Source organism: Alphaproteobacteria bacterium, assembly GCA_040218575.1.
Lineage (GTDB): Bacteria > Pseudomonadota > Alphaproteobacteria > JAVJRE01 > JAVJRE01 > JAVJRE01.
In genome coordinates, this window is sequence record JAVJRE010000003.1 from 287471 (window position 1) to 343993 (window position 56523).

The following is a 56523-nucleotide window of genomic DNA, read 5'->3' on the forward strand; positions in this document are numbered from 1 at the left end:
CGGGGTCGGTCTCAGCGACGGCCTCGGCACCGTTATCTGCGCCTGTGGTGGCGTCAGGGTCTTGGCTGTCTTCGTTTACTGCTTCTTCGGTCGGGGCCTGGTCTGCGTCGGCCTGACCGACCAGCTCCAGCGACCATTCCGACACCAGGTCCGCCAGATCATCGGCGCCCGCCCGCAACACCAGAACATCGCCCGGTGTGATTCGCTCCCATGAGCCGGTATTGAGCACGGTGTGCTTGCCACGGACGATGGAGAGAATCTCCACGTCCTTCTCGCCCAGCAGGGTTTCCACATCAGGCAGCCATTGTCCTGCCACCTTGCTGGCTTCGCTGATGCGGACTTCCGTCAGATAGGGGGCCGTGTCGAACAAGTCCTCCGGGGCTCGTTTGCCGCGCCGTTCGCGCGGCAGCAGCCGCCAGCCGATGAGGGCGACGAAGAGCAGCCCGACCAGCGTAACGGCGGCGCCGACCGGCGAAAAATCGAACATGGCAAACGGCGCGGCCGGCGGCCCGCCGGCGACTGGCGTGAGAGCGGCGCGATAACTGGCGATGATGATGTTGGGCGGCGTTCCGATCAGTGTCGTCATGCCGCCGAGGATGGAGGCAAAGGAGAGCGGCATCAGAACCACCGCCGGCGATACATCGGACCGGGCCGCCGCCTGAATGGCGACCGGCATCAGTATGGCCAGGGCACCGACATTGTTCATGAAGGCGGACAGGACGGCCGCCACAGCGCACAGCACAATGATCAGGACAAGCTGGCCGCCGCGTGTCGGGACCAGGTAGCGTGAGATCAGCCCCACGGCGCCGGAAGCGGACAGACCGCGGCTGGCAATGAAGACCAGGGCAACCGTAATGACGGCGGCGTTGCTGAAACCGGCGAAGGCCAGATCCGGGGCAACGACCCCCGTGGCGACCGCCGCCGCAAGGACCATCATCGCCACGACGTCATGGCGCCAGCGGCCCCAGACGAACAGGGCCAGCGCCGCCAGCAGGATGGCGACAATGGAAATCTGCGGCAGTGTCAGAATCATGGCCGCCGGACACAAGGGAGCAGAGCAGGAACGGCGCGGCGCCGTTCACGATTTGTCAACGGGTTAACCGGCATAGTGATGCGAGAACTGGTTCGTCTTGCCATACAGGTCTCATCATGACCCATTTTCTGGTATCGGATGAAAAGCCCGACGGGCACCGTCTGGAGGACATCCTGACGACGATCCGCCGGGATGTCATTCTGCGAACCAACAAGATCGCCAGCGACGACCGGCCGGAAGCCCGCCACGTTCTGGAAAACAATGTTGAGATACTGCGGCACCTGACCGACGCCATCAAGCTGGCTGAGGATAGCACCCGCCTGCTGAACCGCAATCTTGGTCCGCAGGTCAGCGGCACCCCCCGGATCGGGGTTCTTTAGTCTCGGTCCGGAGTCGCGCCCGGCCGGCGGTTTCCGCCGCTTGACTGCTTAAGGGTGGTCAGAGCCCGAGATCGGACATCAGGCCCTGCATTGCGGCAAACAGGCCGATCATCAGAACCATAAAGACTACCGACGTGGTGGCCAGCGTCAGAAAGCCGCCCATCCCGCCGTCGTGTCGCCGCCAGGTGCCGCCATGGCGCGGTGCATGGCTGTCTGACGCGGCGCTCAGCCCTGCGGTCCCGGGCGTGTGGGGTCCGTTGTCGTCGCCGGCTTGTCTTGCGCGGGAGGTGGCTCCCGCCGGGGCCTTCGGATAGCGGAAGAGGGTGTGGCTGAAAAAACGGCCGGTCTCTTCATTCATGCGCTCGACCACCACCCGTACGCCGGCGTTTCGGCCACGCTCAACCAGGGTGTGCGCCGTGGCCATGGCTTCTGTCTCCGCGGTGCAGGTATCGACGATGCGCCAGCCGTGCGGGCTGCGGATCTGAACTTCATAGACTTGTCGGGGCATGGCGCTGACCCTGGTTTAACGAACGTGATGCGATGTCACCAATGCAAGGTCAATTTGCCTTGAAGCTCAACAAGTATCGTTTCGAAATTGCAGCGTATTCGCGCCGCATTTAGCGAAAATTGAATCAATCCCTCCGCTCGTGATGCGGCGGGCTTGTGTGGCGGACACCCCAGACCGGGTCGCCTGACGCGCGGGAAAGACCGCCAGACGCGCCTCGCCCAGCGGGTGAGGCGCGGGGTCCGGCGCTTCGGCCGGGCAGCCCTCCCCGAACCTTATGTCCGGAACCACTCATTCGGAGGGACACATGTCCGTCGAAATTGATACCGCGTTCGTGCAGCACTACGCACAGAACGTGACTCTTCTGGCGCAGCAGAAAGGCTCCCGCCTGCGCGATGCCGTGCGGGTCGAATCGATCACCGGTCGCAACGGATTTTTCGACCAGATCGGCCAGGTGGCGGCGCGCCGACGCACCACCCGCCACGCGGATACACCGCGCATGGATACGCCGCATGCCCGTCGCCGGGTCAGCCTGGTGGATTATGACTGGGCTGACCTGATCGATCAGGAAGACAAGGTCCGTATGTTGACCGATCCGACCAGCGCCTATGCCCGGGCCGCGGCATGGGCCATGGGTCGGGCGATGGATGATGCTCTGATTGAGGCAGCGGACGGTATCGCTTACTCCGGTCAGGACGGGTCCACCGCCACCAATTTTGACAGCGCCATGGTCATTGACGTTCAGGTCGGCGGCAGCGCCAGCGATGTCGGGCTCAATATCGAAAAGCTGCTGGCGGCCAAGGAAACGCTCGACTCCAACGACGTGGACCCGGACGTGCCACGGTTCATGGCGGTCAACGCCAAGCAGTTGAAGAACCTGTTGGGCGAAACCCAGGTACAGAGCGCCGATTACAATTCGGTCAAGGCTCTGGTGCAGGGCGATATCGATACCTTCCTCGGCTTTCGCTTTATCCGCACGGAGCGCATCGGCATCGATTCCGCCAGTGACCACAAGGTTCTGTACTGGGCGCGCGACGGTCTGCTTCTGGCCCTTGGCCAGGAGCCGCAGGCGCGCATCAGCGAGCGCGACGACAAGAACTACGCCATGCAGGTCTTCTACTCCATGGCGATCGGTGCAAGCCGCATGGAAGAAAGCCAGATTGGCTACATTGCCTGCGATCCGAGCTAGGCAAACCCTGAACCCGCGGCCGGAGTCGCCTCCACGGTGAGGCGGCGCCGGCCGTGGACGCCGTCAATTCCACAACAGGACATACACTCATGACCACCACCAAGAGCGATCAGATGACCCAGGTGGATGCTTCGCCGCCGACGGTCCTCTCCACGACGGATTGGCACGGCCGTCTGCGCCTGGGCTACTTCTCCTATACCCAGGGGGCCAACGGCAGCATCGGCGACGATGTGGAGCTGTTGCGTCTGCCGCCCGGGCGTTGCCGTGTGCTGGGGCACTTGTGCCGTGTGACCGCCAGCGACAAGGCGGCTGGCGCCACTCTGGCGCTGGGTTGGGCGACGCATACGACGGCGGGCACGTCGGTTGCCGCCGACCCTGACGGTCTGGCGGCGGCCAGCGATATCGCCAGTGGCCCGACCACTATTACGCCCCTGGCAGCGCCGTACCGGCAGTTCGACAGCGATGGCGGGGTGACCCTGACAGCGACTTTCGGCGTCGTGGCGCCCCTGGCAGGCGATACCGTCGAAGGCCATGTGGTCTACGTCCAGGACTGATCGCAGGACGGAACCGGTCGGCGTATATGCGCCGGCCGGTCGCCGCCTGTCCCGTGACTCCGGAGGCCGTCCATGACGTCAACCGTCGCTATATGCAACCGCGCACTCGCCTATCTGGGCGAAGAGCCAATCACAGACATGCAAGAGAACAGCGAAGCGGCGCGCCGTTGCAATCTGCTCTTTGCCGAGACCCGTGACGCCGTGTTGCGGGCCCACCCGTGGAACGCCGCCTTGTCCCGCGCCGAGTTGGCCAGAGTCATGCCAGGGCCGACCTGGGGGTGGGCAAGCGCCTTTCAGTTGCCGGCCGACCCCTATTGCCTACGGGTGGTGGCGTTGACCCCCGGGTCGGAGCCTTATGCCATCGAAGGCCAGTGGCTGATGGCCAATATCGATAGCGCCCGCATCCTGTATATCTGCCGCATAACCGATCCAACCCTGTATGACGCGCTGTTGCTGGACTCCATCGCCACCCGCCTGGCGGCGGACCTGGCGGAGAGTCTGACAGGCGATCCGCGCCGTGCCGCCGGGCTGTGGCAGTTGTATGGAGAGAAACTGCGCGAGGCACGGCGGGTGGACGGTCAGGAGGGTCTGCTGGCGGCCGATGGGGTGGGTCCGTGGGAGGCCGCGCACATGTGATCTTGTCGGTGCTCCGGCATGGTCCTGTGTATCGCTCCGTGCCAAGCTTGGGCCAGCCGGCATCGACGCTGCAGGCGGTCTGGAGAGTAGGGGGGCACGGGTGGACGAACGGGCACGTCGCATCGCCATGACGGCATTGCTCATGGCGATGCTCATGTCCAGCTTCTCACAGGCCATGCTGGGAACGGTGCTGGCGGTGCGGCTGAAGCTGGCGGGCTTTCCGGACACCATGCCGGCTCTGCTGTCCACCGTCGGATTTGCCGGGCTGCTGCTGGGATCGTTGACCGCCCATTTCGCCATCAAGCGTTTTGGCCATGTGACGGCCATGCTGGTGGCCAGCCTGTGCGTTGCCGCGGCTACGGTTGGCTATCTCTACCTGCCGCCGCCCTGGACCTGGATGGCGTTGCGCTTTCTTGTCGGATCCGTCGGCATCTGGATGTGGGTTGGCGGCGAGAGCTGGATGCAGTCCATCACGCCGAACGCCATCCGCGGCAAGACCATGAGTCTGTTCATGATCTGTCATGCCGGCGGTATGGGGGTCGGCCAGTTTCTGGTGGACGTGTTTGATCCGTTACAGAGTGCTCTGTTCTGGATCGCCGTTGCCGCCACCTTGTCGGCGGCGCTGCCGATCCTGTTCATCCGCCACGGTCGGCCACAGATCAGCCGGCCCCAGTTCCTGTCGCCACTGGCGCTTTTCCGGCTGTCGCCGCTGGCCGTGGTGGGGAGCATTCTGGCCGGGGCCATCACCGGTACCGCCATTGGTCTGGGTCCGGTCTTCGGCCTGGCGCGAGAGGCGGTAGTCGGCGGTGTGGGCGTGTTCATGTTTGTCCTGCTGACCAGCGGTATCCTGTTTCAGTGGCCGGTCGGCCGTCTGTCCGACCGTATGGACCGGCGGCTGCTTCTGGTTCTGGTCTATGGCGCCATCCTGTCCTTTGCCTTGCTGGCGCTTTATGCCCAAAGCGGCAATACACTGCTGATGTATGTGGCAGCGGTTGGCATTGGCGGCTCCATGCGTGTGATCTACCCCATCTGTTCGGCTTTCGTGCATGACGGCCTGACCCAGGAACAGCGGGTGTCCGTATCGGGCGGCGTGATTCTTGCCTGGTCGGCCGGCGCGGTGGTCGGACCCTACCCGGCCGGCTGGGTGATGGAGGCTTTCGGTCCCGGCGGCCTGTTCGGATTCATCGCGGCGATCGCTGCCTTGGCGGCGCTTTTCGGCTTGTGGCGCCTGGCCTTCCGCAACCGCCCCGTCTCTGCCGCGCTCGACCGTCCCTAGACCACGGTCACGAGGCGGTCAGGCACGACGGCGGCGCAGCGCCGCACCGGCGAGCTGCAGAACCGACCACACGACGATGATTGCGGTTGCGCCATAGACCAGGCTGGTGGTGTCCAGGGGCAGGGCCGGCGTGAAATCGCTGGCGGTGCCTGCGGCAATGCTCCAGTCCAGGTTCTGTATGAAGACGAAGGGCCGCTGCCATGGCCCGGCCTGATCCAGCCCGTCCATTGCGGCCGTCAGCCCCTCCACCCGTAGCATCATTGCTTCGGCAACCGTCTGTCGCACGTCGACCGCCACACCGGCAAAGACGCCGCTTCCGTCCTGCGCCTGAACCAGTTGTCGCCGCGCCTCATCCAGGTGGCCGGCCAGGCGCTGGGCGTATTGCTGCATGAAGGCCAGCAACTGAGACCCGGCGAGGCCGGCCACAGCCAGCAGAACGGCGCCAGCCAGGCTGGCCATGCGACGCAGCACCCATATCACCGGTCTTCGTTCCTCCGACCCGTTGCCCACGCGGCGTGGCCACGGCCGACGCCCATAGGAAGAGAGTGTGACCTCATCATGACACGGGCCTACGCGATCCAGACAAACTTCACTGCCGGCGAGCTTTCGCCCCGGCTTGCCGGGCGTGTGGACTTCGCCAAGTACTTCAACGGTGTGCGCCGCCTGGAGAATATGGTGGTCATGCCCCATGGCGGAGTCACCCGCCGCCCGGGTTTTCGTTTCGTGGCATCGGTCAAGGACGGATCGCGCCGAACACGGCTGATCCGCTTCGAGTTCTCCACCGATCAGGCCTATATGCTGGAGTTCGGGCATTTGTATGTCCGCGTCTTCAAGGATGAAGGGCAGGTCGAATCCAGTCCCGGTGTGCCGGTGGAAATCGCCACGCCCTATAGTGAAGATGATCTGCCGGGTCTCAAATATGCGCAGTCCGCGGATACGCTCTACCTGGTTCATCCGTCCCATGCACCGACGAAGATCACACGTACCAGCCACATAGCGTGGACCCGCCAGGACATCGCGTTCGTTGATGGTCCCTACCGCGCAGTCAATGGCGACAGCACAAAGACAATGCAGCCTGCCGCGGTGAGCGGCGCCAGTGTGACGATCACCGCTGCGGGCCATGCGCCCTTCGCGGCGGCCGATGTGGGGCGGTGCCTGCGTCTTGGCCATAGTGGCACCTGGGGTTGGGCTGTGGTCACCGGCTATATCAGCGAGACTCAGGTGACCGTGGAGGTGAAGAGCGCCTTTGCTGCAACGACGGCGACGGCCGACTGGCGGCTGGGCTTGTGGGGTTCAAGCCAGGGTTGGCCCGCGGCCATCGCCTTCTATGAGCAGCGTCTGTTCTTTGCCGGTGCGGCCGGCGCGCCGGACCGCATAGACGGGTCGCGCTCAGCGGACTTTGAGACTTTCGCTCCTGGCATCAGCGATGATGACCCCCTCAGCGTCACTATCGCGACGGACGATGTGCAGTCGGTGCGCTGGTTGTCACCCGGCAGCGTTCTGTTGGTGGGCACGGTCAGCGGCGAGTTTGAGATGCGCGCCTCGACCGCCGATGAACCGCTGACGCCGGTCAATGTTCAGGTCAAGCGTCAGACCACCTACGGCAGCGCCGATCATCAGCCGCGACGCGTCGGCAATGTGGTTCTGTTCATTCAGCGCGCCGGGCGCAAACTGCGTGAGCTGGTGTTCACGTTTGAGACTGACGGGTATGTGGCGCCCGACCTGACTCTTCTGGCGGAGCATGTGACGCGCGGCGGCCTGCGCGAGATTGCCTATGCCCAGGAGCCGGACTCCGTGGTGTGGTGCGCGCGGGCCGATGGCACGTTGCTCGGCCTGACCTACGAACGACCGCATGACGTTGTCGGTTGGCACCGCCATGTTCCAGGGGGTTCTTATGCGGGCGGTCCGGCGCAGGTTGAAAGCGTTGCAACGATCCCCGCGCCCACCGGCGACCACGACCAGCTTTGGGTCATTGTCCGGCGGACCATTGGCGGGCAGGTCGTGCGCCACGTGGAGTTCATGGAGGAACCGTTCGGCGACAGTCACCAGCAGGCCGACTCCTTTTTTGTGGATTCCGGACTTAGCCATGATGGCGCCGCCGTCAGCGAGGTCACCGGACTGGATCATCTTAACGGTGAAACTGTATCGATCCTGGCCGACGGCGCGGTGCTGCCGGACCAGGTGGTGGCAGACGGTCGGGTGTATCTGTCGCGGGCAGCTTCATGCATCCATGTGGGCTTGCCCTACACCAGTACCATTGAGAGCCTGGGGTTCGAAGGTCCTGGCGGGGCGGCAACGATGCAAGGCCGCACCAAGCGTGTGGTCAGCGCCACAATCCGCCTCTACCGCTCGCTGGGGCTGCGCATCTCCGCCGGTAGCGCCGTTGAAGAGCCGCCGTTCCGCCACAGTCTCGACGTCATGGGCTCTCCGCCGGCGTTGTTTACCGGCGACCGCGTGATCACACTGTCGTCGCGCCACGGTCGCGATAGCCGGGTGGTGGTGGAACAGTCACAGCCGTTGCCGCTGACCATCATTGCGCTGATGCAGCACGTTTCGGTGTCCGGTGACTGAGCCCCCTTTCATAGAGACTGAGGCAAGGCTAGCCGGCGCCGCCAGCCTCCATATCGTCGCCTTTCGCCCGCATCACCTGACCTGGATGCAACTGCGCGAGCCCGGGCGAAGCGAGCTGCTGTCGGCGGGCGCCTCGCCTGAATCCCTGGCGCTGCGCGGCCCGTCCGTCACTTTGGCCGATGGCGACGGGACGCCGGTAGCGGCGCTGGGTCTGGTGCCCCTGTGGCCGGGCGTGGCCGAAGCCTGGGTGCTGACCGGCAGCCGGGTGACCGGCCATGTCCACGCTTTCCATCGCCTGGTCCGGCGACACCTCGCCGATGCACCGCGCCGCTTCACCCTGCATCGCATCCAGGCGAGCGTGCGGGCCGACAGTGTCGTCGCCCGACGATGGGCCCTGGCCCTGGGTTTTCGCGAGGAAGGGCTGATGCCGGCCTACGGCCCGGACCAGGCGGACTATCACCGAGTCGCCTATCTGCCAAAGGAGACCCACACATGAGCATTCTTGCGCCCTTGTCGTTTCTCGCGTCCACCGCGACCGGTCCCATGTCGTTGGCCGGGATCGGCCTGAGTGGCCTGCTGCAGGCCCAGCGAAGCCTGTCGGCTGCCGCCATAGACCGGGTTAATGCCAAGTCCGCGGCAGAAGATGCCAGGCTTGCCCGCGAACGTGGCGCGCGGCGCGAACAGACAATCCGCCAGCAGACCGAACGCGACATCGCTCGTCAGCGGGCCCGATTCGCCCGCTCCGGAGTGCAGATTGCCGGCAGCCCCTTACTGGCGCTCGAAGACCTGGCGGCAACCGGTGAACTCGATGCGCTGGACGCCCGTGCCGGTGGCGAGGCGGAAGCCCTGCGGCGCGAACGTCAGGCAACACAACGCCAGCTTTCGTCAGTCAGTCATGCAATCGGCGGTGTTGTCGGCGCCGGCTCCAGCCTGCTGTCAGGCGGTGGCGCCCTGTTCCGGCCACGTTGATTTCTTTGTCCGATCTCCGGCCTGAAACCCTGATCTGATTCTGCGAAAGGCGAGTCCATGACTGTCAGCATCGAAACCACACGCTGGGAGTATGCCGGCGACGGAACGACAACTGTGTTCCCCTATACCAACCGCATTTTCGCCGAGGGCGATTTGCGTGTCTACGCCGACGGGACTCTGCAATCACTGAACGCCAGCTACAGCATAACCGGTGCAGGTTCGGCCAGTGGTGGCAATGTGGTCTTCATGGTGGCACCGGCAGATGGCGTCACCATCGTCATGGTCCGCAACGTGCCGCAGACCCAAGAGACAGATTATGTGGAGAACGACACCTTCCCGGCCGAGTCGCACGAAACCGCGTTGGACAAGTTAACGGTCCTGGTCCAGCAGTTGCAGGACGAGCTGGACCGGGCCATGAAGGTGCCCGAATCGGAAGTCCTTCTTGATATGACGTTGCCGGCATTGACCGTCCGCGCTTCGCAATATCTTGGTTTTGACTCCAACAGCCAGCCTGTATCGTATGCCGCGCCGGCCGGCACAACCTCGCTATCCACGTTCGGCGCGTTGCTGGCTGTAACGGCAGATGCTGACGCCGCGCGCTCAATCCTGAAGTCTCCGGAACCGCTCAACGCCGTTGTGGACGGGGATTTCGACTGGTGGCTGGATGGGACCAGCTTCACGGGGGTCGGTGACCACCAAAAGTGCGGCCTGTGGACCGCCCGAAAAAACGGGACGTGGGTTGCGGACTTCAAGCAGTCGAGCGATGTGCCGACAGCGACGGAGGCCGGCTTTCTGCTCAATCACTCCCTGCATGTGGACGTGACCACCGGACAGCCCAGCTTTGGCGCGACCAACTTAGCGGCGGCCGTTTACGCCATTGAGGGATATCGTTGGGCGGCTCTGCTTGGTGCGAGCATCACGGTCGAGTTCTGGGTCAAGGCCACAAAAACAGGGACATACTCTGTCTCAATCTTCAATGCATCACCCAATCAGGCAGTGTCCGGCAGCTATACGATCAATGCTGCGGGAACCTGGGAAAGGAAAATTGTCACATTCCCGCAGCCGCCGGTCGTCGCCTGGGCGACAGACCACAACAAAGGCGCTGAACTCTGGTTTGCGCTGGCAATGGGGACCGCCTACCAGGCAGCCCCCGGCGTGTGGGCCGGCGGCACCGTGCTTGCCGCGGCCGGCCAGGCGAACGGCGTTGATGATGCGGCCAACGACTTTCGAATCGCCGGCCTCCGGATGCATCCCGGCACGGCGGTCATGAGTATGCGCCGGCAGAACCCGTCGCAGGCCCTGCGCGATTGGCAAAGATACTTCGCAAAGAGTTTCAGTCCCGGAACGGTGCCGGCACAGGGAACAACATCAAGCGGGGCTCATCTTTGGCACATCACCCGCGGCGGCGGCGGTGGTGTCGTAGGCGACACCATTCGCCTTCCGGTTTCGATGCGGACCACGCCGACCGTCACTTTTTTTAACACGACAAACGCCAACGCCAATCCGCACAACTACGACACGGCCGTAGATATGACTTCACCAAGCGCGCAGAACAGTAGCGAGAGCCTGTTCCGCCTGCAGGCAATACCGGATGCCGGCGCGGTGGTTGGCCACCTGGTTGGTATTCACTGGACAGCAGATGCGAGGATGTGATGGCAGAGTACCAGGAAGTTGATGGCGGCGGAGTCAGGCGAGCCTGTGACGGGGCGAACATCCCGCCAGACGCCGGCAATTCCGACTGGCAGGAGTATCAACGGTGGCTGGCGGCCGGCAACGCGCCGGACCCCAGACCGGCACCACCCGCCGAAGTGCCGGCTGTGGACCCGAGCAAGCTGGCGGACGAACTTGTCGCCGCCGGTACCTTGACTCAGGAGGCGGTTGACCGGGCGCGTGCCGGGGGCGGGCGCTAGCGCCTGCGGCTTGAACTTCCACCCACCGGTCAGGCAACCGTCCCGCGCGGTGCGGGCTTGCCATCCGCATGTCTGCGCTTCCACACGCTCCGGAACCAGTATGCCGGCGGTTCGTGTCCTTCGCGCATACACCCGTCCGAGGATAGAGGTAGATCACATGGCGGAAGATACCTGGCCCAGCAGCGCCGCAATGGAGGCGCATGAGGCCCTGACGTTGATTCGCTCCCATGTGACTGACTGCGACCGGCGCGAGCGGGCAATGAACCAGCGTTTCGACAGAACAGACACTGAAATACACGAGGTCAAAAGAGACGTTCATGGCCTGCGTGACGAAATGCGCGCAGGCTTCCGCGATCTGCATACCCGGATCAGCGAGAATCAGAAAGCCAACCATGCCGCCCGACTTCGTGAGGCGGAACGCGACGGCGCCAGCAAGGTTCGCACCGGCATCTATCGCGGCATGTTCATTGTCGGGGCCGGGAGCATTGGTGCGGGTCTGACCGCGTTCGGAAAAAAGCTGCTCATCCTGATCGGCACGATTATCCCGTGACCCTGTACTCTCACTACTCCGAAGTGCCGCCGGAAGACTGGCCGTGGCCGGATTTTACGCCGCAGGAGATGGCTTGCCGGGGCACCGGCATGATCGGCTTTCACCCGGGATTTATGACCGGTCTGCAAACGCTCCGGTCGTTGCTGGATTCGCCAATGACCGTGACCTCCGCTTGCCGGTCGGCGGCGCATAACCGGCGTGTCGGCGGTCATTCCAAAAGCCTGCACGTCTGCGACGAACCGCTGCACGCTGGCCAGCAGGGAACGCTGGCCGTGGATATTGCCACCGTTGACGGCGCATATCGTGGCCGGCTGTTCGCGCTGGCCTGGCAACAGGGTTGGTCAATCGGCTGGAACGCACCCGGGCGGTTCCTGCATCTTGACCTGCGCGGCGAGATCAGCTTGCCACAAGCCACCTTCGACTATTGAGGGTGGGTCCTGCTGATGCCCGCCCTGAAATCACTGGCGGTGCGATCCCGACTGGCACTGCGGTCCGGGACGTCCCGAGTCCGCGCCGCTGGCTGAAGCTACACTGAGGCAAATACTATGGTGGTCTCGACCATTGTCGGCCAACTGGCCGGCCCGCTGTTCGGGTTGATTGACAAGCTGTTCACGTCTGAAGACGAGCGAGCGGCGGCCAAGCAGAAGCTGCTTGAACTGGAGCAGGCCGGCGAACTGGAGGCCACCCGCCAGCAGCTTTCGGTGATCCTGGCCGAAGCGCAATCAGCCGACCCATGGACCAGTCGCGCTCGCCCCACATTCCTCTACCTGATGTATGTGATCATCATGATGTGCGTCGGCGGCGCCATCGCCGGCATCTGGTGGCCGGACTCGGTGACCACGGCGGCGCAGAACATGACCAATCTTCTTGGTGCCATTCCCGAAAGTCTCTACTGGCTCTTCGGCGCCGGCTATCTTGGCTATACGGGTGCGCGCAGCTTCGACAAGTGGCGCGGTGGCGGTCCGTGACCGTTATCGCGGCCATTCATGACGGCCGGCAAAGCTGGATTGGCTGCGATACGCAGGCCACATGGGGCGATACCTTCAAGGCCTGCTGTGGCCCGAAATGGGTGCGGGCCCATGGCTGGGCGCTGGGTCATGCCGGCGATGGCCGGGTTGCCGATTTGCTGAAGGACTCGGCCCGCGACCTGCTGCACCATCTGGCGCGGCCGATTGATCTGACGGAGCGGCTGCGCCTGCTGTTTGACGCGCACGGTATTGCCGGGGCCGCGGACGGCGATGGTGAGCCGCGCGGCGCCAGACGCTATGGCCAGGCCATGATCCTGGCCAGGCCCGGTGCGGTGTCGAGTCTGGCCGGCGATCTGGCGCTGCATCGGGTGCGGCGCGGTATGCTGTGGGCCGAGGGCTCGGGCGAGAGCTATGCGGCCGGGGCCGGCCATGCCCTGGCCCGCACCGGGCAGCCGGCGCCGGAGGTGCTGCGCGCCGCCGTGCGCGCCGCCATGACGTTTGATCCGGCCTGTGGCGGCCGGGTGTGGACCGCCTGTTTGGGCGGGGCGGCCTCGGCAGGCGTGGGCCGTGGCCGGCAGGCGCGGCGGCTCATTAGCTGAATCTAAGGGAAATCATGGGAAAGCAGGGGCCATACCGACGAACCGCGTCCGGCTCCTGATGCTTGTGTCCACTGCCCTCTCACGCCACACCCGCGGCCTGCGGTCGCGCTTTGCCGAATGGTGGCATGGCGGGCCGGCCGGTGACGGCGCGTCAGCCTGGCCGCCGCCCGAAAATCTTGCGCCAGCCATGGCCCCACTGACGGGCGCCGCCGCCGCCGCAGACGGGCCGCACGCGGCCGATGACCGCCCGGCCGAACCCACGGGCGGTGTCGCTGATCCCTATGACGACGCCCGCGTCGCCGCCCTGGAGCATTTGTGGGGCGAGGGCCAGGCCGCGCCTGGCGACGGCGAGCTGACCATGGACCTGGCCCGCCCTGTCGGGCTGACCAGCGAGATGACGGTGCTGGATGCCAATGCCGCCATGGGGGCCGCCGGGCGTCTGCTGGCCCAACGCTTTGGCTGCTGGGTGACCTGCGCCAGCACGTCGCCGCTGCTGGCGGCGCGTGGTCAGTACTATGCCCAGAAGGCCGGGCTCGGGCGCAAGGCATCGGTCAGCTATCGCTTGCCCGGTGCGACGCTGCCGAAGAAGACCTCCTATGATTGCCTGATCATGCGCGACCTGCTGTGTGCCGCGCCAACGCCCATGGACTTTCTGCCACGTCTGCTGCAGGTCATCCGCCCGTCAGGTCATCTGGTGCTGATCGATCTGGTCAGCGGCGATCATCCGTTGGACGATGACGACCGGCACCGACTGAGCCGGCTGGAGGGCTATGCCATACAGCCTGTGAGCGTGCCGTGGCTGGAGGAGATATACGCCGCCGCCGGGCTTGATGTGTGGGTATCGGAGGACATGACGGACCGTCTGCGCCAGGTGGCTGAACAGGGTATGCGGCGCTTCCTCCACAACCCGCCGGCGGAAGGTGTTTCACCGGTCGTTATGGCCGCAATCGATCGTGAGATAGCCCGTTGGGAAACCCGTTTCCGCCTGTTCGATGGGGGTCGGATACGGGTCCACCGGACCTATGCCACACGGGCCGGAACGCGAGCCGGCGCCGGGGCGCTCACCTGGGATTCGGAGAACCCGGCAGACCAGCCCCGCGGCCGTTGACAGGCCCGGGGCGGCTCCGTATGGTCCGCCGCTTCCCTGCCCACCCATATTTTCGGTTACGCCATGAAAGTCATCAATTCGCTGAAGACGGCAAAAACCCGCCACAAGGCGTGCCGCGTCATCCGCCGCAAGGGCCGGGTTTATGTGATCAACAAGACCAATCCGCGCTTCAAGGCCCGCCAGGGCTAGGGCAGCGGTCAGCAACCATTTCGGGGCGCCCTTCGGGGCGCCCTTTTTTTGTGCCTGCGGCTGGCCGGGCGGCGCGGCTTGCCGGACGGCTTTCACCGCCCGGCCGGGACCGCTAGGTTGAGCGCAGACGCTGGCCGGCTCACCCATAGCGCGGTCTGCATGCACTGCGGGTTCACAGGATCGCCGGATAGGCAGGGTCCGGAAAACCAGCCAGAGAGACAGAGGGACAGCCGCCCATGCTCATGCCGGAGCCCGACCCGTCGGTTATCGCCCGCCGCCGTGAGATCGCCCGTGACCTGGCGAATCTTCTGCCCGACGGCGCCGTAGTTGCCGATCTGGCAGCATTGAAGGCGTGGGAATCCGATGCGCTCACCGCCTATCGTCAGCCGCCGCTGATCGTTGTGCTGCCGGAAACAACGGAACAGGTCAGCCAGGTGCTGCGCTATTGTCATGGCAATGGCGTCAAGGTGGTGCCGCGCGGCGCCGGCACATCGCTGTCAGGCGGCGCCCTGCCACTGGCCGACGGCATCGTCGTGGCGCTGACCAAGTTCACGCGCATCCTCGACATCGATACTGACAATCGCACGGTCACCGCACAGTCCGGCGTCACCAACCTGGCCATCACCCATGCGGTGCAGGACCGGGGCTTCTTCTATGCGCCCGATCCGTCGAGTCAGGTTGTTTGCACCATCGGTGGTAATATCGCGGAGAACTCCGGCGGCATTCACTGTCTGAAATATGGCCTTACCACCAACAATGTGCTGGGTGCACAGGTGGTGATGATGGATGGCGAGGTGCTGCAGATCGGCGGCAAGGCACTGGACGCATCCGGCTATGACTTGATGGGCGTGCTGACCGGATCTGAAGGCCTGCTTGCGGTGGTGACGGAAGTGACCGTGCGCATCCTGCCAAAACCACCCTCGGTCAGCGGCCTGCTGGTTGCCTTTCCCACCATAGAAAGCGCCGGCGCCACCGTGGCGGCCGTGATTGGCGCCGGCATCATTCCGGCCGCCATGGAAATGATGGACCGCATCTCCATCGGCGCGACGGAAGCCTTCGTCAAGAGCGGCTATCCGAGCGATGCGGAGGCGGTGCTCATCGTCGAGCTGGACGGGCCGCCGGAGGAAGTGGCGGAGCTGACCGAGCGGGTCATGGACATCGCCCGCGCCGAGGGCGCCACGTCGGTCCGGGCCAGTCGCGACGAAGCGGAACGTCAGCTATTCTGGGCTGGCCGCAAGGCGGCCTTCCCGGCAATGGCGCGTCTTATGCCCGACTACTACGTCATGGACGGAACCATTCCGCGCGGCCGCATGCCGGAGGTTCTGAGCCGCATCGGCGAGATCGGCCGGCGCTATCAGCTTGCGGTGGCCAATGTGTTTCATGCGGGCGATGGCAATCTGCACCCGCTGATCATGTATGACGCCAGCGAAGCGGGCATGACCGAACAGGCGGAAGCCTGCGGCGCCGAGATCCTCAGGCTATGCGTGGAGGTGGGTGGCGTCCTGACCGGCGAGCACGGAGTCGGTGTGGAGAAACGCGATCTTATGCCGACCATGTTCAGCGATGACGATCTGAAGCAGCAGCAACGCCTCAAGTGCGCCTTTGATCCGCGGCAACTGCTCAATCCCGGCAAGGTCTTTCCGACACTCCATCGCTGCGCCGAACTGGGCCGCATGCATGTTCATCGCGGCCAGGTGCCGTTTCCGGACCTGCCGCGGTTCTGATTACGCCATGGCCACCATACTTAGTCCGACCAGCACGGCCGAAGTGCGCGAAATCCTCGCCTGGGCCGTCTCCGGCACCGTGCCACTGGCGGTGCAGGGTCATGGCTCCAGGGACTCCTATGGCCGACCGGTGGCCGCCCAGCACAAGCTGGTGCTGGAGCGTCTTGCCGGGATCATCAGCTATGAGCCGCAGGAGCTGGTCCTGACCGCCCATGCGGGCACCACCATGACGGAGATAGAGGCGGCGCTCGCGGCGGCCGGTCAAATGCTGGCATTCGAGCCGCCCGATCCGCGTTTCCTGTTCGGTGCGGCGACGGCCGGCACCCTCGGCGGTTGTCTGTCCACCAATCTGTCGGGGCCACGTCGGGTGAAGGCCGGGGCCGCGCGTGACCACTTCGTCGGGTTCCAGGCGGTCAGTGGCCGGGCTGAGATATTCCATGCCGGTGGCAAGGTGGTGAAGAACGTTACGGGCTATGACCTGCCGAAGCTGATGGCCGGTGCTTTTGGCACGTTGGGGGTGCTGACCGAAGTGACTATCCGGGTGGTGCCGGCGCCGGCCGACCGTTGTACGCTGGCGACAAGCGGCCTGACGGAAGAGGAAGCAGGGCGCGCATTGTCGGCGGCCCTCAACAGCCCCTATGAAGTGTCTGGTGCGGCACATCTGCCGGCCGCCGTTGCCAGTAGACTTGCCAGTGGACTTGCCGGTGGTGACAGCGGATCGCTGACCCTCGTGCGCCTGGAAGGCTTTCCGCGCTCCGTTGCGTCGCGGGCGGATTCCCTGGGTGACCTTCTGGCGGCGGCGGAAGGTTCGCCGCCGTGGCATGCGGTGCCGCCGGCGGTGGCTGACAAGGCATGGCTGGCGGTGCGCGATGTCTGGCCGCTGATTGGGGGAGAGGCCGGCGATGATTGTTTGTGGCGGATTGTTGTCCCGGCCGCCGCCGGTCCCGGCCTGGCTGCGGCCTTTGGCCGGGCCGTGGGCGGACGCAGCTTCTTCGACTGGGGCGGCGGTCTCGTCTGGCTTGCCACCGCGGCGGCTGTGACACGCGATACGGCCGGTGACCTGCGGCGGGCGGCGCAAACTCTGGGCGGTCATGCGGCGCTGGTTCGCGCGCCGGCCGATCTGCGACGCACCATACCGGTGTTCCAGCCGGAACCGGACGGCCGCGCCGCGCTGTCCCGTCGCGTCAAGTCCGGTTTTGACCCGGCCGGCGTGCTCAATCCTGGTCGCATGGTCGAGGGCGCATAGGATGCAGGTCAGCTTCAGCGCCGAACAGAAGAGTGATCCGGCCATCCGCATGGCGGAGTCGATTTTGCGCGCCTGTGTCCATTGCGGCTTTTGCCTGCCGGCCTGCCCCACCTATCAGGTGGCGGGCGACGAGCGGGACAGCCCGCGAGGCCGTATCTGGCTGATCAAGGACATGCTGGAAAGCGGCCGGATGGCGCCCGGTGAAAGCCGCCACATCGACCGATGCCTGTCTTGTCTCGCCTGCCAGACCGCCTGTCCCTCGGGCGTTGACTATCAGCACTTGGTGGATCTGGCGCGGGTTCGCATCGAGCGTGATGTGCCGCGGCCGCTGGCCGATCGCGTGCTGCGCGGTGGGCTTGATGCGGTCCTGACGCGGCCTGGCCTGTTCCGCCTGGCGGCGCTTGCCGGCATAGCCCTGCGCCGCGCCGCCGGCCTGTTCAGGCTGCGCTGGCCTGGCGCCGTCGGTCGGACGCTCGGTCTGTTGCCCGGGGTCTTGCCGCCGCCATCGCCCGTAGATCGGCCGGCCAGTTATTTCGCCACCAAGCCTGCCGGGGGTTTCGCCGGGAACGGGCCACGTCGGCGGGTCATGCTGCTGCCGGGCTGCGTACAGACTGTGCTGGCACCATCCATCAATGAGGCAACGGTGCGGCTGTTGCGGCGGGCCGGCTGTGAGGTGGTGGTGCCCACGGGCAGCGGCTGTTGCGGCGCCCTGTCCCATCACATGGGGCGAGAGGCGCGGGCCCTGCATCTGGCCGCTGCCAATTTGCGCGCTTTTGCTGCGGCGCTCGAAAACGGACCGGTGGACGCCATTGTCACCAATGCGGGTGGTTGCGGTGTGGTCCTCAAGGACTATGGCCACATGCTGGCCGGCGATCCTGAGCGGGCGGCGCTGGCGCAAAGTTTTGCCGAACGGGTCCGTGACATCGGTGAAGTTCTGGTCCAGGTGGGCCTGCCACAGGGCGCGGTGGGGGCATCCGGGACAAAGCCGGTGCTGGCCTATCAGGCGGCCTGCTCGCTCAGCAACGGCCAGAAAGGCGCCGACCATCATGCGGCACTTCTGACGGCCGCCGGATTTGCCCTGCGACCGGTCGCCGGGCCCGACTTCTGCTGCGGTTCCGCTGGCACCTACAACCTGACCCAGCCGCATATGGCGGCAGACCTGCGCGCGCGCAAATGGGTGGTTCTCCGCCGCAGCGGGGCGGTGGCGGTCGCTTCGGGCAATATCGGCTGCATGACCCATCTGGCCGCCGCGTCGGATGCCCTGCCACTGGTTCATACGGTGGAGCTGCTGGACTGGGCGACAGGGGGGCCAAGGCCCGCCACCCTCTGATACAAGCAATGATTGAATAACAGTAATAGTTTACACTTTATTAGATAGGATGACGTTAGGCTGTCCCGGCTTGCTGGTCAGGGAACGTGCCGCTCATGAAGGACTATGACCTTAGTCGTCTGAACCTGCTGCTTGTGGACGACAACAAGCACATTCTGTCGGTTCTGCGGACGGCGCTGAACGGCCTTGGTGTGCAAAGTATTCAGGAAGCCAATGACGGTGCCGAGGCGTTCGATGTGCTTAAACGCTTTGCCGCCGATATCGTGATTGTCGACTATCTTATGTCGCCCATAGACGGGCTGACCTTTACGCAGATGACGCGAACCGCCCGCGATAGCCCGGATCCATCCGTGCCAATCATCATGCTGACCGCCAACACCGCTATTCGCCAGGTTCGCGAGGCGCGTGACGCCGGTGTGACGGAGTTCCTCGCCAAACCGATCACTGTGCGCGCCCTCTATGAGCGGCTGCTGGCGATCATAGAGGAGCCGCGCCCCTTCATTCGCTGCTCCACCTATATCGGGCCTGACCGGCGTCGCCGTCATGATCCGGCCTATACGGGCCCCGACCGGCGGTTTGGTCAGGAAGGCGATGTCGGTAATGTCAAACGCACAGAGCATCTCAAGGAACGCCTGACGCGTCGTGAAACGGCCCGTAGCTGGCGACGGGTCAGCTGAGGTGGTGCGCCGACTGTCGCCCCTGGAAGAAGCCAGGTTGCACAAAGCGGATGCAGCGGTATCCCGGCTGAGTGTTCATACCAGCGGCTGGGCCGGCGAGCAGGCGACCACCTTGCGGAGGGCGCTCGGTGCCTACCGCGCCCGACCGTCGCCATTTTCCGGCCCGCTGCCGGGCCAGGGGGATACACCGCTGGACAGTCTGATGCGCACCGCCAACGACATTGCCGGCGTCACCGCGGTTGCCGGATATGATCTGGCGGCGGCCATCGGTCGCCTGATCTGCGACTATCTGCGCGATCTGCCGGCGGGCGCACAGCCTGATCCGGCCCTGCTGGAGCTGCAGGTGGCGGCCCTGCTGCGTGCCCTGGACGATGGCGGCAAACCTGGCGGCGGAGCAGAGGCAGTGGCCGGCCGTCAGGTTCTGCAGGCGCTGCGTCTGGCGCAACGGCGGCAAAAGCCGGACCGCAAAGGCCTCAGGCCAGACGGTTGATGCCGTCGAAGGCGGCCGTCTTGTAGCACTCGGCGAGCGTCGGATAGTTGAAGACGCTGTTGACGAAATAGTCGAGCGTCCCACCCAGGGCCATCACCGCCTGGCCGATGTGGATCAGCTCCGTGGCGCCCTCACCGACGATGCTGACGCCAAGCACATGACGTGTCTCGGCGTGGAACAGGATCTTGAGAACACCGAACGCGCCGCCGGAAATCTGCCCGCGGGCAATTTCGTCATAGCTGGCGCGTCCCACATCATAGGGCACACTGTCGGCGGTCAGTTCCTGCTCCGTGCGGCCAACCACGGAAATCTCCGGAATGGTGTAGATGCCATAGGGAAAGAGGTCGGGGGTGGACTGTGTTTCCAGACCGAAGGCGGCGCAGGCGGCAAGCCGGCCCTGTTCCATGGAGGTAGAGGCGAGGCTGGGAAAGCCGACCACATCACCGACGGCGAAGACGCTGGCGGTCGATGTCCGGTAGTGACCGTCAACCTGAAGATAGCCGCGATCATCCGCCTGCAGGCCGGCCGCCGGCAGGTTCAGCTCGTCGGTCGCTCCGTCGCGGCCGATGCAGCACAGCACCACGTCTACTGCAACCTGCTTGCCGCTCTTGAGGTGAACCGAGACGGCCTTGCTGTCTCGCCCGGCGTGTCTTTCCAGTCGCTCCACATCCTCGCCCAGGCGCAGGGTCATGCGGTTCTTGCGCAGAACATAGACCAGGGTGTCGATGATCTCATGATCGATGAAGGGCAAGAGCCGGTCACGGCGATCAATCAGCGTGACCCGTGCGCCGAGGGCGGAAAAGATCGTGGCGTACTCGCAGCCGATGACCCCGCCGCCGACAACCGCTATGGAGCGGGGAAGCGTGGGCAGACGCAGGATCTGATCGCTGTCGCACACCTGTACGCCGTCGCACTCATAGATCGCATGGCTGGAGGGCCTGGTACCCACGGCGATGATGATGAACGCCGCCGTAATGGTGCGCTGGCCGCGTCCTTCATGATAGTCAAGCCGCAGGGTATGCGGATCGGCGAAAGAGGCGGTGGCTGACAGCAGCTCGACGCCGTTGCGTTTCATCTGGTGGCGCACCACTTCGATCTCCCGTTCGATCACCTGATCGGTGCGGAACAGCAGATCGTCCATGGTGATGCGGTCCTTTACCGCATAAGAGGCGCCATAGACGCTGCGCTCGCGATAGCCGGACAGATGGAGGGCCGCTTCGCGCAGAGTCTTGGACGGAATGGTGCCGGTGTTGATGCACACACCGCCGACGACCGCTTTGCGCTCGACCACGGCGACCCGCTTGCCAAGCTTGGCCGCCTGCACCGCGGCGCGCTGGCCGCCGGGCCCGGAGCCGATCACCACCAGATCGAAGTCATAGGGGGCTGTGGCGGCAGACGGGGCCGCGGCCGTATCGGCTGGCGGTTCGGCCTGGTGCCGCTCGCGCGGGTTGCCGGCAACCGGCAAAACAGCAGTGTCCGGCGCGGTCATGAGCGGACTCCGGCCGCGGGGGTGAAGGGGCGATCCATCGGCGGAGTGTGGCCGAATGAGGTAAACACAGTGTTGCCAGATGCGGCCCGCCGGCATGGTGCTATCGCCACTCGCCCTTGCGCCCCGGTCGCGGCGATTTGCGGTTAATGACCAATTAACACCCGCCACGCACAATGGCCGGCCCTGAGCCCCCGTGATGTGAGGCCGTCGCTAATGGACCCATCGCCCGTGGACCCATCGCCTGTGGGTGGCCCCATGGAATCACCGGCCCTCGGCGTCCTGGTCGAAGCCAGCGCCAGCGGTGCCATTGCTATGGACCCCGCCGGCCGCATCATCATGGCCAATCCGGCGGCTCGGGCGATCCTCTCTGCAACGGCACCTGACGGTCTGATCGGGCGGGTGATGCCCGACCTGATCGAACCGCAGGACCGCCCGCAACTGACGGAGTGGCTGGCCGCGTCGCCGGCAGCCGATCAATCGGGCCTGTTCACAGTGCGTTATGACGCCGCCGGCGAAACCCGCTGGCTCGGTATGCTGGTGTCGTGGGTGGCAGCCGGCCACCAGTGGACGGCCGTGGCTACCTTTGCCGATGCCACCGACCGTATGCGACAGCGGGAAGAGCTGCAGGACCGCAGCCGCTTGTACCAGTCGGTCTTTGACTATGGCCTTGACGGTATTGGTATTGTGGATACCGATGGCCGAATGGTCCAGGCCAATGAGTCCCTGGCCCGCATGCACGGTTATCCGCGCGACGAGCTGGTCGGCATGACGGTCTTCGACCTGATGTTCGCGGAGGATGTCGATGACATTCGCCAACGGTTCGACCGGCGCGCCAGCGGCGAAGCGCCAGGTGTTTACTCGGTGGAGAATCGCTACCGCCAGAAGGACGGTACCGCCGTCTGGCTGCGCATTGCGGTGACACCGCTGGAGCTATCCGGCCAGCGCATGTTCCTGGCCATGGTTCACGACGTGACTCAACGCCGATCCTACGAAACCCGTCTCGAACAACAGCAACACAGCCTGGAAGAAAAGGTCACGGAACTGGAGGTCAACCAGGACGCGCTGGAGCGTCAGAGCCGGGAGCTGCGCGCTCTTGCCACGGCTCTCGAAAGCGAAAAACACCGGGCCGAGGAAGCCAATGAGGCGAAGAGCCGGTTTCTCGCCAATATGAGCCATGAACTCCGCACGCCGCTCAACGCCATTCTGGGCTTTTCAGAAATCATGAAGGGGGAGCTGATCGGCGACCTCGGCAGCAGCGCCTACCGCGACTATGCCGGCAATATCCATGAGAGCGGGGCGCATCTGCTGGCCCTGATCAATGATGTTCTGGACATGTCGAAGGTAGAAGCCAACCGCTATGTCCTGAACGAAACGGAGTTTGACCTGGCGGAAGTCACGGACGCGGCGCTCCGCCAGTTGCGGCCGCAGGCAGAGCGCGACCAGATCATGCTGGAGATGGCCGTGCCGGTGGGTGTGCGTTTGTGGGCCGACGAGCGGGTGGTTCGCCAGATGGTGCTCAACCTGCTGACCAACGCCGTCAAGTTTACGCCGCCTGGCGGCAATGTGGTGCTGAGCGTGGAGGGCGTTGATGACCGTCTGTCCTTATGTGTGCGGGACAATGGCATCGGCATTCCGCCCGGTGAGATTGACCGGGTGACCCGGCCCTTCGAGCAGGTGGTCCATGACGGAAGGGCGCCGCGTGCCGGCACCGGTCTTGGCCTTGCCCTGACCAAGTCACTGATTGAGTTGCATGGGGGCGCCCTGCGCCTTGACAGCCGGGTCGGCGAGGGAACCACGGCCCGCCTGGATTTCCCACCGGCGCGTCTGCGGGCACAGGCGCCGCTGGCACAGGGCCGCGCGATCTAGGGTCCGGTATCTGCCGGCCCGGCAGGCCCGCTGACCACCGGCGGCGAGCCGTTTTCTCCGGCCCGGGCGGCCTCGGTTTCCTGTTCCTGCGGCGAGACGGAGGCACTGCGGGCTTCGCGCAGGACCGCGAACGGGAAATAACTGGCTACCCGTAGGCCGGCGACGCTGGACAGATTGCGAAACGAGCGGCGGGTCAGGGACAGAAGCTCACGGATCACCACGCGCTCCTGCACTTCTCCCACCTCGCGCACCAGCGACAGGCGGTGGATGGAATAGAGTCCCAGTAGAAATGCCAGGAAGAAGAAGAAATCCCAGAAGCGGAAGCTGAGTGTGCGGATGACCACCTCGGCATCGCCGCTGCGCCACTGCAAAATCCAGGATAGTTCCTGGCTGGCAAAGAAATCGGCGAACAGGCCGCCGAGGATGGGGGCGGTCCCGGCCGCCAGAGAGTTGCCGATGCTGTTGGCCGCCAGATAGCTGGTGGCCGCCCCGCGCGGTGACAGTTTAAGAGCAATGTTGCTGGTCGCCAGCGTCACCCCGGCGGTGGAGATGCCCATCAGCACATGCAATGTGACGACCAGAACGAAGGTAAAACGGTGCGGGTCGGGAAAGGTCGTGAAGGTCCAGCCCAGGATGGCGAAGATGAACAGCGGCGCGCACACGCCCAATACGGCCTTGTTGCTGAAGCGGTCCGTCATCTGGCCCCAGACCCTGACGGAGGCCACGTTCGCCCCCTGGCTTACAAGAGTCATGATGATGACCAGGGACATGGGCATGTTCAGCAGGGTCAGCATATAGACCGTGAAGAACGGTGCCGCCAGGTTGATGGCGAAGTTCCACGATACCAGGAACATCAGCAGGCGTCGGAAGTTAATATCGCGAAACGGCTGCCACAGCAGCTTCAGCAGGGGTGACGGCTTGGCCGGTCTCGCCATAGAGGCTTCAGGCATGCGGGCAATCAGCCAGGTATCAACAAAACCCATGACGCCGCCGGCCAGGAATACCACCGTATAGACATGGCGGCCAAAGTCCGGCAGCCAGGCCTGCCAAAGATCAATGAAGCCGGAGGCCAGCAACCCGATGCCCAGCGCCAGGCCGATGCCATAGAACATGCGTCGGGCGTAGTACCAACCCATACGATCCTCGGGCACCAGATCGCGCATCCATGATGACCAGGCGCACGAGCACACCGACCCGGTTGTGCCATAGAGGATCAGCGAGACCACCAGAACCTGTCGCGCCAGAACGTCGTCGGGTATCAGGGGCGTGGCGGCAATGGCGAACAGGAAGCTGCGGCTGACGATCATCGAAATGACGGAGATGCCGCGTCGGTTCCGCACCCGTTCGATAATGAAGATGCTGGGCAGTTGCATCAGTTGCGACAGAAACGGGATGGCGGCCAGCAGGCCAATAGTGGCGTTATTGGCGCCCAGTTGCAGCGCCAGGCCGACCACAAAGACTCCGGTGGTCAGCGCCGACTGAGCATGGGTTGCAACCGATTCGCGGATACCGGTCTTCAGGCCCGCATCCAGTGTTGCCGGCTCAAGCTTGTCGAAAACCGGAAACCGCCGGTTCAGCGCGGTTCTCAGGCCCATGGGCGGATGGTCTGCGGTATCTGTGCCGCGCTCGGGCGGTGTTGAGGGTCCATGCTGTCGCTTCGTTGACCGCCGGTCTAGGTGGCGGTACGCGCTGCCTGCCGGGCATCCGGTGTTTCGGTCGACAGCCGCTGACTGGCAGACTCCAGAATACGCTGCAACAGCCCGGAATAGGACATACCGCCGAAACCGGCCATCAGGTTGAACTTGCCGTCCCAGCACCAGCCCGGATTGGGATTGACTTCCAGCAGTTTCACATTGCCGTCGCTGTCTGCCCGGAAGTCAAACCGCGCATAGTCGTGGCAGGCCAGGCGCTCAAACAACAGCGTGCTGTATTCGATCATGCTGCGGGCGACCGCCGGGTCGATGTCCGCCTCTTTGTAGCGGATATCGTTCCAGTAGGGCGACTTGGGATCCCACTTGGATTCGTATCCAAGAATCCGCGGCAGGGCCGGATCAAGCCCGCTGAAATCTACCTCCAGCAGGGGCAGGGGTATGAGCTCCTGGCCGGGATTGCCCAGCAGCCCGACGCTGTATTCGGCGCCGGTCAGATATTCCTGCACCAGCACCGGTCGGGCGCCCAGGGTATTGCGCATGGAGGTGAGATAGTTGACCAGCTCCTGCGGTGTGGAGACCACGGCGTTGGCGGTGATGCCAATGCTTGAATCGCCCTGGTTCGGCTTCAGGATGGCAGGGAAGGAGCCGGGAATAGTTGCCGACTGGTCATCGGCCCGGACGAAGGTTTCCAGTGGCACCGGGATATCCAGCGCCGCTGCCACCGCGCGCACCAGGGCCTTGTCATAACAGGCGGCCAGGCTGGCCGGTCCGGCGCCCGTATAGGGAATGCCGATCATTTCCAGCAGGGCCGGGACGTGCAGCTCTTTCAGCGCGTCATTGTCAAACCCTTCATCGCACAGGTTGAACACCAGATCAGCCCGTGAAGCGCGGAGGTCCGTATCCAGCGTGGCGTGATTGTCCAGGTAGGAAAAGCTGTAGCCAGGCAGTTCGGCAAGGGCGTCTTTCAGCCGCCGCACCGTGGCGAAATCCTCCGCGTTGAACTGGCCGCCCAGTTTCACCGTATCCGGCATCCTGGGATCACCCATGACCACCGTTACGGCCAGTGGCGGGCGGCCGGCGGCGGCCGGTCGCACCGGCCGACGCGGCGCTGTGGCCGTGATGAACAGCCGGTTTGCCATCATCCCAAGGTCCTGGCCACGATCAGACTGCGCCTCGATGCTCTGGTGCACGCGGACGGTCTGGAACCCCAGTGATTCAAGCAACTCGACGATCCGCTGGCGGGAGTAAAGCCGCTCCGCATAGAACTGGTCGGCAATGACACCGCGCTCGCTGTGCACCACCACCTCGCGCGAAATCAGCCGGTCCCCGTCACCGCTGAGGGATCGCTCGCGGCAGACGAAATGCTGCTGGTCCACCCACTCCCACGTCCGGCGTTCGTAGTGCGTCCGCATCCAGTCACCGTCGGTGATGTCGAGCGCAAAGGTGCCGCCGGAACGCAGAGCCCGCTTGACCCGCTCCAATACCTTCACATCGTCCTTGGGCGAGGAAAAATAGCCGAACGAATTGCCCATCATGATGACCGCGTCAAAACCGCCTTCCTCGACGCGGAAACGGCGGGCGTCGCCGTCGTGGAAGGTGACCGGCAAACCCTGAGAGCGGCCGCGGCGGCGGGCCAGGCGGATCAGATAGCGGGAACGGTCAACGCCCACCACATGTCCGAATCCGCGGCTGGCCAGCTCCATGACGTGGCGGCCCTGGCCGCAGCACAGGTCGAGAATCCGGTCAGTCGGCGCCAGGCTGGCGGCCTGCAACAGGGTATCCACCTCGTGCCGGGTGTTGACCGCGTTCTCCACCACGTCGCCGTCCGTTTGCAGATAGACCGAATCGAATAGCTCGCGCCACCACTCGGCGGGCAGGTGGCTCTCCAGGTCGGCAACCGGCCCCAGGGTGCCGATGGGGCGATTGCGTGTGGCGGGCGTTCTGGTCATTGGGGGAATCCGTTCCGAGGGTCTGAAGTGCAGCCGGGCCTGCTTGCCGCGTGCGGTAGCGCGCAGGATAGCGTGATCACTGCCGGCTCATGCAGTCAACTGCTGCGTCTGTCAATGGCGGAATTGACGCCGCCCGCCACGGCGCGGCGCACCGGCAGCGGGATGGTCAAAAACACGGCTCAAAGTCTGCTATCCTGTGGGCTATGGACGACGCCCTGCAACAGACGCACACCACCTGTCGAACGGCTGGCCGGCTGGTCCGCCCGGCGGCCTCGTCCGCGCCGGCCCCTCTGGCTCTCCGCGGCCGGGCCCCGAGACCTGAGCCTGTGCATGTCTGACAAGCCCGCCATGGACCTGTCGGACGACAGCCGTCCGGCCTTGTCCCCCGATGACCGTCTGACCCCGGCCGTCATTGATGGCATCAACGATGCCTTGAAAGACGGGGACGAGGACGTATTGCTCCGCATTACGGCGGGACTGGCGCCGTCCGACATGGCGGATCTGGTGGAATCCCTGGAGCCGGAGGACCGTAGCCGTCTGCTGAGTATCCTCGGGCCGCGCCTCGATTTCGATGTCTTTCCGGAGCTCGATGAAACCCTGCGGCAGGAGCTCCTGGGCGACATGCCGGCGCAGGATGTGGCGCTGGCCGTCTCCGCTCTCGATACCGACGAAGCGGTGGAAGTGCTGGAGGACATGCACCCGGCGGCGCAGCGTGAGGTGCTGGACGCCGTGGCCCCCGCCGAACGCCGCACCCTGGAGGCATCGCTGGCCTGGCCGGAGGATAGCGCCGGTCGACTCATGGTGCCCGAAACCCTCAGCGCGCCGCACACATGGACCGTCGGCGACGTCATCGATCACATTCGGGCGGCCGACCGCCTGCCGGAGCGGTTCTATGATGTGATTCTGCTGGATGATGACCGGCGGCCGGTGGCGACGATCCCGCTGCACCGCGTTCTGGCGACGCGGCGACCCACGCCGCTTGCCGACATCGGTCAGGACGATATGAAACGCATTCCCGTGACCATGGACCAGGAGGACGTGGCCCATCTGTTTCGTCGCTATGGCCTGGTGTCCGGCCCGGTGGTGGACGAGGACGGTCGGCTGCTTGGCATGATTACGGTGGATGATATCGTTGACGTGATCGACGAAGAGGCCAATGAAGACCTTATGCGCCTGGGCGGCGTCTCTGGTTCCGACCTCTATCGCGCGACCATGAAAACCACCGTCGCGCGTGGATCGTGGCTGGCGGTCAACCTGGCGACTGCGATCGCGGCGTCTGTTGTGATTGGCTTCTTTCAGGTTGCCATAGAGCAAATCGTCGCCCTGGCGGTTCTCATGCCGATTGTCGCGTCCATGGGCGGCAACGCCGGCATCCAGACCATGACCGTAGTGGTCCGCGCTATCGCCATGAAGCAATTGACACGGGCTAATCTGCTGCGGGCGCTGGCCAAGGAGGTGACGGTCGGCCTGCTCAATGGTCTTGTCTTCGCGGGGCTGGTCGGCGTCGTTGCGATTGTCTGGTTTGGCCGCGTCGATATCGGCGCGGTTATAGCGGTGTCCATGCTCCTCAACCTGATCGTCGCCAATCTGGCTGGAATCCTGATTCCCGTGGGGCTGGAGCGTGTCGGTGCCGATCCGGCGGCGGCGTCCGGTGTACTGCTGACCACGGTGACCGATGTTCTGGGCTTTCTGACTTTTCTTGGCCTCGCCGCCCTGCTCCTGCTTTAGGCCTTGCCCGCCGGCGCCGGTTCACTTTCCAGAATCGCTGCCAACCGGCGTCGCCGGGCCATGGCATAGAGCCATACGGACAGGCTGAGCAGGGCGGCGATGGCAATGGGCCAGCGCAGGCCCACGCCATCGGCGATGCGGCCGACGACAAACGCACCCAGCGCCGGCGCCGCGCGCATGGTCATGCCCCAGAAGCTCATGACGCGGCCGCGCATGGCGTCATCAACCGCCGATTGCACCAGGGTGATGGAGCCGATGATATAGGTGGCGGTGGCCACGCCGGAGGCGAAGAGCAGGGCGAGGGCGACCCACAGCACCGGCGCGATCGACAGGCCGAACACCGCAACCGTGGAAACCAGGATGGCCAGGAGCACACGCTGGGTCAGGCCGGCGGTACGACCGCGCTGGGCCAGCAGCAGGCCGCCGACCATGGCGCCGCCGCCCTGGGCGGTAGCCAGCCAGAACAGATAGCTCTCATTGCCGAAAATGTCGCCGGCGACACCGGCCAGCAACTCGCCGACCGGGCGCATCAGGACGCCGGCCATCACCATCAGCAGAAAGACCGGCCCGATGCCGGGATGATGAATGATATAGCGCAGCCCGGCCATGGCTTCGCGCCGTACGCTGGTGGTGGCATCCGGCATACGGGGTGGTTGCGGTGTCACGCGCAGGGCCATCAGGGCAATCAGGAACACACCATAGGTCACGGCGTTGAACAGGAAGGCTGCGCCGGCGCCACCACCAAACTCGATAAGAAGGCCGGCCACCATGGGTCCGAGAAAGATGGACGTGGTCACCATGGAGCCATTGAGGCCAAGGGCGCTGGCCAGGTTTCTGCGTGAGACCAGACGCGGGATCGCGCTCATCTGCGCCGGCATATTAAACGTCATGACGGTGCCCCCGGCGAGCACCAGGGCCAGCAGGATCCAGCGGTCTATGGCGCCGGCATAGGTCAGCACGGCCAGCACCGTTGCCAGGATCGCCGCAAGGGTCTGGGTGATGCGCAGCAAACGGAAGCGATCCATGCGGTCGGTAACGACGCCGGCCACCGGTCCCAGAACGAGGACCGCGGCGACATCGGCCAGGGCCATGATGCCCAACCAGAAATGAGAGTGGGTGAGGTTCCAGGTGACGGCCTGAATGGCCAGACGCTGCACCCAGAATCCAAGCACCGACAGGGATGACCCGGCGAAGTAGACCCGGAAATCACGCTCCGCCAGGACGCGGCGTATGCCGCCCTCGGGTCGGGGTGTGGCGGTTTCACTCATGGGCGGAGGCGTCCGGTTGGCCGGCCGGCGTGATCGCGGCGGACGGCGGGTCAGGTCTTCATACTTTCTTTGAGTCTCTGAAGTCTAATCCCTGGCTTGGGCCCTTGTCATATACCGCCACCGGTGTGTTGATCTGAGCTTGGGCCATAGCGCTCTGCCAACGCCAATCACGCAGCTTTGACTCGCGAAGCCGTGGTCCGCGATCATTCGTCCTTGGAGCGGAGGCCGCGGGCGGCGACAATTGCTGGTAGTGAATCAGATCATTGAGCACAGGTGCTGAACCACGTGGAGCCGCCCATGCTGACCAGAGTCAAACGCGGATGGGAGTTGCCGGAATCGGCGGCAACGCCGGAATCGGTCTATCTGACGCGTCGCACCCTGGCAAAGGCGCTTGCCGCCGGACCATTGATCGCGGCGGGCGCGTCACTGCCGGCGTGGGCCGAAACAAGCGCCGATCCGACGGCTGATCTGTATCCGGCGACGCGCAATGACCGCTACACGGTCATGCGCCCGCTGACTGATGAAGAGACAGCCACCAGTTATAACAACTTCTATGAATTCGGCTCCCACAAGCGCATCGCCAAGGCCGCCCGGGAGATGGTGACCCGGCCCTGGACGGTGACCATCGACGGCATGGTTGAAAAGGAACAGGTGCTCGATATCGACACCCTGATCCGCATGATGCCGTTGGAGGAACGGGTCTATCGCCATCGCTGTGTCGAGGCCTGGGCCATGACCGTGCCGTGGAGCGGTTTCCCCATGAGCACGCTGGTCGCCCTGGCCGCGCCTTCATCGGGTGTGCGCTATGTGCGCATGGAGACTTTCGCTGAGGTGGACTGGGCGCCAGGCCTGCGTCAGTTCTGGTATCCGTGGCCCTATACCGAGGGCCTGACTATCGAAGAGGCCACCAACGATCTGGCTTTTCTGGTGACCGGCCTCTACGGCAAGCCGGTGCCCAATCAGAATGGCGCGCCGTTGCGCCTCGCCCTGCCATGGAAGTATGGCTTCAAGTCCATCAAGTCCATCACGCGCTTTACCTTTACCGACCGGCGTCCGCTCTCCTACTGGGAGCAGTTGCAGGATCGCGAATATGGCTTCTGGGCCAATGTTAATCCGGAGGTGCCCCATCCGCGCTGGAGCCAGGCGACGGAAGAGCTGATCGGCACCGGTGGAGAACGCGTACCGACGCGCCTGTTCAACGGGTATGGAGAGTTTGTCGCCCATCTCTACGATGGGCTGGACGGCGAGCGGTTGTGGATGTGACCCGGCCATAGCGGGCGGCGCAGCAAAAAAAAGGCCGGGCCCGAGGGCCCGGCCAGTGCGCCATGCGGCGCTCTTGCGTCGAGGACCGGGGCGGTGGGGGGAACACCGTTTGTCCGGCTGCCACCCAGGGTGACCTGGAGGGGATGGCCACGTCCGGGAGGTCTCGATCGGATGCTCCATAGTTAGGATCGTGCCTGCCCGGAAGGAAGTGTCGTTTGGCCAGACAAGCCATGCGTCTGACGCATGGCTGGCACTAAACCTGTCACACAATGCGCGGGTTTCCGGGGTTTTCTGCTCGCGCCCTAGCGCGGTATCAGACTCTGGCCTCGGTCAGTTTCGATACCAGAAAATCGCGGAACACGGCGACCCGCTTGGACCGTCGCAATTCGCTCGAATAAACGAAATAGGCGTCGATCGGCCGGCTGGCGTGGTCCGGCAGCAGGCGCACGAGATTGCGCGTTTCCGCCATATATTCCGGCAGGGTGACGATGCCGATACCGGCCAGGGCGGCGCGGTACATGCCGAAGACATTGTTGATCTGCAACAGCGGCTGGCGCGGCGACTTCCCCGTCACCCCCAGCTTCAGCAGCCAGTTGATATCCGGCACCGGTGGCTTGGAGGCGGTGCCGAACGCGATCAGCTTGTGATTGTCCAGGTCCTCCGGCGTCTCCGGCTTGCCATGACGCTCCACATAGGACGGCGCGGCATAGATGTGATTGCTGAACGTGATGATGCGGCTCTGGATCAGGTCAGGCTGCTGTGGCCATTCCAGGCGTATGGCGCAGTCGGCGTCGCGCATTCCAAGATCGAGGAGCTGGTCGGACAAAATCAGGTTCAGGCTGATTTCCGGATAGAGCTCCGTGAACTCATGAATGCGCGGCACCAGCCACAGGGAGCCAAAGGCGACGGTGGTGGTCACCCGCAACTCTCCGCTGGGCCGGGTGCGGCTTTCGGTGATGAGCGATTCGGTCATCGCCAGCTTGGCGAAGACCTCATGCACTGTCTGGTACAGCAGTTCACCCTGCTCGGTGAGCACCAGGCCGCGCGCATGGCGATGGAACAGCGGCGTACCGAGGCTGTCTTCCAGGGTTGAAATCTGACGGCTGACGGCGGACTGGCTCAGGCCCAGATGCTCGCCCGCATGGGTCAGGCTGCCGGCGTTGGCCACCTCGTGAAAGACCCGCAGCCGGTCCCAATCCATCATGGTGTGGCGGACCTGCGGTCAGGTCGGGGCGCGCGTTCGCCGGTTGTCATGGCTGTGTCGTCATGGCTGGGCCGTGATGCTCATGCGGCAGGGTTATTCCGCCGCCAGGGTGTCGGCGGCCATGCCCGGGGCCGCAAGGAAACGTTCCGCCTCCAGTGCCGCCATGCAGCCCATGCCGGCGGCGGTCACCGCCTGGCGGTAGACATGGTCCTTAACGTCGCCGGCGGCAAATACGCCGGCGATGCTGGTCGCCGTGCTGTCCGGCCGGGTGCGGATATAGCCATTGGCGTCCATATCCAGTTTGCCGCGGAACAGGCCGGTCGCCGGGTCGTGGCCGATGGCGATGAATACGCCATCCGCCGCCAGCTCCTTGGTGGCGCCGGTGCCGGTATGGGCCAGGCGTAGGCCGGTGACCCCTTTCGGCTGGTCGGTGCCGAGAATTTCGTCAACCTGGTGGTCCCACACCACCTCGATCTTCGGGTGGGCCAGCAGCCGGTCCTGCAGGATCTTCTCCGCCCGCAGGGTGTCGCGGCGGTGGACCAGGCTGACCTTGCTGGCGAAATTGGTCAGGAACAGGGCTTCTTCCACCGCCGTGTTGCCACCGCCGACCACGACGACCGCCTTGTCGCGGAAGAAGAACCCGTCACAGGTGGCGCAGGCGGATACGCCAAAGCCCTGAAAGGCCTCCTCGCTGGGCAGGCCCAGCCAGCGCGCCTGGGCGCCGGTGCAGATCAGCAGGGTATCGCCGGTATAGACCACGCCGCCGTCGCCAATGGCGCGAAAGGGGCGGCTGTCCAGATCCACCTGGACGATGATGTCGCTGACGATCTCGGTGCCCACCTGGACCGCCTGGGCGGTCATCTGCTCCATCAGCCACGGTCCCTGGATGACTTCGGCAAAGCCCGGATAGTTTTCCACATCGGTGGTGATGGTCAGCTGGCCGCCCGGCTCCAGGCCGGCCACCACCATGGGCTTGAGATTGGCCCTGGCGGCATAGATGGCGGCGGTCAGCCCGGCCGGACCGGAACCGAGAATCAGGGCCTTGCTGTGGCGGGTTTCGGCCATGGCGTGGGGTTCCGGTCTGCTGGAGTGATCGTCCGAAGGGTCGGGTGAACCGGCGCTCACCCTATCGTCAGGCCCGCATGCTCGCAAGGGAACCGGCGGCCGGCGGCAGGACGCTATGCCTAGAATCCGAACATGTGATCCAGCGAGAAGGCGTCCTCGCCGCCCAGCAGACCATGATAGCCGAACAGGCGGCAGGTGCGGTCGCGTACCAGAACATAGCCGCCCGCCGCCCGCACCAGCTCATCGCCGCTGAACATCTGGCTGGCGCGCCACAACAGCGAGCCCGAGCAGGGGATTTCAACCGGCCGTTCGGCCAGCGCGCGGCCGGCCGCGTCATGCAGCACCAGGGTGGTGTCGGACAGCCCATGCCAGGGCGTTGATGCGGCGTAGATCAGCATGCAGAACGTATCCAGCGGCGGTGGCCCGAGGCGCAGGAACAGGCGTGTGGACAGACCCGGCGGCCGGCCCAGATAGGACTGCGGTTCATTACGCCAGGTGACGGCGGTGTTGAATATGTGGGCGCCGAAGCTGGTCTCCGCACCGTGGCCGCTGCGCCGGTCCTCATAGCGGAAGAGCGCATGCAGCCAGCCATCTGCCTGCGGCGCGCCGGCCGCCTCCTGATCCAGATCGTAGGTCACTTCAACATGGCCCCAGCCCTGGGCCAGGCTGCTGCCGGCCTCCTTGAGCAGCGGGTCCAGATCGAAGCCGGGAACCGCATCCCGCGGCAGGCGGCCGGGACGATGCTGCAGCACGGTGCGGCCCTGCGGGTCGTAGACGGCCAGACGCACCGGCAGCGCCTCCTGACTGCGGGCCATGGGCGTCGGCAGAATCCAGGTGCGGTAGAGCTCCGGCGGCAGCACCGGCGCCGGCAGGATGAAGCCCTTGCCGACATGCTGCGCCGCGGCGGCCAGGCCGGGGTCGGGCTGGAGGTCGCTGCGCTCCACATTGACGTGGGCGATGCGGCGGCGGCCACGCGCTTCCACCTCATAGCGCGGGCGCACCACATGGCGGCCGGCATGAATCTCGATCTGGTCGGGCCAGCGTAGGTCTGGCAGCAGTTCCGCCACATCCAGCGCCAGGGTGGCAAAGGGGGCGATCGACCGGCCGATGGTCCGCACCGGGTCGCGTCCCATGGCGGCCAGGCCGATCCCGTCCGCCGGGATGGCGCAGGGATGGCTGTTCTGCAGCCACAGGATCACCCGCTCGCCATCATCCGGCGCCGGCAGGCCGGCATAATAATCGGCCGGCCAGGCATTGGCGTCGTGGGTGCAGGACAGGCGTTCGCGCCGGTCGCCATAGGTGTCGAGGGCGTACTTCACCACTTCGTGGCCCTTCGGCCGCAACACATGGATGAATAACTGGCCGACAAAGGGCGGCAGGCCGAAGCGCTTGCGCACATCGCGGCTGTCTATTGTGACGGCGGCGCCGGCGGGCGGCAGAGGCTCGGTCCACTCCGCCAGGGTGGCTCCGTCCTCGCCCATCAGTCGCAGCCACAAGGATGCGTCGTCGGCGCCGTAAGTGCCCCAGTAATTGGCCGTCACCACCCGCGTGTGATTTCCGTCGGCGCCGAACAGGCCGTCGCCGTCGTCTCGGAAGAAGGCGAAGTTGGTGGCGAAGTTCAACCCGTCCAGATAGCGCCGCGGGTTGGCCAGCATGGCGTCGGGCAGACGCAGGGCGTCGAGACTGAAGCGTGGCCATTCGCGAGGGATCAGATGATCGATGTGTGCCGCCAGCGGCGGCGCATCGAAGGCGGCGATCAGAATGGCGCGGGCCGGACAGTCGGCCAACGCCGTCACCGGCGCCGCCGCATGGCCGGCGAAGTCGCGGCCCAGCTCTTCGATGCGCTGAACGAAATAGCCGGCGATGGTGAGACCGCTCAGGTCATGCAGCGCGGCGAAGCTGCGCAACTCCCCCAGCGGGTCATAGATAGCCAGCGGCCCCGCCGCCGCCAGCCGGGCCAGCAGGTCCGCTGCCTGATCTGCCGCCAGCGGATGACCCAGCGCCTTGAACAGGGCGCTGGGGCCGGACTGGTTGGAGAAGGTGGCAATGTCGAGCGCCATGGGCTCCCTCAGGCAGCCCGGCGCATACCGCGGCGTCGCGCACCCGGGTCATGGACCTGTTTAGCCATCGCCCGTCGCCTGTGCAATTGCCGCCGGTTGGCTGCGCTGGCGCAGCCGGTCGGCCACCGCGTCGGCCACCCGTCCGGTTTCGTCCGGCGGCGCATAGGTCCACGTCTCCAGCCGGCCCTGCCAGCGATGCACCATGCCGCTGGCGATGATCGCCTGGTGAAAGGCCCGGAAGCGATGATCGCTGCGGCGGCGCGGCAGGTCCAGCAGCCAGACCGGTCGGCCGCTGGCCGTCGCCTCGGAAATCATCGATACGGAATCGCAGGTCACCATAACCGCGTCGGCCTGGCCCAGAATGGCGGCATAGGGATTGGGCGGCGTGCCATCCCAAAGATGGACACCATGCGCCGGCAACTGACGACGCAGCCGCCGGACGGCATCGGCCGGGGTGCGGCGCGATGGCGTAATGACCAGGCCTGCGCCGCTCTCGGCCAGAGCCGCCAGTTGCGCCGCCAGGCCATCGGCCGCCTTATGGTCGAAGCGGTAGTAGCGATTGGGCCCGCCCAGAAGCACCGCCACCAGCGGTCGGGGAAGCGCCAGTACGGCGGCCGGCGCCTGCCCTGCCGCCTGGTCCAGCCGGTCACGGGTCAGGTGATGTACCGCCGTTTGTGTGGTCAGCACATTGGCGCCGCGCAGCCTGTCATGGGCTGGCGCCACCACCAGATCGAAGCGGTCAAGCGGCAGTTTGGGATCCTGGATATGCACGGCCACGCTGGGTACGCCGCCCCGTTGCCGGCTCGCCAAGCGGATCGCTGCCGCCGCCACCGCGCCCTGCCGGCCGCACGACACCACCAGATCGGGCCAGGGGGCGGTCAGTCCGGGCCCGGCTACCACCCGCTCCAGCGACCGCGGCGCCAGTCGCGCCGGCAGGTGGCGCCACGGCCAGGCGAGGCGGATGTGGTGGGCCTCCAGGCGTCCTGGCAGGCGTTGCAGCACGGCCTCGGCGACACCGCGGGCCTGACTTTCCATGCCGGCCGCCCCTTCGGTGACGGTCCAGCAGATGATTGGCGTCATGGCGACGGGCCCTGCCTTGTGCGAAATATTATTGTGCGAAACATTATTGCGCGCATAATGACCCACAGGAAAGAAAGGGTATCGCCGCTTGTCCGATCTCGATGCCACAGACCTCGCCATTCTGCGCCATTTGCAGGGTGATGGCCGCCTGACCAACGTTGACCTGGCCCGCCGCGTCGGCTTGTCGCCGCCGGCGTGTCTGCGTCGGGTACGGGCGCTGGAGCGGTCCGGCCGGCTGCGCGGCTACCATGCTGACGTGGACGCGGCGGCGCTGGGCTGGGGCGTCAATGTCTTCGCCCAGGTGGGCCTGTCGCGCCAGGCCGAACATGACCTGCGGGCGTTCGAGGCCCTGGTCACCGGCTGGCCGCAGGTGCGCGAATGCCACATGCTGGCCGGTCAGACCGACTTTCTGCTGCGCATCGTGGCGGAGGACTGGGATACCTATCAGCGCTTCCTCACCACCAACCTGACGGCGGCGCCCAATGTGGAGCACGTCAAATCGGCTCTCGTCATCCGCTCGGCCAAGGTGCTGCCAGGGGCACCGGTGCCTGACCGCCTGGTGGCGGCCGACGGCGCGGCGGGTCGCTCGCGTCGTCGCCTCCGGCCGGACTGAATGATTAACGCCAGCGGCCCCGCTTTCACTTAGCCAGCCTTTTCTCAGCCAGGCTTTCCTCAGTAAGTGATTTTCTTGATTTCATAGCCACGGTGGCCGCGCGGCGTGGTCACTTCCACCGTATCGCCCACGGTCTTGCCAATCAGGGCGCGACCCAGCGGCGAGGTAACCGACAACAGGCCGGCCCTGATGTCCGCCTCGTCTTCGCCAACCAGGCGGTAGCGGCTTTCCTGATCGGTGTCCTCGTCGATCAACACCACCGATGCGCCGAACTTGATGCTGTCGCCGCCCATCTTGTCGACGGCGATGACCTCGGCCCGCGACACCTTGTCTTCCAGCTCCGCAACCCGGCCCTCGATGAAGCCCTGCCGTTCGCGGGCCGCGTGATACTCCGCATTCTCCGACAGGTCGCCGTGGCCCCGCGCCTCGGCGATGGCCTTGATGATGGACGGCCGCTCGATGGTCTTGAGCTGCTTCAGCTCTTCAACCATGCGGTCATAGCCTTCCTGGGTCATGGGGACTTTCTGCATTGGCGACCAGGTCCTTCGGCAATAGAAACCCGGCCGGGCTTCCGCTGGAAACCGGCTGGGGGCTCTTGGTTCTGCGGCTCCGGCCGGGCATGCCCGTGGCGGAGCGGGCGCCATTGTGCGGGAGGCCGTGCAAGCCCGTCAATTATGTCGCCACGAGGTTTGCACCGGCCGGTGGGGGGCCGGTTACGGGCTGGTGATGCCGCTAACGGGCGGCAGGGCTCTCAGGAGCCGGTCTTGAAATAACTTTGCAGGGGGGCCACGTCGAGCGCCCCCCGACTGAGCGCGGCTATGGCCTCCACGGCGGCGCGGGCGCCGGCGACCGTGGTGTAATAGGGAATACGGCCCAACAAGGCTGTGCGGCGCAAACTGAAGCTGTCCTGGATGGCCTGGGCCCCTTCGGTGGTATTGATGACCAGATGGATCTCCCGGTTGATCATGGCGTCGACCACATGCGGCTGGCCCTCGATCACCTTGTTGACAACAGTGACGCTGACGCCGGCCTGTTTAAGAAAAGCCGCGGTGCCGCGGGTGGCGACGATCTCAAAGCCCATCTCCACCAGGCGCCGGCAACTGGCCAGCACCCGTGGCTTGTCATGCTCCCGCACGCTGATAAAGACGCGTCCTGTCTGCGGCAGGTCCGTGCCGCTGCCCTGTTGTGATTTGGCGAAGGCCCGGCCGAAATCGGAATCGAGACCCATGACCTCGCCGGTGGAGCGCATCTCCGGGCCCAGAATAATATCCACGCCGGGGAAGCGGGCAAACGGAAAGACGGCCTCCTTCACCGCAACATGGGAGCAGCGCCGTGCCGCATCGCGCTGCTTTTGGGGCAGAAGCTCGGCCAGGGATTCGCCGGCCATGACGCGGGCGGCGATCTTGGCGACGGCTATGCCGGTGGCCTTGGCGACGAACGGCACCGTGCGACTTGCCCGCGGATTGACCTCCAGGATGTAGACCGTGCCGTCCTTGACCGCGTATTGCACATTCATCAGCCCGACCACCTGCAGCGCCTTTGCCAGCTCCCGTGTCTGCCGCTCGATTTCCGCCAGTACCGTCGCATCAAGCGAATAGGGCGGCAGCGAGCAGGCCGAATCGCCGGAGTGGATACCGGCCTCTTCGATGTGCTCCAGGACACCGGCCACATAGACATCGCCGAATTGATCGGCCAGCGCGTCCACGTCCACTTCGATGGCGTCGGAAAGATAGGAATCGATCAGCACCGGATGGCGGCCGGAAACCCGCACGGCCTGGGTCATGTAGCGGCGCAGGCCGGCCTCGTCGTGCACCACCTCCATGGCCCGACCACCCAGCACATAGGATGGCCGGATGACCAGCGGGTAGCCGATATCGCCGGCGATGATCAGGGCGCCATCAATGGAGGTGGCAAGGCCGTTGCGTGGCTGGCGGAGGTTGAGGCGCGCCAGCAGTTGCTGAAAGCGCTCCCGGTCTTCGGCCAGATCTATGGCGTCGGGACTGGTGCCGAGGATCGGTATGTCCGCTGCCTCCAGGGCCCGCGCCAGGCCGAGCGGGGTCTGCCCGCCAAGCTGCACGACAACGCCGGCAAGCGTGCCGGCCTGATTTTCGCGCCGCAGGATCTCCGTGACGTCTTCCGCCGTCAGCGGCTCGAAATACAGGCGGTCGGCGGTATCATAATCGGTGGAGACGGTTTCCGGATTGCAGTTGATCATCACTGTTTCATAACCGGCGTCACGCAGGGCATAGACCGCGTGACAGCAGCAATAATCGAACTCGATACCCTGGCCGATGCGGTTGGGACCGCCGCCCAGGATCGCGATCTTGCGCCGGGCGGTCGGCCGTGATTCGTCCGACTCCGCCCACGCGGCGGACTCGTAGGTGGAGTACAGATAGGGTGTATCGCTGGCGAATTCCGCGGCGCAGGTATCAATGCGTCGATAGGCCGGCAGCACATTCAGACCGCGCCGCAGCCTCGCCACATCCGTCTCCTCCCGGCCGGTCAGGGTGGCCAGCCGCGCGTCGGAAAAGCCCAGTCGCTTGAGGCCGGCCAGCGCCTCTGCGCTGTCGGGCAGGCCGTCGCGGGTCACCTGGGCTTCCGCCGCAACGATCACCTCGATCTGCCGCACGAACCAGGGATCGACCCGGCAGGCGGCATGAATGTCGTCGACGCTCATCCCCAGGCGCAGCGCCTGGGCAATCACCAGAAGCCGGTCCGGAATCGGTTTCGCCAGCAGCGCCAGTACGCCATCGCGGTCCAGCCCGGCCAGCTCCGGTGTGGTGTCCAGACCGTCCAGTCCGGTCTCCATGCTGCGCAGGACCTTCTGCAGGGATTCAGCGAATGACCGGCCAATGGCCATGGCCTCGCCAACGCTCTTCATGGCGGTGGACAGTGTCGCCTCGGTGCCGGGAAATTTCTCGAATGTGAAGCGCGGCATCTTGGTGACCACATAGTCGATGGTCGGCTCGAACGATGCCGGGGTTACGCCGGTGATGTCGTTCTGGATTTCATCCAGCGTGTAGCCAACGGCCAGTTTGGCGGCCACCTTGGCAATGGGAAAACCGGTTGCCTTGGATGCCAGGGCGGAAGAGCGGCTGACCCTGGGGTTCATCTCGATGACCACCATGCGGCCAGTTTCGGGATTGACCGCGAACTGCACGTTGGACCCGCCGGTATCCACGCCGATCTCACGCAGCACGGCGATGGAGGCGTCACGCATCACCTGATATTCTTTGTCCGTCAGGGTCAGGGCCGGGGCGACGGTGACGCTGTCGCCGGTATGAATCCCCATGGGATCGATATTCTCAATCGAGCAGATGATGATGCAGTTGTCCGCTTTGTCGCGGACCACCTCCATTTCATACTCCTTCCAGCCAAGCACTGATTCCTCGATCAGCACCGTATTGACCGGCGAGGCATCGAGTCCGCTGGCGACGATCCGCTCAAACTCTTCGCGGTTGTAGGCGATGCCGCCGCCGGTGCCGCCCAACGTAAAGGACGGGCGGATCACCGCCGGCAGGCCGATAACGGCCAGGCCGCGCCGCGCCTCGTCCAGTGTGTGGGCCATTTCACTGCGCGGTGATTCCAGACCGATCCGGTCCATGGCCTGACGGAACAGCAGACGGTCCTCGGCCATGTCGATGGCCTCGGCGCTGGCGCCGATCAACTCCACCCCCAGCCGTTCCAGAGAGCCGTCGCGGGCCAGGGCCATGGCGGTGTTGAGTCCGGTCTGGCCACCCATGGTCGGCAGCAGGGCGTCGGGCCGCTCCTTTTCGCAGATACGGCGGAGATAGTCGGGAGTCACCGGTTCCACATAGGTGGCATCGGCCAGCTCGGGATCGGTCATGATCGTCGCCGGATTGGAATTGACCAGGATGACCCGATAGCCCTCGGCCTTCAGCGCCCGGCAGGCCTGTGATCCAGAATAGTCGAACTCGCAAGCCTGACCGATGATGATGGGGCCGGCGCCGACGACGAGAATGGATCGGATGTCAGTGCGTTTCGGCATGCCGGTCCATGTGTTCGACGAAGCGCTGGAACAGATAGTGACTGTCCTGCGGGCCGGGGCTGGCCTCGGGATGATACTGCACCCCAAAGACCGGCCGGCCTTCGACTCTGAGGCCCTCCAGACTGTGGTCGAAGAGCGATTCATGGGTCTTGATGACGCCCGCCGGCAGGCGATCAGCCACCACAAAGCCATGGTTCTGACTGGTGATCTCGATTCTGCCGGTTTCCAGATCCTTGACCGGGTGATTGGCGCCGCGGTGGCCGTGATGCATCTTTTCCGTGCTTCCGCCCAACGCCAGCGCCAGCATCTGGTGGCCAAGGCAAATGCCGAAAACGGGCAAGCCGGCATCCAGCACACCCTGAATGGCGGGCACCGCATAGGCCCCCGTCGCCGCCGGATCGCCCGGCCCGTTGGACAGGAACACGCCGTCGGGGCGGTGGCGCAGAATGTCGTCGCTGCCGGCTGTCGCCGGCACTACCGTGACACGACAGCCGGCGCTTACCAGGCAGCGCAGGATATTGCGCTTTATGCCGTAGTCGACGGCCACCACATGGTGGCGGGTGCTGCCGGCGGTGGCAAAGCCATCCGCCAGACTCCAGCGTCCCTCGGTCCATTCATGGGTCTGCCCGCAGGTGACCGTGCGGGCAAGGTCCATCCCTTCCAGCCCCGGCCACGCCCTGGCCGCGGCCACCAGCGCATCCCTGTCGATCACGCCATCGGCAGGATAGGAGAGGACCGCTGCCTGGGCGCCCTGATCGCGCACGGCGCGGGTCAGGGCGCGGGTGTCGACGCCGCTGATCGCCGGCAGATTGTGGTGCAGCAGCCACTGGTCAAACGGTTGCGCAGCGCGCCAGTTCGACGGCGGGGTTATGGTTTCCCGCAGGATACAGCCCAGAGCGGCGGGCGTTGTCGTCTCGATGTCTTCGCCGTTGGTGCCCACATTGCCGATGTGGGGAAAGGTAAACGTGATGATCTGGCTGGCATAGGACGGATCGGTCATGATCTCCTGATAACCACTCATGGCGGTGTTGAAGCACAGCTCGCCGGTGACCGTGCGTCGGGCTCCGGCACCGACGCCCCAGAAGACCGAACCGTCAGCCAGAACCAATACCGCCGTTGCGCTGTTAGGGCGCGACGGGGCAGAGGCTCGGGCTTCTGTCATGCGGGCCTCGCAGGGCCCGATGGGCCGCGGAGTGAGGTGAGCCTGAAGCCGGATGGCCCGGCCAGGCGGCGCCATACATATTTGGCACCCCCCGTGGCGTCAAGCCGCTCGCCGGAATACCGGTCGGCCGGCAATGAACCCGCCGTCCCCGGCCTGTCGGCGGCGGCGGATTCTGCGGCGGCGGTCGGCCCCATCTGCCGCCAAATCCGCTATACTCCCCGGTTACCACATCGCCACTATCGGGATCGGCACGGCACAGGGCGACTGGCGTCCGTCGCAGGACCGCACGGCCTGTGTCCCGGGGAACGGACATGCTCAGAGCGCAAATCAGTGATCGGTTGAAAGTCGCCATGAAGGCGCGCGACACCATCGCCGTATCAACCCTTCGCCTGATTCTCGCGGCTCTCAAGGACCGTGACATCGCGGCGCGAACGGAAGGCCATGACGCTGGTGTGGGCGACGCCGAGATTCTCGCCATGTTGCAGACCATGATCCGCCAGCGTCATGACAGCGTTGCCGCCTACGAGAAAGGCGGTCGCCAGGAACTGGCTGACCGCGAGGCAAAGGAAATCGCCATCCTGCAGACGTTTCTGCCGCGCCAGATGGACGAGGCCGAGATGCGTCAGGCCATCGCTGTGCTGATCGCCGAGATCGGCTCTGACGGCCTCAAGGACATGGGCCGGACCATGACGGCGCTGCGCCAGACCTATGCCGGACAAATGGACTTCGGCAAGGCGAGTGCTATTGTCAGGGAACGGCTGGCCTGAGGCTGAGGCGGTGCCTGCGCGGTCAGGCTGGCGGACCAGCAAGCGGCCAGGCAGATGGCCAGGTTGCCGGCGATTGCAGTGGGTCTGTTGTGCCTGGTCGGCCCACGGGGAGGGGTAATGGCAGTACCGCGCGAATTCCTTGATGAGCTTCGCGCCCGGGCCGATCTGGCGGCGGTGGTCGGTCGCCATGTGCGCCTTGAGAGGCGAGGCCGTGAGTTCGTCGGCCTCAGCCCGTTCCAAAAGGAAAAAACGCCGTCTTTCACGGTGGTGCCCGATAAGGGCTTTTACCACTGCTTTTCCAGCGGCAAGCATGGCGATGTCTTCTCCTTCCTCATGGAGGTGGAGAATCTGACCTTCCGCGAGGCGATAGAGCGGCTTGCCGGCGAGGTCGGTCTGGAGCTGCCGCGCGAGACGCCGGAGGAGGCGGCGCGGGACAGTCGACGGGCCGGCCTCAAGGAGGCCAACGAAGCGGCGGCACGCCTGTTTGCCCGCCAGCTCGAATCGCCGGCAGGGGCACAAACCCGGCACTACCTGGCCGAGCGCGGCGTGCAGCCGGAAACCATCCGGACTTTTCGCCTGGGGCTGGCCCCGTCGTCCGGTCAGTGGCTGGCGCCTGCGCTGGAGGCCCAGGGCATTCCGGTGGACCTGGCGCTAGAGGCCGGATTGCTCGTGCGACCGGACGATGGCCGTGCGCCGTTTGACCGTTTCCGCCATCGCCTGATGTTTCCCATCACCGACCTGCGCGGTGACGTGATCGCCTTTGGCGGGCGGGCGCTGGGCGACGCCCCGGCAAAATATCTCAACTCTCCAGAGACCCCTCTGTTTCACAAGGGAGCCACGCTCTACGGCCTGGCCGCCGCCCGCCAGGCGGCGCGCGACCAGCAGGCGGTGATTGTCGTCGAGGGTTATATGGACGTTATCGCCATGCATCAGGCGGGGTTTGCGCACGCGGTGGCGCCGCTGGGCACGGCCCTGACGGAAGCGCAACTGGCGCTGCTGTGGCGCCTGTCCGATGAACCTGCCATTTGCTTCGATGGCGATGCGGCGGGGCAGCGGGCCGCCGCCCGGGTGGCGGAGCGGGCGTTGCCCCAACTGGTGCCCGGCCGCTCTCTCGGCTTCGTCTGGTTGCCGGCGGGGGAGGACCCCGACAGCCTGTTGCAGCGGGACGGGCCGGCGGCCATGAGCCGGGCCCTCGCCGCGGTAACGCCGCTGGCTGACCTGGTATGGCGCCTGGAGTGGGGTGCCCGGCCTCTGGAAACGCCTGAACAGCGGGCCAATCTGGAGCAGCGGCTGGATGCGCGGGTGGCGGTGATCGGCGACCGTCGGGTCGCGCATTGGTATCGGGAGAGGTTTCGTGAGTATTTGCGCGGCGCGTTCCCCTATGGCGCCCACCGCGCCGGCCGGCCTCAGGCGCGGTCGACGGGCCGCTTCGGTGAGCGCCCGGCCACGGCCGGCTTGCGCCAGCCTGTGGCCCTGCCGGTCGGCCGGCCCGATCTGGCGGTGCTGCGCCACCGCCAGATTGAGGGGCTGCTGGCGGCGTTCATCAATCAGCCGGCGCTGCGGGCGGAGCGGCGCGGCGATCTGAAACACCTGGCCATAGACGACCCGAAGCTTGACAAAGTGCGCCTGGAACTCGTTAATCCGGCCCTTTCCGGCCTTGACACTGACGGGCTGCGGGCCCACCTGACTGCATGTGGATGGCAGGAAGAGCTTGATCGGATATTAAGCCGGTCGGTCAATGAGTTAGCGGGATTCGCCGCGCCGGGGACGCCTCTCGACGAAGCCAGTCGACGATGGCGTGAGGAATTGGCCTTCGCCAGTCGCCGTAAGTCTGGCGTGAAGGCGTCCGGGGGGACGCACATGCAGGTGCAGGACTAGCTGGCGCGCCGGGGTGTGCGCCGGCAAGGAATTTGGCGGGCATGGCCCGCGTGAACACCGATTAATTCTTGGCCGGCGCTGACATGATCAGCCCGAAGGAGTGACGATGGCAGGCAAGACGCAGGCAGGCAAAGCCGCTACCACCAGAACGCGCGCCGGCACTTCGCCGTCGCGGTCGGTCAAGGCGTCCGCCACCGCGAAAGCGACCTCCCGGACAGGCTCTACCGCCAGGGCAAAACCCGTGGCCAAAGTGAAGGCCGTGGCCGCGGCGAAGCCAGCGGGCCGGCCAGCGGGCCGGAAGGCCGCAGTTGCGACCCAGCCCGCCGTTAAGAAACCGCCCGTCAAGAAACCGCCCGTCAAGGGAACGCCCGTCAAGGGAAGGACCGCGCCACGCCGCGCTGCGGCGGCGGCCACGGCGGTGGTTCGCCGGACCGCCAAAGCGACACCGGCCAGGAGTTCGGCGAAAACTGTTGGCGCCAAGGCGGCGAAAGCGGCGAAGCCCGCCAAGGCTCTGAAGCCGGCCAAGGCGGCCGCGGCAAAGCCGGCCAAAGTTGCGAAGCCGGCCAAGGCGGCCACGGCCTCCAACAAGACTGGCGCTGGCAAGACTGGCGCTGGCAAGACTGGCGGCGACAAGGCGGGTGCCCGGCGCGCCGAACAATCCACCTCCCGGCTGAAGGCCAGGGCGGGCGGTCAGGCCATGGACAAGCCGGTGGTGACCATCGGCGCCAGGCCGGCGGCGAATGCGGCGATGGCCGGCAAGGGGGGCAAGGCCGCCAAGCCGGCGAAGGCCGGCAAGACCGGCCGCGACGAAGACCCGCCGCTGCTGATGGACGGCATGCTGGCGGCGCTGAAGAAGATGATCGCCCGCGGCAAGGAGCGCGGCTACATCACCTATGACGAGCTCAATTCTGTCCTGCCGCCGGAGCAGGTGTCGTCGGAGCAGATTGAAGACACCATGGCCCAGCTCAATGAGCTGGGCATCAATGTCATCGATAGCGAGGACAGCGACGAAGCGGCGGATGCCTCGACTGCCGGGGCGAGCGAGGATTCGCCAACGACGACGACCAGCGATGAAGATCTTGGCCGGACTGATGATCCGGTGCGTATGTATCTGCGCGAGATGGGCAGTGTGGAGCTGCTCAGCCGCGAGGGCGAGATAGAGATCGCCAAACGGATTGAAGCCGGCCGCCAGAAGATGATCGGCGCCATCTGTGAGAGCCCGCTGACGCTGCGCGCCATCGTTGACTGGCGCGAGGGGTTGCGCCAGGGAACCGTGCTGCTGCGCGACATCATTGACCTGGATGCGACCTATGGCGGCGGTCCGGGCGGCCAGTCGGCTGCGACCGGCGCTAATGGCGCTGCTACCGGTAATGGTGCGGCGACCCAGCCCGCGGCCGGCGCTAACGGCGCCGCGCCCCAGCCTGCGGCAGCCGCCAAGCCGGCGGCGGACGATTCCGATGACGACGATGATGATGACGATGGCGAGGTAAACATGTCGCTCGCCATGCTCGAGTCCACCGTCATGCCCAAGGTCCTGGAGAACTTCGACACCATCTCAAAGACCTATGGCAAGCTGCAGACGCTGCAGGAAAAGCGTATGGCTACGCTGCAGGATGGCGATGCCACCAGCGGCCAGTCTGATTCCCGCTATCGCAAGCTGCGCGACGAGCTTATCGAGCTGATGGAACAGGTCCATCTCAACAACAATCGCATCGAAGAACTGGTTGAGCAGCTTTACAGCTATCATCGCCGGATCCTGGCCCTTGAGATGCGAATCTTCCGGCTGGTGCGCGGCTGTAACGTGACTCGCGAGAGTTTCCTTGAGCAGCATTCCGGTCGCGAGCTGGAGCCGGACTGGCTGGCGACGGTCGCCGCGTCGGTGGGCGGCGCCTGGAAGAAGGTGCAGACGGAGCATGGCTCGGCTATCGAGCAGATGCGGGCGGAGATTTCCGAGATATCCGCGTCTGTGCGTATGCCGATCTCGGAGTTCCGGCGTCTCGTGAGCACCGTTCAGGAAGGCGAGCGCGAGGCCAATCGGGCGAAGAAAGAGATGGTGGAGGCCAATCTGCGCCTGGTTATTTCCATCGCCAAGAAATACACCAACCGTGGCCTGCAGTTTCTCGATCTGATTCAGGAAGGCAATATCGGCCTGATGAAGGCGGTGGATAAGTTTGAATATCGTCGCGGCTACAAGTTCTCGACCTATGCCACCTGGTGGATTCGCCAGGCCATTACGCGCTCCATTGCCGATCAGGCGCGCACCATCCGCATTCCCGTGCACATGATTGAGACCATCAACAAGCTGGTGCGCACGTCACGCCAGATGCTGCATGAGATCGGTCGTGAGCCGACGCCGGAGGAACTGGCCAAGAAGCTGGCCATGCCGCTGGAAAAAGTGCGCAAGGTGCTGAAGATCGCCAAGGAGCCGATCAGCCTGGAAACGCCGATCGGTGACGAGGAAGACAGCCATCTTGGCGATTTCATCGAGGACAAGAACGCTGTCATTCCGTTGGAATCGGCTATTCAGTCCAACCTGCGGGAGACCACCACCCGTGTTCTCGCCAGCCTGACGCCACGCGAGGAGCGCGTTCTGCGCATGCGCTTCGGTATTGGCATGAATACCGACCACACCTTGGAAGAGGTGGGTCAACAGTTCTCGGTCACCCGCGAGCGCATTCGCCAGATCGAGGCCAAGGCGCTGCGCAAGCTGAAGCACCCGTCGCGTTCACGCAAGCTGCGCAGCTTTCTGGACACCTGAGTCACGACGCGGCGATGTATTGATCGAGGGGTCGCTTCGCAGGCGACCCCTTTTTCTTGGGCGGCTTGTCCGGCGCGCTCGGTGCGTCCTGCCGGCAAAGGGAGCGTTTCACGTGAAACACTGGTGGTCCCGTGCGGCTTAGTTTTCTCGGCACCGGCTGTCCGGTGGCTCATCCGGTACGGTTCGGCCCGGCCCATCTGGTGCGGACCGCGCAGTCGGCGGTTCTGATCGACTGTGGCTCCGGCGTGAGCCAGCGTCTGGTTGAAATCGGCTGTCCGGGCCGTGATCTGGATGCGGTGCTGCTGACCCACCTGCATTCCGATCATATTGTCGATTTGTTCCAGCTCATTATTTCGTCCTGGCATCAGGGGCGGAGCCGGCCACCCCGCATCTATGGCCCGCGCGGCACCCGCCGCTATGTGGACGGGCTGATGGCGCTGTGGCGGCCGGAACTGGAGCAGCGCATCGCCCATGAACGGCGCCCGTCCGCGGTGGCACTGCAGCCAGAGGTGCATGAGTTCACCGCCGGCCCCGTCGGTGACTTTACCGATCTGGCGGTAGAGGCGGTGGAGGTGGATCATAAGCCGGTGGAGAACGCCTTCGGCTTTGTTTTCCGGGGCGAGGGCGCCACGCTGGTTCTGTCCGGCGACACTGCGCGCTCGCCGGCGTTGATTAGCGCCGGCGCCGGCGCCGATCTGCTGGTGCACGAAGTGTTCAGCCATCGTGACATGCCGGTCATTGAGGGTGTTCGTACGGCTGAAGGCACGGCCAATGTGGCGCGCTATCACACGCTCTCCAGCGAAGTCGGCAAAGTGGCGCTGGAGATGGGGGCGGCGGCTCTGGCGCTGACCCATTTCGTGCCGCCGGCGGCCGACCGGGACGCCCTGCTGGATGAAGTGCGGCAGGACTTCGCCGGCCCGGTCATCCTTGGCGAGGACCTGATGACGGTTGATGTGGGCCGGCGCACCCTGGCCTGGGGTAATGCCCGCCTGTCTTATAGTTGAGCGCCCTGGTTGAGCATCATGGCTGAGCGGCATGGTCGAGCGCCGGTCGCCCTCCCAACCAGGGGGTCATTGCGGCTATGCTGCCGCCGGGGCCCGTAGTTCAGATGGTCAGAACACGCCGCTCATAACGGTGTAGTCGCAGGTTCGAGTCCTGCCGGGCCCACCAAGCTCTCCCGGGAGAGCCGCACGAAGCGCTCAGCGTGTCCGCGAACCGCCCACCACCAATCCGGCGAACGTCGCCGTGCGCTCCGTAATGGCCTTTTCCGTTGGCAGCCGCTCCATGCTGGATGCGCCATAGAAGCCATGACAGGCAGGACATCGTGACAGCAGGTATTGGACGTCCGCCGGTTCGGCCAACGGTCCGCCATGACAGATGAAGATCATGTCCGGCTTCACCGTGCGAACCGCATCCGCCCAGTCATTGAACATCTCAACGCACTGGTCCAGGGAGTATGTATCACTGGCTCCGATGGAGCCGCCGGCGGTCAAACCGAAATGAGCCACCAGCACGTCCGTTCCCGCCTCGGTCATCTGCAGGGCTTCGTCCCGGCTGAAGACATAAGGTGTGGTCAGCAAGCCCTTGTGATTAGCCCGCGCGATAAGATCGATCTCCATATCAAATGACATGCCCGTGTCTTCCAGGCCTCGTCGGAAATTACCATCGATGATGCCGACGGTCGGAAAGTTCTGTACGCCGGAAAAGCCGATGGCCATCAGGTCATCAAGGAACCTGTCCACGATCAGAAACGGGTCCGTGCCGTTGACGCCCGCCAGCACCGGCGTTGTCTTCACCACGGGCAGCACCTCGCGGGCCATGTCCATGACGATGTCATTGGCATTGCCATAGGCCAGATAGCCCGACAGGGACCCGCGGCCGGCCATACGGTAGCGACCGGAGTTGTAGATCACGATCAGGTCCGCACCACCCTGCTCTTCGCATTTGGCACTGAGACCTGTGCCGGCGCCGGCGCCGATGATCGCCTGCCGGCTGGCAACCTTCGCCTGCAGGCCGTCCAGTATTTCAGCCCTTGAAATGCCTGCCACGGTCTTCTCCTGCTTTGCGGATCCTGCTTTACGGGCGATCCGTGATTTCGTTGAAGTGGTCAAGCGCGACCGCCACGAAGTCCTCGGCGTTGATGTGGTGATCGATCCGAATCACGTGGCGTTTCTCCGTGGCCAAAACCGTTTTTTCAATGGCCCCGAACAGGGCTGCATCGGCGTCCGGGTCATAAAAGGGTCCGCCCTCTATGTCTAACGCAGACACCCCCTTTTCCGGCAGGAGAAAACGCACAGGCCCCTGGCAGCGGTTGAGCTTGTCGCCGATCCACTGGCCCACTTTCGCCGATTCGTCGGCGGTGGTGCGCATCAACGTGACCTGGGCGTTGTGAACATGGAAAAGACGTCCCTCAAAGCGGCGAGGCACCGTCTCCCGCGCCCAGAAGTTCACCATATCCAGCGCACCGCAGGAGCCCACATAGGGGACGCCCGTGCGGGCGATGCTGTCCAGCCGTTCCTCACCGGCGCTGAGGACGCCGCCAACAATCAGATCGCAGATCTCCGTGGTGGTCATGTCGAGCACGGCGCTGATGTCCCCCTGGTCGATCAGCTTCTCCATTGACCGTCCGCCCGTACCGGTCGCGTGAAAGACCAGACAATCCCAGTGCTTGTGCAATTTTTCCGTCAGGGAGAGGACACAGGGAGTGGTTACCCCGAACATGCTCAGCCCCACAGCCTTTTTGTCGCTGGCCCGGTATGGCGGACGCCAGGTCATCATGCCGACCAGGGCGTGCGCCGCGTTCGCCAGGACCTTCGCGGAAACCCGGTTGAGTCCCGCGATGTCGGTCACGGAGTGAAACATGTTGACGTCGCTTGGCCCCACATAGGCGGCCACATCACCGGAGGCCAGGGTGGACACCAGAACCTTGGGAATACCGATGGGCAGAGCCTGCATGGCCGGGCCGATCATGCTGGTCCCGCCGGAGCCGCCCAGGCCAATGATTCCGTCAATATCGGAGCGCGTGGACAGGAAGCGCCTGAGGGCCTCCCCCATGTTCCTGACAGCCACCGCGCGGTCACTGACAAAGACCGCAGACGGCCCGGCCGGATGGTGCATGGCGACGTCATGGGCGCTGACATCCGCGGCACAGTCCACAGGGCGGGTGCTGATATCCACCAGGACGGCGGTGGCGCCAGGCCGCGCCTTTACAACAAGGTCTTTGACGTAGCGGAGGTCCGCTTCCTTGGTATCGCAGGTGCCGACGATATAGGCTTTCCCTGTCATGCGCCCCTCCTCACAGTCGTGCCTGCGCGGTCATCAACTGGCGACAACTGGCAACGCGGCGCGGTCGGCCCCGGGTCCACTGGCGGCAGAACACTGATGGTATCAGCCATAGCGTCGCCTGCCACCGGCTCACGGCTGCTCATGGCGGCCCGGGGGGCGGGTCGGTGACAGGCGGATGGCGGGGTGCGGCGCCGGCTCTCGCCAGGTCGGGGGCGACACTTCCGCAAAACGAAGGCTATGCTGGAGGAACGCGCGAGACATGACAATCCCGGAAGCTCAAGCGCCGGGGTTCAACCTATCAGGATATGCCATGACCCAGGTCTTTGTGTCCTCCGTAATCCCGGCCGCACCGGCGGCAGTGTGGCGTGTGATCCGCGACTTCAACGGTTTGCCGGACTGGACGCCTTTTGTCGCCGAGAGCCATATCGAAGGCGGCAAGCCGGCCGATCAGGTTGGTTGCATCCGCAATTTCACGCTCGCCGATGGCGGGAAGATTCGCGAGCAGCTTCTGATGCTGTCTGATGTAGCCATGTCGTGCACTTACGCGATCCTCGAGAGCCCCATGGGCGTCGCTGATTATGTGGCGACCCTGTCATTGACGCCGGTGACCGATGGCGGTCTGACCTTTGCGGCCTGGCGGGCCGACTTCAACTGCCCGGCAGAGCGCGAGCAGGCCCTGATTGATCAGATCGGCGACGGGGTATTTCTGTCTGCCTTCAGGCATCTCAGGCAGAGATTCCAGCCCTGATGTGACGCCGTCCACACAGAGTCCCTAACGAAAGGAATTGGGCAATGCCGCAGCAGCAAGCTCTGTTTGAAACAAGCTGGGACATGGACATTCCCGACATCGAACCGGTGAGACTGGGATTCATCGGGGCCGGCGCCATGGCCTCCTTTGCGGTGTATCCTGGCCTGCATTTTGCCGAAATAGACCTTCGCGCCGCCTGTGATCTGGATGAGGCGCGGGCCAGGAAAATGGCCGAAAAGTTCTGCTCAGGGCGCTACTACACCGACTATCGCAAGATGTGGGAGAAGGAAGACCTGGAGGCCGTTTCCGTCCAGTTGCAGCCGGGCGACGACCGGTTTCGCATCGTCAAGGAGGCGCTGCAGGCCGGCTATCACGTCTTCATGCCCAAACCACCAACCCAGACCTATGCGGAAACGGTGGCGCTTGCGGAGGCGTCCGACAAGGCCGGCAAGGCGGTGATGGTCAATTTCGAATCGCGCTTCAGCTATGGCGTCAGAATGGCCAGAAAGGTCATGGCCCAACCCTCCTTCGGGCGCCTGACCCAGTCATCCTTTTCTTTCTGCACAGGAAGCTACAAAAACCGACGGCACCCGGGTTCGCCCTACAAAGACACGGTGCACGCCTATCTGCTCGACTTCACGCCGCATCACCTGGATCTCGCCCGGTATCTGTGCGGAGAGGTCCGCCAGCTTGCGCTTTTTCACCACGAATGGGACGGCGAGAGCACCAATGCGCTGGCGTTGGAGTTCGAGGATGGCAGCGTTGGCACGATGCAACTCAACAGCAACCGCATCTGGTGGCGCAACTATGACCGGATCGAGCTGACCGGACAGGGTGAGTACATCACCGTGGACAGCCTGTGGAAGGTCAAGCACTACACCCTGGCCCAGAATACCTTTACTGAAAACTATCGCGATGAGCGCAGCGGTGAACTGACCGGCGACGGTTTTGCCCTACGTGAGTTCGTCAGCGCCATTCGCCAGAATCGCCAGCCCGTGGCCAGCATTCAGGATGTGGTCGGCACCATGGAGCTGTACCAGACGATCTATGACGCGGTTTGCGAGGGCAGGAACGGGGTGATCCTACAGAAATAGCCGGCCCGGCGCCGTCGAACGCCAAAGCCAGCGACTGAACGGTTGACTGCCGTGTAGGGCTAAGTTCAGCGTTGGGTGCCCGGCGCAGAGCTCTCCTCGGGCTGTCCGAACGGTCCCTCGCTGGTTGACAGGAAGGCGAGGATGAGAGCGTCCCGACGATCCTCCGGGAGATTCGCTGGCCGCGCCACGCCCGCGACATAAATTCCGTCTGCGAGTGCCACGGCCAGGTCGGCAACATCCTCGACGGGGTGGGTGCCCTTGAGGGATCCGTCGGACCGGCCTCGCGCGATTGCCTCGCAAGCCATAACGTGCAGCCGGGCGTAGGCTACTCGGAGTCGCTCTGCAATCCTGTTGTCCAGTTGGGCGCTCGCCAGGCTACGGAACATCACGCCGGTGCTCACCGGATCGCCGGCCTGGGCGAGGTATCGCATCATGGCGACCAGTTGGTCCCGGCCGTTTCTTGCGCGGTCCAATTGGCTGTCGAGGGCCGCGAAGAAGCGAACGGTATTGCGATCGAGCGCGTATTCGATGACAGAGCGAAGGTCCTTGAAATAGTGCGTGAGCAGCCCTGTGGTGCAGTCTGCTTCGCGAGCGATGGCGCGCAGACCAGCACCCTCGATACCTTCGCGCAACATGACGGTCAGCGCCGCATCGGCGACCGAGTTCCTGCGTTCCCGCTGTGTATTCTCATCAATCATGGGTGACACCTGGGGCAAAGAGTAGTCCTTGGGAGTACGGGTCAGAAAACCCTTGACGATCGGCAAGTACTACATAACACTTGTTATGTTATTCGTTTTTGCCGCGCATGGGAGGATGTCGATGCCTGAGGGCACGCCGATCACCAGGGCCCCTGAAGTCGGTCTAGAGGGCTACACGTACTTCTCACCCCAGCATTACGCGCTCGAACTGGAGCGTTTCTTCCGTCCGGACTGGCGCTTCGTCTGTCACGTCTCCGAGCTCGCCGAGCCTGGCAGTTATATAAGATACGATCTCGACCGCGACAGCGTCATCGTGGTCCGCACGCCCGAGGGCAAGATCAATGCTTTTCACAATGTGTGTCGTCACCGCGGCTCCCCTCTGGTTCGCGACTCTCGGGGTCGATGTCATCAGGGCGGTCTGGTGTGCCCGTTCCACGGCTGGCGCTACGGCCTCGATGGAGCGCTCCTGACGGCCCCGTTTATGCACAACGGCTTCGACCGTTGTGGCATAGATCTAAAGTCGGCATGGGTCGAGACATGGAACGGGTTTGTTTTCGTCTGCGTCGGTTCTAGGCGGCCATTGCCAGTTTCCGAGCGTCTCACCGGTGCGGATTTTTCCGGTTACGACATGGACAGGCTCAAAGTCGTGTGGGAGCGCGAGGACATTGTCGAGGCGAACTGGAAAATCGCCTGGGAGGGTGGGATCGAGTGCTACCATTGCCCGATGAACCATCCTGGACTGATGAAAGTGACGCCGTTCGACGACTACGGTGATCAACTCAACGCGAAAAGGATTTGCGAGTACGACTATATCCCGGATCGGCCGACCTTTCCTGAATTTCGGGATGATCCATCGAGGAGCGGAATCCGCCACGCGGATAACCCGGCACGCAGCAGCACAGTGATTCAATGGCATCTCGGAGTCTTCGAGTTGTTCGTCGGCCATCGGGGGGCAGGCGCTGCGGCGTTCCGACCACTCGGACCGACACGAACAGCAATCCGAATGATCCAGCTCGTACCGGTCGACGCTGTCGAGGGCGTAGATTACACGATGGACCAGTTGCAGCTTGGAGCAACTGTGCGCGACGAGGACAACGCGCTCGTTGAACTGGTCCAAAAGGGTGTCACTTCAAGCGCTTTCGAACCCGGCCCGTTCAATAGGAATTTGGAGGCGGGAAATCGGGTTTTCACCGAAGTTTATCGCCGCGCGATGGAGACAGCGTGAGCAGCAGACTGCCGGGCCACCTTTCGCACCACACCGCAAGACAAAACAAAACCGGCGTCCGCCGTTGCCGACGGACGCCGGAGCGTCTGAAACGTGTCGCCGGAGCGACTAGTCGATCAGCTTAATGTCCGTAGCGGCCGTGCGGCCATTGCGGCCCTTTTCGAGCTCGTAAGATATCCTCTGACCCTCGTTCAGTGACTCAAGGCCGGCCTGTTCGACAGCGGAGATATGAACGAAATCGTCCTTGTCGCCACCATCCGGCGCAATAAACCCATAGCCCTTGGTCCGGTTGAACCACTTTACTGTTCCTTCAACCATTACTTGCTTCCTTCACGAGTGACGAAACATGCCGGCGGATGGCCCCGCGCGGCGTTTGTCAGTCTTGCGATGGCCGGGGTTATCGGGCACAGGCCAGCGGCCCAGGCGGCATCCGTCGGTCTTCGAAAACTGCGCCCTCAACTATGCCGCGTCGCGTCGCGATTGCAAGCCCAACTTCTTTTCCTGGCCGGCCCACAGACAGCCGTTTGCCAGGGGAGCGCACTGGTATAGAAGGGGCGGGACAAGGGGACGGCCCCCGGATCACTGGAGACGCGGCATGACGCTGAAGCCGGCACATTTTCGTGAGATTCACCGGGACTTCGAGGCGCCCATCTCGCGCTATGACTGTGGCCGTCATTGCGCGCCCCTGAACGGTGGCGAGCCGGTCTGCTGCACGACCGGCCATGCCATCCCGGTGGTTGATCGCGCCGAGTGGACATTGCTCAAATCGCAGACTGATTTGTGGCACAAGTTCAAGCCGTTCGACGCCGCCTCCCGCCAGGTAGTGGATGACCTGCATGCCAACTGCACCGCCATCGAGTGCAAGGGTGCGGCCCATTGCGAGCGGGAGAACCGCACACTGGCCTGCCGCGCCTTCCCATTCTTTCCCTATATCAGCCGCGAGGGCGATCTGATCGGTCTGTCCTACTACTGGACGTTCGAGGACCGCTGCTGGGTCCTGTCCAATCTGCAGGTGGTCGAGCGCAAATATGTCCGCGAGTTTGTGCAGGCCTATGAACGGCTGTTCGCCGCTGATGAAGAGGAATACGCCGTCAACCGCGACCATTCCGCCACCATGCGCCGGGTCTTTTCCCGCTGGAACCGGCCGATTCCGGTCATCGGCCGCGATGGCGGCTATTTCAAGGTGTTGCCCTATGGCGGGGGCATGGAAAAGGCCAAGGTGAGCGAGTTCGGCGCGCACGGTCCCTATGTGTCACCAGCCGCCTATTGGGCAGCGGTGGCGGAAGCCAGCGCCGAGGCGACGTGACTTCAGCCGCCGCAGGCGGGTGGACGCCGCGCCCGGCAAAGACGTTTGCGGAACCCTACTGAAACGCCTGGATGCCGGTCTGCGCGCGGCCGAGGATCAGCGCGTGGATGTCGTGCGTCCCCTCATAGGTGTTGACCGCCTCCAGGTTCATGGCGTGGCGGATAACGTGATACTCGTCGACAATGCCATTGGCGCCGTGCATGTCCCGCGCCGCGCGGGCAATATCCAGCGCCTTGCCGCATGAGTTGCGCTTGAGAATGGAAACCATCTCAGGCGCCGCCCGGCCTTCGTCCATCAGACGGCCCACCCGCAGACAGCCGGTAAGACCCAGGGCGATGTCGGTCTGCATGTCGGCGAGCTTGCGCTGGATCAACTGGTTGGCGGCCAGCGGTCGGCCGAACTGGCTGCGGTCGAGCGCATAGGTGCGCGCGCCATGCCAGCACGCCTCGGCC

53 protein-coding genes and 1 tRNA gene (2 of these 54 only partly in view) are annotated in these 56523 nt (G+C 64.7%); 34 read left to right on the plus strand and 20 right to left on the minus strand.

From position 1 onward, the window contains the following. Positions 1-1033 carry the 5' portion of an SLC13 family permease gene (locus RIE31_05085; GenBank protein MEQ8639970.1) on the minus strand. Its footprint begins 1013 nt before the window's first position, so only the first 1033 of its 2046 coding nucleotides appear in the window; the start codon lies at positions 1031-1033; its stop codon lies beyond the left edge, outside the window. Between the two features lie 116 nt (positions 1034-1149). Between RIE31_05085 and RIE31_05090 the strand changes: the two genes are divergently transcribed. Next, positions 1150-1413, plus strand: a complete 264-nt coding sequence (locus tag RIE31_05090; protein MEQ8639971.1) for a histidine kinase — start codon at positions 1150-1152, stop codon at positions 1411-1413. Positions 1414-1471: 58 nt separating this feature from the next. Here the strand turns inward: RIE31_05090 and RIE31_05095 are convergent, their stop codons facing one another. Next, on the minus strand, positions 1472-1921 hold the full coding sequence (locus tag RIE31_05095) for a hypothetical protein (protein MEQ8639972.1): 450 nt from the start codon (positions 1919-1921) through the stop codon (positions 1472-1474). Positions 1922-2225: 304 nt separating this feature from the next. On the opposite strand from RIE31_05095, the gene RIE31_05100 reads away from it, so the two are divergent. From RIE31_05100 to RIE31_05115, 4 genes are all read left to right on the plus strand, one after another. Beyond that, positions 2226-3107 (plus strand): phage capsid protein, encoded by an 882-nt coding sequence (locus RIE31_05100; protein ID MEQ8639973.1) that lies wholly within the window; start codon positions 2226-2228, stop codon positions 3105-3107. Between the two features lie 89 nt (positions 3108-3196). Further along, a complete protein-coding gene (locus RIE31_05105; protein ID MEQ8639974.1) occupies positions 3197-3661 on the plus strand; it encodes a hypothetical protein in 465 nt (154 codons plus the stop codon). A gap of 72 nt (positions 3662-3733) precedes the next feature. Then, positions 3734-4297: a hypothetical protein gene (locus RIE31_05110; GenBank protein MEQ8639975.1), complete on the plus strand. Its 564-nt coding sequence runs from the start codon at positions 3734-3736 to the stop codon at positions 4295-4297. 100 nt (positions 4298-4397) lie between these two features. After that, a complete protein-coding gene (locus RIE31_05115) occupies positions 4398-5573 on the plus strand; it encodes an MFS transporter (GenBank protein ID MEQ8639976.1) in 1176 nt (391 codons plus the stop codon). Between the two features lie 18 nt (positions 5574-5591). Here the strand turns inward: RIE31_05115 and RIE31_05120 are convergent, their stop codons facing one another. Beyond that, on the minus strand, positions 5592-6032 hold the full coding sequence (locus tag RIE31_05120; protein ID MEQ8639977.1) for a DUF2937 family protein: 441 nt from the start codon (positions 6030-6032) through the stop codon (positions 5592-5594). Between the two features lie 99 nt (positions 6033-6131). On the opposite strand from RIE31_05120, the gene RIE31_05125 reads away from it, so the two are divergent. The 16 genes from RIE31_05125 (at position 6132) to RIE31_05200 (ending at position 19904) form a co-directional block, all read left to right on the plus strand. Next, the gene (locus RIE31_05125) at positions 6132-8144 is read left to right on the plus strand and encodes a hypothetical protein (GenBank protein ID MEQ8639978.1); all 2013 of its coding nucleotides are present in this window, start codon (positions 6132-6134) and stop codon (positions 8142-8144) included. Next, positions 8137-8640 (plus strand): hypothetical protein, encoded by a 504-nt coding sequence (locus tag RIE31_05130; GenBank protein ID MEQ8639979.1) that lies wholly within the window; start codon positions 8137-8139, stop codon positions 8638-8640. The genes RIE31_05125 and RIE31_05130 overlap by 8 nt, the downstream gene beginning before the upstream one ends. After that, positions 8637-9113: a hypothetical protein gene (locus RIE31_05135; protein MEQ8639980.1), complete on the plus strand. Its 477-nt coding sequence runs from the start codon at positions 8637-8639 to the stop codon at positions 9111-9113. Before RIE31_05130 ends, RIE31_05135 begins: the two co-directional genes overlap by 4 nt. A gap of 57 nt (positions 9114-9170) precedes the next feature. After that, a complete protein-coding gene (locus RIE31_05140; protein ID MEQ8639981.1) occupies positions 9171-10766 on the plus strand; it encodes a hypothetical protein in 1596 nt (531 codons plus the stop codon). Beyond that, positions 10766-11023: a hypothetical protein gene (locus RIE31_05145; protein ID MEQ8639982.1), complete on the plus strand. Its 258-nt coding sequence runs from the start codon at positions 10766-10768 to the stop codon at positions 11021-11023. The genes RIE31_05140 and RIE31_05145 overlap by 1 nt, the downstream gene beginning before the upstream one ends. A gap of 157 nt (positions 11024-11180) precedes the next feature. Continuing rightward, positions 11181-11573, plus strand: coding sequence for a hypothetical protein (locus RIE31_05150; GenBank protein MEQ8639983.1), 393 nt, complete (start codon positions 11181-11183; stop codon positions 11571-11573). Continuing rightward, entirely contained in the window at positions 11570-12001 is a 432-nt protein-coding gene (locus tag RIE31_05155) for a D-Ala-D-Ala carboxypeptidase family metallohydrolase (protein ID MEQ8639984.1), read from the plus strand. Before RIE31_05150 ends, RIE31_05155 begins: the two co-directional genes overlap by 4 nt. Before the next feature lie 117 nt (positions 12002-12118). Then, positions 12119-12541 (plus strand): 3TM-type holin, encoded by a 423-nt coding sequence (locus RIE31_05160; GenBank protein ID MEQ8639985.1) that lies wholly within the window; start codon positions 12119-12121, stop codon positions 12539-12541. Continuing rightward, positions 12538-13140, plus strand: a complete 603-nt coding sequence (locus RIE31_05165) for a hypothetical protein (protein MEQ8639986.1) — start codon at positions 12538-12540, stop codon at positions 13138-13140. Before RIE31_05160 ends, RIE31_05165 begins: the two co-directional genes overlap by 4 nt. Positions 13141-13327: 187 nt before the next feature. Then, entirely contained in the window at positions 13328-14248 is a 921-nt protein-coding gene (locus tag RIE31_05170; GenBank protein MEQ8639987.1) for a hypothetical protein, read from the plus strand. Between the two features lie 63 nt (positions 14249-14311). Beyond that, positions 14312-14437, plus strand: coding sequence for a type B 50S ribosomal protein L36 (gene ykgO / locus RIE31_05175; GenBank protein MEQ8639988.1), 126 nt, complete (start codon positions 14312-14314; stop codon positions 14435-14437). Positions 14438-14673: 236 nt separating this feature from the next. Further along, positions 14674-16161, plus strand: coding sequence for an FAD-linked oxidase C-terminal domain-containing protein (locus RIE31_05180; GenBank protein MEQ8639989.1), 1488 nt, complete (start codon positions 14674-14676; stop codon positions 16159-16161). 7 nt (positions 16162-16168) lie between these two features. Further along, complete coding sequence (gene glcE, locus RIE31_05185) at positions 16169-17407, plus strand: glycolate oxidase subunit GlcE (GenBank protein ID MEQ8639990.1); 1239 nt, start codon at positions 16169-16171, stop codon at positions 17405-17407. 1 nt (position 17408) lies between these two features. After that, positions 17409-18737 (plus strand): heterodisulfide reductase-related iron-sulfur binding cluster, encoded by a 1329-nt coding sequence (locus tag RIE31_05190; protein ID MEQ8639991.1) that lies wholly within the window; start codon positions 17409-17411, stop codon positions 18735-18737. A 95-nt stretch (positions 18738-18832) separates the two neighbouring features. After that, positions 18833-19414: a response regulator gene (locus tag RIE31_05195; GenBank protein MEQ8639992.1), complete on the plus strand. Its 582-nt coding sequence runs from the start codon at positions 18833-18835 to the stop codon at positions 19412-19414. Beyond that, positions 19380-19904, plus strand: a complete 525-nt coding sequence (locus RIE31_05200) for a hypothetical protein (GenBank protein ID MEQ8639993.1) — start codon at positions 19380-19382, stop codon at positions 19902-19904. Before RIE31_05195 ends, RIE31_05200 begins: the two co-directional genes overlap by 35 nt. Here the strand turns inward: RIE31_05200 and sthA are convergent. Continuing rightward, positions 19888-21393, minus strand: coding sequence for a Si-specific NAD(P)(+) transhydrogenase (sthA, locus tag RIE31_05205; GenBank protein ID MEQ8639994.1), 1506 nt, complete (start codon positions 21391-21393; stop codon positions 19888-19890). The two genes, RIE31_05200 and sthA, sit on opposite strands and share 17 nt — an antisense overlap. A 255-nt stretch (positions 21394-21648) precedes the next feature. On the opposite strand from sthA, the gene RIE31_05210 reads away from it, so the two are divergent. Then, positions 21649-23259 (plus strand): PAS domain S-box protein, encoded by a 1611-nt coding sequence (locus RIE31_05210; protein ID MEQ8639995.1) that lies wholly within the window; start codon positions 21649-21651, stop codon positions 23257-23259. On the opposite strand, the gene RIE31_05215 is transcribed toward RIE31_05210, so the two are convergent. Both RIE31_05215 and RIE31_05220 read right to left on the minus strand, forming a co-directional pair. Further along, entirely contained in the window at positions 23256-24854 is a 1599-nt protein-coding gene (locus tag RIE31_05215) for an MFS transporter (GenBank protein ID MEQ8639996.1), read from the minus strand. The two genes, RIE31_05210 and RIE31_05215, sit on opposite strands and share 4 nt — an antisense overlap. 77 nt (positions 24855-24931) lie before the next feature. Further along, entirely contained in the window at positions 24932-26860 is a 1929-nt protein-coding gene (locus tag RIE31_05220) for a methyltransferase domain-containing protein (protein MEQ8639997.1), read from the minus strand. A gap of 330 nt (positions 26861-27190) precedes the next feature. On the opposite strand from RIE31_05220, the gene mgtE reads away from it, so the two are divergent. Then, on the plus strand, positions 27191-28588 hold the full coding sequence (gene mgtE, locus RIE31_05225) for a magnesium transporter (GenBank protein ID MEQ8639998.1): 1398 nt from the start codon (positions 27191-27193) through the stop codon (positions 28586-28588). On the opposite strand, the gene RIE31_05230 is transcribed toward mgtE, so the two are convergent. Beyond that, complete coding sequence (locus RIE31_05230; protein MEQ8639999.1) at positions 28585-29856, minus strand: MFS transporter; 1272 nt, start codon at positions 29854-29856, stop codon at positions 28585-28587. The genes mgtE and RIE31_05230 overlap by 4 nt on opposite strands. A 297-nt stretch (positions 29857-30153) precedes the next feature. Here RIE31_05230 and msrP point away from each other — a divergent pair, with 297 nt between their 5' ends. Beyond that, on the plus strand, positions 30154-31119 hold the full coding sequence (gene msrP / locus RIE31_05235; GenBank protein ID MEQ8640000.1) for a protein-methionine-sulfoxide reductase catalytic subunit MsrP: 966 nt from the start codon (positions 30154-30156) through the stop codon (positions 31117-31119). A 313-nt stretch (positions 31120-31432) separates the two neighbouring features. Here the strand turns inward: msrP and RIE31_05240 are convergent, their stop codons facing one another. From RIE31_05240 to RIE31_05255, 4 genes are all read right to left on the minus strand, one after another. Then, positions 31433-32320, minus strand: a complete 888-nt coding sequence (locus RIE31_05240) for a LysR family transcriptional regulator (protein ID MEQ8640001.1) — start codon at positions 32318-32320, stop codon at positions 31433-31435. Positions 32321-32416: 96 nt separating this feature from the next. Next, positions 32417-33388 carry a thioredoxin-disulfide reductase gene (gene trxB / locus RIE31_05245; GenBank protein ID MEQ8640002.1) on the minus strand — a complete coding sequence of 324 codons (972 nt, stop codon included), beginning with the start codon at positions 33386-33388 and terminating at the stop codon, positions 32417-32419. 119 nt (positions 33389-33507) lie between these two features. Continuing rightward, complete coding sequence (locus tag RIE31_05250; protein ID MEQ8640003.1) at positions 33508-35448, minus strand: hypothetical protein; 1941 nt, start codon at positions 35446-35448, stop codon at positions 33508-33510. Positions 35449-35508: 60 nt separating this feature from the next. Next, positions 35509-36528 carry a mitochondrial fission ELM1 family protein gene (locus RIE31_05255; protein MEQ8640004.1) on the minus strand — a complete coding sequence of 340 codons (1020 nt, stop codon included), beginning with the start codon at positions 36526-36528 and terminating at the stop codon, positions 35509-35511. 88 nt (positions 36529-36616) lie between these two features. Between RIE31_05255 and RIE31_05260 the strand changes: the two genes are divergently transcribed. Then, complete coding sequence (locus tag RIE31_05260; GenBank protein ID MEQ8640005.1) at positions 36617-37141, plus strand: Lrp/AsnC family transcriptional regulator; 525 nt, start codon at positions 36617-36619, stop codon at positions 37139-37141. Between the two features lie 59 nt (positions 37142-37200). Here RIE31_05260 and greA read toward each other — a convergent pair whose 3' ends face one another. The 3 genes from greA to carA all read right to left on the minus strand — a co-directional run bounded on the left by greA (position 37201) and on the right by carA (position 42312). After that, positions 37201-37671, minus strand: a complete 471-nt coding sequence (greA, locus tag RIE31_05265; GenBank protein MEQ8640006.1) for a transcription elongation factor GreA — start codon at positions 37669-37671, stop codon at positions 37201-37203. Positions 37672-37892: 221 nt separating this feature from the next. Next, positions 37893-41150, minus strand: a complete 3258-nt coding sequence (gene carB / locus RIE31_05270) for a carbamoyl-phosphate synthase large subunit (protein ID MEQ8640007.1) — start codon at positions 41148-41150, stop codon at positions 37893-37895. Then, the gene (gene carA, locus RIE31_05275) at positions 41134-42312 is read right to left on the minus strand and encodes a glutamine-hydrolyzing carbamoyl-phosphate synthase small subunit (GenBank protein ID MEQ8640008.1); all 1179 of its coding nucleotides are present in this window, start codon (positions 42310-42312) and stop codon (positions 41134-41136) included. Before carA ends, carB begins: the two co-directional genes overlap by 17 nt. Positions 42313-42623: 311 nt before the next feature. On the opposite strand from carA, the gene RIE31_05280 reads away from it, so the two are divergent. Together RIE31_05280 and dnaG are read left to right on the plus strand one after the other, a co-directional pair. Beyond that, positions 42624-43079 carry a GatB/YqeY domain-containing protein gene (locus tag RIE31_05280; GenBank protein ID MEQ8640009.1) on the plus strand — a complete coding sequence of 152 codons (456 nt, stop codon included), beginning with the start codon at positions 42624-42626 and terminating at the stop codon, positions 43077-43079. Between the two features lie 117 nt (positions 43080-43196). Further along, entirely contained in the window at positions 43197-44957 is a 1761-nt protein-coding gene (gene dnaG, locus RIE31_05285; GenBank protein ID MEQ8640010.1) for a DNA primase, read from the plus strand. Between the two features lie 87 nt (positions 44958-45044). On the opposite strand, the gene RIE31_05290 is transcribed toward dnaG, so the two are convergent. Next, positions 45045-45506, minus strand: a complete 462-nt coding sequence (locus RIE31_05290; GenBank protein MEQ8640011.1) for a hypothetical protein — start codon at positions 45504-45506, stop codon at positions 45045-45047. A gap of 148 nt (positions 45507-45654) precedes the next feature. Here RIE31_05290 and rpoD point away from each other — a divergent pair, with 148 nt between their 5' ends. The 3 genes from rpoD to RIE31_05305 all read left to right on the plus strand — a co-directional run bounded on the left by rpoD (position 45655) and on the right by RIE31_05305 (position 48885). Next, positions 45655-47715, plus strand: coding sequence for an RNA polymerase sigma factor RpoD (gene rpoD, locus RIE31_05295; protein ID MEQ8640012.1), 2061 nt, complete (start codon positions 45655-45657; stop codon positions 47713-47715). A gap of 131 nt (positions 47716-47846) precedes the next feature. Beyond that, a complete protein-coding gene (locus RIE31_05300) occupies positions 47847-48719 on the plus strand; it encodes an MBL fold metallo-hydrolase (GenBank protein ID MEQ8640013.1) in 873 nt (290 codons plus the stop codon). An 89-nt stretch (positions 48720-48808) separates the two neighbouring features. Beyond that, a tRNA-Ile gene (locus RIE31_05305) sits at positions 48809-48885 on the plus strand. Positions 48886-48914: 29 nt separating this feature from the next. Here the strand turns inward: RIE31_05305 and RIE31_05310 are convergent. Next, positions 48915-49763, minus strand: coding sequence for a phosphoenolpyruvate hydrolase family protein (locus tag RIE31_05310; protein MEQ8640014.1), 849 nt, complete (start codon positions 49761-49763; stop codon positions 48915-48917). Positions 49764-49791: 28 nt separating this feature from the next. Beyond that, the gene (locus tag RIE31_05315) at positions 49792-51000 is read right to left on the minus strand and encodes a Tm-1-like ATP-binding domain-containing protein (protein ID MEQ8640015.1); all 1209 of its coding nucleotides are present in this window, start codon (positions 50998-51000) and stop codon (positions 49792-49794) included. Between the two features lie 310 nt (positions 51001-51310). Here RIE31_05315 and RIE31_05320 point away from each other — a divergent pair, with 310 nt between their 5' ends. Together RIE31_05320 and RIE31_05325 are read left to right on the plus strand one after the other, a co-directional pair. After that, a complete protein-coding gene (locus RIE31_05320) occupies positions 51311-51748 on the plus strand; it encodes an SRPBCC family protein (GenBank protein ID MEQ8640016.1) in 438 nt (145 codons plus the stop codon). A 44-nt stretch (positions 51749-51792) separates the two neighbouring features. After that, the gene (locus tag RIE31_05325) at positions 51793-52842 is read left to right on the plus strand and encodes a Gfo/Idh/MocA family oxidoreductase (protein ID MEQ8640017.1); all 1050 of its coding nucleotides are present in this window, start codon (positions 51793-51795) and stop codon (positions 52840-52842) included. Between the two features lie 65 nt (positions 52843-52907). Here RIE31_05325 and RIE31_05330 read toward each other — a convergent pair whose 3' ends face one another. After that, positions 52908-53540: a TetR/AcrR family transcriptional regulator gene (locus tag RIE31_05330; protein MEQ8640018.1), complete on the minus strand. Its 633-nt coding sequence runs from the start codon at positions 53538-53540 to the stop codon at positions 52908-52910. A 121-nt stretch (positions 53541-53661) separates the two neighbouring features. On the opposite strand from RIE31_05330, the gene RIE31_05335 reads away from it, so the two are divergent. Next, positions 53662-54765, plus strand: a complete 1104-nt coding sequence (locus RIE31_05335) for an aromatic ring-hydroxylating dioxygenase subunit alpha (protein MEQ8640019.1) — start codon at positions 53662-53664, stop codon at positions 54763-54765. Between the two features lie 108 nt (positions 54766-54873). Here RIE31_05335 and RIE31_05340 read toward each other — a convergent pair whose 3' ends face one another. Beyond that, the gene (locus RIE31_05340; GenBank protein MEQ8640020.1) at positions 54874-55083 is read right to left on the minus strand and encodes a cold-shock protein; all 210 of its coding nucleotides are present in this window, start codon (positions 55081-55083) and stop codon (positions 54874-54876) included. Between the two features lie 277 nt (positions 55084-55360). On the opposite strand from RIE31_05340, the gene RIE31_05345 reads away from it, so the two are divergent. Then, the gene (locus tag RIE31_05345; GenBank protein MEQ8640021.1) at positions 55361-56071 is read left to right on the plus strand and encodes a hypothetical protein; all 711 of its coding nucleotides are present in this window, start codon (positions 55361-55363) and stop codon (positions 56069-56071) included. 55 nt (positions 56072-56126) lie between these two features. Here the strand turns inward: RIE31_05345 and RIE31_05350 are convergent, their stop codons facing one another. Then, positions 56127-56523 carry the 3' end of an acyl-CoA dehydrogenase gene (locus RIE31_05350; protein MEQ8640022.1) on the minus strand. Its footprint extends 800 nt past the window's final position, so only the last 397 of its 1197 coding nucleotides appear in the window; the start codon falls outside the window, past its right edge; the stop codon is at positions 56127-56129.

What these genes read in the sequence shown, in the direction of transcription:
- ykgO (MEQ8639988.1), top strand. Translation starts at nt 14,312, where the DNA reads ATGAAAGTCATCAATTCGCTGAAGACGGCAAAAACCCGCCACAAGGCG.
- RIE31_05230 (MEQ8639999.1), bottom strand. Translation starts at nt 29,856, where the DNA reads ATGAGTGAAACCGCCACACCCCGACCCGAGGGCGGCATACGCCGCGTC.
- RIE31_05095 (MEQ8639972.1), bottom strand. Translation starts at nt 1,921, where the DNA reads ATGCCCCGACAAGTCTATGAAGTTCAGATCCGCAGCCCGCACGGCTGG.
- RIE31_05140 (MEQ8639981.1), top strand. Translation starts at nt 9,171, where the DNA reads ATGACTGTCAGCATCGAAACCACACGCTGGGAGTATGCCGGCGACGGA.
- RIE31_05320 (MEQ8640016.1), top strand. Translation starts at nt 51,311, where the DNA reads ATGACCCAGGTCTTTGTGTCCTCCGTAATCCCGGCCGCACCGGCGGCA.
- RIE31_05210 (MEQ8639995.1), top strand. Translation starts at nt 21,649, where the DNA reads ATGGAATCACCGGCCCTCGGCGTCCTGGTCGAAGCCAGCGCCAGCGGT.
- RIE31_05250 (MEQ8640003.1), bottom strand. Translation starts at nt 35,448, where the DNA reads ATGGCGCTCGACATTGCCACCTTCTCCAACCAGTCCGGCCCCAGCGCC.
- trxB (MEQ8640002.1), bottom strand. Translation starts at nt 33,388, where the DNA reads ATGGCCGAAACCCGCCACAGCAAGGCCCTGATTCTCGGTTCCGGTCCG.
- RIE31_05335 (MEQ8640019.1), top strand. Translation starts at nt 53,662, where the DNA reads ATGCCTGAGGGCACGCCGATCACCAGGGCCCCTGAAGTCGGTCTAGAG.
- rpoD (MEQ8640012.1), top strand. Translation starts at nt 45,655, where the DNA reads ATGGACAAGCCGGTGGTGACCATCGGCGCCAGGCCGGCGGCGAATGCG.
- RIE31_05105 (MEQ8639974.1), top strand. Translation starts at nt 3,197, where the DNA reads ATGACCACCACCAAGAGCGATCAGATGACCCAGGTGGATGCTTCGCCG.
- RIE31_05280 (MEQ8640009.1), top strand. Translation starts at nt 42,624, where the DNA reads ATGCTCAGAGCGCAAATCAGTGATCGGTTGAAAGTCGCCATGAAGGCG.
- sthA (MEQ8639994.1), bottom strand. Translation starts at nt 21,393, where the DNA reads ATGACCGCGCCGGACACTGCTGTTTTGCCGGTTGCCGGCAACCCGCGC.
- RIE31_05330 (MEQ8640018.1), bottom strand. Translation starts at nt 53,540, where the DNA reads ATGATTGATGAGAATACACAGCGGGAACGCAGGAACTCGGTCGCCGAT.
- RIE31_05340 (MEQ8640020.1), bottom strand. Translation starts at nt 55,083, where the DNA reads ATGGTTGAAGGAACAGTAAAGTGGTTCAACCGGACCAAGGGCTATGGG.
- glcE (MEQ8639990.1), top strand. Translation starts at nt 16,169, where the DNA reads ATGGCCACCATACTTAGTCCGACCAGCACGGCCGAAGTGCGCGAAATC.
- RIE31_05125 (MEQ8639978.1), top strand. Translation starts at nt 6,132, where the DNA reads ATGACACGGGCCTACGCGATCCAGACAAACTTCACTGCCGGCGAGCTT.
- RIE31_05135 (MEQ8639980.1), top strand. Translation starts at nt 8,637, where the DNA reads ATGAGCATTCTTGCGCCCTTGTCGTTTCTCGCGTCCACCGCGACCGGT.
- RIE31_05215 (MEQ8639996.1), bottom strand. Translation starts at nt 24,854, where the DNA reads ATGGGCCTGAGAACCGCGCTGAACCGGCGGTTTCCGGTTTTCGACAAG.
- RIE31_05315 (MEQ8640015.1), bottom strand. Translation starts at nt 51,000, where the DNA reads ATGACAGGGAAAGCCTATATCGTCGGCACCTGCGATACCAAGGAAGCG.
- RIE31_05150 (MEQ8639983.1), top strand. Translation starts at nt 11,181, where the DNA reads ATGGCGGAAGATACCTGGCCCAGCAGCGCCGCAATGGAGGCGCATGAG.
- RIE31_05160 (MEQ8639985.1), top strand. Translation starts at nt 12,119, where the DNA reads ATGGTGGTCTCGACCATTGTCGGCCAACTGGCCGGCCCGCTGTTCGGG.
- RIE31_05255 (MEQ8640004.1), bottom strand. Translation starts at nt 36,528, where the DNA reads ATGACGCCAATCATCTGCTGGACCGTCACCGAAGGGGCGGCCGGCATG.
- mgtE (MEQ8639998.1), top strand. Translation starts at nt 27,191, where the DNA reads ATGTCTGACAAGCCCGCCATGGACCTGTCGGACGACAGCCGTCCGGCC.
- RIE31_05120 (MEQ8639977.1), bottom strand. Translation starts at nt 6,032, where the DNA reads ATGGCCAGCCTGGCTGGCGCCGTTCTGCTGGCTGTGGCCGGCCTCGCC.
- carB (MEQ8640007.1), bottom strand. Translation starts at nt 41,150, where the DNA reads ATGCCGAAACGCACTGACATCCGATCCATTCTCGTCGTCGGCGCCGGC.
- RIE31_05195 (MEQ8639992.1), top strand. Translation starts at nt 18,833, where the DNA reads ATGAAGGACTATGACCTTAGTCGTCTGAACCTGCTGCTTGTGGACGAC.
- msrP (MEQ8640000.1), top strand. Translation starts at nt 30,154, where the DNA reads ATGCTGACCAGAGTCAAACGCGGATGGGAGTTGCCGGAATCGGCGGCA.
- RIE31_05170 (MEQ8639987.1), top strand. Translation starts at nt 13,328, where the DNA reads ATGGCCCCACTGACGGGCGCCGCCGCCGCCGCAGACGGGCCGCACGCG.
- RIE31_05345 (MEQ8640021.1), top strand. Translation starts at nt 55,361, where the DNA reads ATGACGCTGAAGCCGGCACATTTTCGTGAGATTCACCGGGACTTCGAG.
- RIE31_05180 (MEQ8639989.1), top strand. Translation starts at nt 14,674, where the DNA reads ATGCTCATGCCGGAGCCCGACCCGTCGGTTATCGCCCGCCGCCGTGAG.
- dnaG (MEQ8640010.1), top strand. Translation starts at nt 43,197, where the DNA reads ATGGCAGTACCGCGCGAATTCCTTGATGAGCTTCGCGCCCGGGCCGAT.
- RIE31_05325 (MEQ8640017.1), top strand. Translation starts at nt 51,793, where the DNA reads ATGCCGCAGCAGCAAGCTCTGTTTGAAACAAGCTGGGACATGGACATT.
- RIE31_05240 (MEQ8640001.1), bottom strand. Translation starts at nt 32,320, where the DNA reads ATGGATTGGGACCGGCTGCGGGTCTTTCACGAGGTGGCCAACGCCGGC.
- RIE31_05100 (MEQ8639973.1), top strand. Translation starts at nt 2,226, where the DNA reads ATGTCCGTCGAAATTGATACCGCGTTCGTGCAGCACTACGCACAGAAC.
- RIE31_05190 (MEQ8639991.1), top strand. Translation starts at nt 17,409, where the DNA reads ATGCAGGTCAGCTTCAGCGCCGAACAGAAGAGTGATCCGGCCATCCGC.
- greA (MEQ8640006.1), bottom strand. Translation starts at nt 37,671, where the DNA reads ATGCAGAAAGTCCCCATGACCCAGGAAGGCTATGACCGCATGGTTGAA.
- RIE31_05110 (MEQ8639975.1), top strand. Translation starts at nt 3,734, where the DNA reads ATGACGTCAACCGTCGCTATATGCAACCGCGCACTCGCCTATCTGGGC.
- RIE31_05145 (MEQ8639982.1), top strand. Translation starts at nt 10,766, where the DNA reads ATGGCAGAGTACCAGGAAGTTGATGGCGGCGGAGTCAGGCGAGCCTGT.
- RIE31_05090 (MEQ8639971.1), top strand. Translation starts at nt 1,150, where the DNA reads ATGACCCATTTTCTGGTATCGGATGAAAAGCCCGACGGGCACCGTCTG.
- RIE31_05220 (MEQ8639997.1), bottom strand. Translation starts at nt 26,860, where the DNA reads ATGACCAGAACGCCCGCCACACGCAATCGCCCCATCGGCACCCTGGGG.
- carA (MEQ8640008.1), bottom strand. Translation starts at nt 42,312, where the DNA reads ATGACAGAAGCCCGAGCCTCTGCCCCGTCGCGCCCTAACAGCGCAACG.